59 protein-coding genes and 1 tRNA gene (2 of these 60 running past the window's edge) are annotated in these 54,837 nt (G+C 67.5%); 29 read left to right on the forward strand and 31 right to left on the reverse strand.

Annotated elements, in window-relative coordinates; translation table 11 throughout:
- Positions 1 to 1,509, forward strand: the 3' portion of a protein-coding gene (locus tag ACFCV3_RS28580) for an MDR family MFS transporter (protein WP_376034954.1). It extends 93 nt beyond the left edge of the window; only the last 1,509 of its 1,602 coding nucleotides appear in the window; its start codon lies beyond the left edge, outside the window; its stop codon occupies positions 1,507 to 1,509.
- Positions 1,510 to 1,691: 182 nt separating this feature from the next.
- Here the strand turns inward: ACFCV3_RS28580 and ACFCV3_RS28585 are convergent, their stop codons facing one another.
- The 3 genes from ACFCV3_RS28585 to ACFCV3_RS28595 all read right to left on the reverse strand — a co-directional run bounded on the left by ACFCV3_RS28585 (position 1,692) and on the right by ACFCV3_RS28595 (position 5,629).
- The gene (locus tag ACFCV3_RS28585; RefSeq protein ID WP_376034956.1) at positions 1,692 to 2,942 is read right to left on the reverse strand and encodes an AI-2E family transporter; all 1,251 of its coding nucleotides are present in this window, start codon (positions 2,940 to 2,942) and stop codon (positions 1,692 to 1,694) included.
- 33 nt (positions 2,943 to 2,975) lie between these two features.
- Positions 2,976 to 4,385: a glutamate mutase L gene (locus ACFCV3_RS28590; protein ID WP_376034958.1), complete on the reverse strand. Its 1,410-nt coding sequence runs from the start codon at positions 4,383 to 4,385 to the stop codon at positions 2,976 to 2,978.
- A gap of 89 nt (positions 4,386 to 4,474) precedes the next feature.
- Positions 4,475 to 5,629, reverse strand: a complete 1,155-nt coding sequence (locus ACFCV3_RS28595) for a cystathionine gamma-synthase (RefSeq protein ID WP_376034960.1) — start codon at positions 5,627 to 5,629, stop codon at positions 4,475 to 4,477.
- Positions 5,630 to 5,844: 215 nt separating this feature from the next.
- Between ACFCV3_RS28595 and ACFCV3_RS28600 the strand changes: the two genes are divergently transcribed.
- The 6 genes from ACFCV3_RS28600 (at position 5,845) to ACFCV3_RS28625 (ending at position 10,612) form a co-directional block, all read left to right on the forward strand.
- Complete coding sequence (locus tag ACFCV3_RS28600; RefSeq protein WP_376034962.1) at positions 5,845 to 6,426, forward strand: hypothetical protein; 582 nt, start codon at positions 5,845 to 5,847, stop codon at positions 6,424 to 6,426.
- A gap of 8 nt (positions 6,427 to 6,434) precedes the next feature.
- The gene (locus ACFCV3_RS28605) at positions 6,435 to 8,078 is read left to right on the forward strand and encodes a hypothetical protein (protein ID WP_376034964.1); all 1,644 of its coding nucleotides are present in this window, start codon (positions 6,435 to 6,437) and stop codon (positions 8,076 to 8,078) included.
- A gap of 37 nt (positions 8,079 to 8,115) precedes the next feature.
- Complete coding sequence (locus ACFCV3_RS28610) at positions 8,116 to 8,697, forward strand: hypothetical protein (RefSeq protein ID WP_376034966.1); 582 nt, start codon at positions 8,116 to 8,118, stop codon at positions 8,695 to 8,697.
- A gap of 10 nt (positions 8,698 to 8,707) precedes the next feature.
- Entirely contained in the window at positions 8,708 to 9,775 is a 1,068-nt protein-coding gene (locus ACFCV3_RS28615; RefSeq protein ID WP_376034968.1) for a hypothetical protein, read from the forward strand.
- 74 nt (positions 9,776 to 9,849) lie between these two features.
- Positions 9,850 to 10,281: an SRPBCC domain-containing protein gene (locus ACFCV3_RS28620; protein WP_376034970.1), complete on the forward strand. Its 432-nt coding sequence runs from the start codon at positions 9,850 to 9,852 to the stop codon at positions 10,279 to 10,281.
- Complete coding sequence (locus ACFCV3_RS28625; protein ID WP_376034972.1) at positions 10,271 to 10,612, forward strand: ArsR/SmtB family transcription factor; 342 nt, start codon at positions 10,271 to 10,273, stop codon at positions 10,610 to 10,612. Before ACFCV3_RS28620 ends, ACFCV3_RS28625 begins: the two co-directional genes overlap by 11 nt.
- Here ACFCV3_RS28625 and ACFCV3_RS28630 read toward each other — a convergent pair.
- Positions 10,609 to 11,181: a TetR/AcrR family transcriptional regulator gene (locus ACFCV3_RS28630; protein ID WP_376034974.1), complete on the reverse strand. Its 573-nt coding sequence runs from the start codon at positions 11,179 to 11,181 to the stop codon at positions 10,609 to 10,611. The two genes, ACFCV3_RS28625 and ACFCV3_RS28630, sit on opposite strands and share 4 nt — an antisense overlap.
- Before the next feature lie 102 nt (positions 11,182 to 11,283).
- Between ACFCV3_RS28630 and ACFCV3_RS28635 the strand changes: the two genes are divergently transcribed.
- Positions 11,284 to 13,443, forward strand: coding sequence for an MMPL family transporter (locus ACFCV3_RS28635; RefSeq protein WP_376034976.1), 2,160 nt, complete (start codon positions 11,284 to 11,286; stop codon positions 13,441 to 13,443).
- A 44-nt stretch (positions 13,444 to 13,487) separates the two neighbouring features.
- Here the strand turns inward: ACFCV3_RS28635 and ACFCV3_RS28640 are convergent, their stop codons facing one another.
- On the reverse strand, positions 13,488 to 14,150 hold the full coding sequence (locus ACFCV3_RS28640) for a YitT family protein (protein ID WP_376034978.1): 663 nt from the start codon (positions 14,148 to 14,150) through the stop codon (positions 13,488 to 13,490).
- A gap of 62 nt (positions 14,151 to 14,212) precedes the next feature.
- Between ACFCV3_RS28640 and ACFCV3_RS28645 the strand changes: the two genes are divergently transcribed.
- Together ACFCV3_RS28645 and msrA are read left to right on the forward strand one after the other, a co-directional pair.
- Positions 14,213 to 15,655 (forward strand): PLP-dependent aminotransferase family protein, encoded by a 1,443-nt coding sequence (locus ACFCV3_RS28645; protein WP_376034980.1) that lies wholly within the window; start codon positions 14,213 to 14,215, stop codon positions 15,653 to 15,655.
- Between the two features lie 87 nt (positions 15,656 to 15,742).
- Positions 15,743 to 16,381 (forward strand): peptide-methionine (S)-S-oxide reductase MsrA, encoded by a 639-nt coding sequence (gene msrA / locus ACFCV3_RS28650; RefSeq protein ID WP_376034982.1) that lies wholly within the window; start codon positions 15,743 to 15,745, stop codon positions 16,379 to 16,381.
- 39 nt (positions 16,382 to 16,420) lie between these two features.
- Here the strand turns inward: msrA and ACFCV3_RS28655 are convergent, their stop codons facing one another.
- The 4 genes from ACFCV3_RS28655 to ACFCV3_RS28670 form a co-directional block, all read right to left on the reverse strand.
- Positions 16,421 to 16,912 carry a hypothetical protein gene (locus ACFCV3_RS28655; protein ID WP_376034983.1) on the reverse strand — a complete coding sequence of 164 codons (492 nt, stop codon included), beginning with the start codon at positions 16,910 to 16,912 and terminating at the stop codon, positions 16,421 to 16,423.
- Positions 16,913 to 16,946: 34 nt separating this feature from the next.
- Positions 16,947 to 17,705 (reverse strand): class I SAM-dependent methyltransferase, encoded by a 759-nt coding sequence (locus ACFCV3_RS28660; RefSeq protein WP_376034985.1) that lies wholly within the window; start codon positions 17,703 to 17,705, stop codon positions 16,947 to 16,949.
- A 43-nt stretch (positions 17,706 to 17,748) separates the two neighbouring features.
- Complete coding sequence (locus tag ACFCV3_RS28665; protein WP_376034987.1) at positions 17,749 to 19,089, reverse strand: FAD-dependent oxidoreductase; 1,341 nt, start codon at positions 19,087 to 19,089, stop codon at positions 17,749 to 17,751.
- Between the two features lie 243 nt (positions 19,090 to 19,332).
- Positions 19,333 to 19,734 (reverse strand): hypothetical protein, encoded by a 402-nt coding sequence (locus ACFCV3_RS28670; protein WP_376034989.1) that lies wholly within the window; start codon positions 19,732 to 19,734, stop codon positions 19,333 to 19,335.
- A 67-nt stretch (positions 19,735 to 19,801) separates the two neighbouring features.
- On the opposite strand from ACFCV3_RS28670, the gene ACFCV3_RS28675 reads away from it, so the two are divergent.
- A complete protein-coding gene (locus tag ACFCV3_RS28675; RefSeq protein WP_376034991.1) occupies positions 19,802 to 20,245 on the forward strand; it encodes a hypothetical protein in 444 nt (147 codons plus the stop codon).
- Positions 20,246 to 20,257: 12 nt separating this feature from the next.
- Here the strand turns inward: ACFCV3_RS28675 and ACFCV3_RS28680 are convergent, their stop codons facing one another.
- Entirely contained in the window at positions 20,258 to 20,842 is a 585-nt protein-coding gene (locus ACFCV3_RS28680) for a histidine phosphatase family protein (protein ID WP_376034993.1), read from the reverse strand.
- A 161-nt stretch (positions 20,843 to 21,003) separates the two neighbouring features.
- Positions 21,004 to 21,510 carry a DinB family protein gene (locus ACFCV3_RS28685; RefSeq protein WP_376034995.1) on the reverse strand — a complete coding sequence of 169 codons (507 nt, stop codon included), beginning with the start codon at positions 21,508 to 21,510 and terminating at the stop codon, positions 21,004 to 21,006.
- A 94-nt stretch (positions 21,511 to 21,604) separates the two neighbouring features.
- Here ACFCV3_RS28685 and ACFCV3_RS28690 point away from each other — a divergent pair, with 94 nt between their 5' ends.
- Both ACFCV3_RS28690 and ACFCV3_RS28695 read left to right on the forward strand, forming a co-directional pair.
- A complete protein-coding gene (locus ACFCV3_RS28690) occupies positions 21,605 to 22,105 on the forward strand; it encodes a GNAT family N-acetyltransferase (RefSeq protein ID WP_376034997.1) in 501 nt (166 codons plus the stop codon).
- 42 nt (positions 22,106 to 22,147) lie between these two features.
- On the forward strand, positions 22,148 to 22,882 hold the full coding sequence (locus tag ACFCV3_RS28695) for a DinB family protein (protein WP_376034999.1): 735 nt from the start codon (positions 22,148 to 22,150) through the stop codon (positions 22,880 to 22,882).
- Here ACFCV3_RS28695 and ACFCV3_RS28700 read toward each other — a convergent pair.
- Positions 22,868 to 23,689: an AAC(3) family N-acetyltransferase gene (locus ACFCV3_RS28700; RefSeq protein WP_376035001.1), complete on the reverse strand. Its 822-nt coding sequence runs from the start codon at positions 23,687 to 23,689 to the stop codon at positions 22,868 to 22,870. The genes ACFCV3_RS28695 and ACFCV3_RS28700 overlap by 15 nt on opposite strands.
- 47 nt (positions 23,690 to 23,736) lie before the next feature.
- Between ACFCV3_RS28700 and ACFCV3_RS28705 the strand changes: the two genes are divergently transcribed.
- Positions 23,737 to 24,495, forward strand: a complete 759-nt coding sequence (locus ACFCV3_RS28705; protein ID WP_376035003.1) for a GNAT family N-acetyltransferase — start codon at positions 23,737 to 23,739, stop codon at positions 24,493 to 24,495.
- Positions 24,496 to 24,497: 2 nt separating this feature from the next.
- Entirely contained in the window at positions 24,498 to 25,250 is a 753-nt protein-coding gene (locus tag ACFCV3_RS28710; protein ID WP_376035005.1) for a hypothetical protein, read from the forward strand.
- Here the strand turns inward: ACFCV3_RS28710 and ACFCV3_RS28715 are convergent.
- Positions 25,207 to 25,929, reverse strand: a complete 723-nt coding sequence (locus ACFCV3_RS28715; RefSeq protein ID WP_376035007.1) for an SDR family oxidoreductase — start codon at positions 25,927 to 25,929, stop codon at positions 25,207 to 25,209. The genes ACFCV3_RS28710 and ACFCV3_RS28715 overlap by 44 nt on opposite strands.
- 79 nt (positions 25,930 to 26,008) lie before the next feature.
- Here ACFCV3_RS28715 and ACFCV3_RS28720 point away from each other — a divergent pair, with 79 nt between their 5' ends.
- Positions 26,009 to 26,617, forward strand: coding sequence for a TetR/AcrR family transcriptional regulator (locus ACFCV3_RS28720; RefSeq protein ID WP_376035009.1), 609 nt, complete (start codon positions 26,009 to 26,011; stop codon positions 26,615 to 26,617).
- On the opposite strand, the gene ACFCV3_RS28725 is transcribed toward ACFCV3_RS28720, so the two are convergent.
- The gene (locus ACFCV3_RS28725) at positions 26,614 to 27,984 is read right to left on the reverse strand and encodes an FAD-binding oxidoreductase (protein WP_376035011.1); all 1,371 of its coding nucleotides are present in this window, start codon (positions 27,982 to 27,984) and stop codon (positions 26,614 to 26,616) included. The two genes, ACFCV3_RS28720 and ACFCV3_RS28725, sit on opposite strands and share 4 nt — an antisense overlap.
- Positions 27,985 to 28,113: 129 nt before the next feature.
- On the opposite strand from ACFCV3_RS28725, the gene ACFCV3_RS28730 reads away from it, so the two are divergent.
- Both ACFCV3_RS28730 and ACFCV3_RS28735 read left to right on the forward strand, forming a co-directional pair.
- Complete coding sequence (locus ACFCV3_RS28730) at positions 28,114 to 29,334, forward strand: lactate racemase domain-containing protein (protein ID WP_376035013.1); 1,221 nt, start codon at positions 28,114 to 28,116, stop codon at positions 29,332 to 29,334.
- 60 nt (positions 29,335 to 29,394) lie between these two features.
- Positions 29,395 to 30,846 carry a flavin-containing monooxygenase gene (locus ACFCV3_RS28735; protein WP_376035015.1) on the forward strand — a complete coding sequence of 484 codons (1,452 nt, stop codon included), beginning with the start codon at positions 29,395 to 29,397 and terminating at the stop codon, positions 30,844 to 30,846.
- Positions 30,847 to 31,076: 230 nt separating this feature from the next.
- Here ACFCV3_RS28735 and ACFCV3_RS28740 read toward each other — a convergent pair whose 3' ends face one another.
- Positions 31,077 to 32,450: a cystathionine beta-synthase gene (locus ACFCV3_RS28740; RefSeq protein WP_376035017.1), complete on the reverse strand. Its 1,374-nt coding sequence runs from the start codon at positions 32,448 to 32,450 to the stop codon at positions 31,077 to 31,079.
- A 77-nt stretch (positions 32,451 to 32,527) separates the two neighbouring features.
- Between ACFCV3_RS28740 and ACFCV3_RS28745 the strand changes: the two genes are divergently transcribed.
- The 3 genes from ACFCV3_RS28745 to ACFCV3_RS28755 all read left to right on the forward strand — a co-directional run bounded on the left by ACFCV3_RS28745 (position 32,528) and on the right by ACFCV3_RS28755 (position 34,754).
- Complete coding sequence (locus ACFCV3_RS28745; protein ID WP_376035019.1) at positions 32,528 to 33,553, forward strand: SGNH/GDSL hydrolase family protein; 1,026 nt, start codon at positions 32,528 to 32,530, stop codon at positions 33,551 to 33,553.
- A gap of 85 nt (positions 33,554 to 33,638) precedes the next feature.
- Positions 33,639 to 34,403, forward strand: a complete 765-nt coding sequence (locus ACFCV3_RS28750; protein WP_376035021.1) for a glycoside hydrolase family 16 protein — start codon at positions 33,639 to 33,641, stop codon at positions 34,401 to 34,403.
- A 120-nt stretch (positions 34,404 to 34,523) separates the two neighbouring features.
- A complete protein-coding gene (locus ACFCV3_RS28755; protein WP_376035023.1) occupies positions 34,524 to 34,754 on the forward strand; it encodes a DUF4287 domain-containing protein in 231 nt (76 codons plus the stop codon).
- A gap of 83 nt (positions 34,755 to 34,837) precedes the next feature.
- Here the strand turns inward: ACFCV3_RS28755 and ACFCV3_RS28760 are convergent, their stop codons facing one another.
- The 3 genes from ACFCV3_RS28760 to ACFCV3_RS28770 form a co-directional block, all read right to left on the reverse strand.
- Entirely contained in the window at positions 34,838 to 35,938 is a 1,101-nt protein-coding gene (locus ACFCV3_RS28760; RefSeq protein WP_376035025.1) for a VOC family protein, read from the reverse strand.
- A gap of 103 nt (positions 35,939 to 36,041) precedes the next feature.
- Positions 36,042 to 36,869, reverse strand: coding sequence for a Bax inhibitor-1/YccA family protein (locus tag ACFCV3_RS28765; protein WP_376035027.1), 828 nt, complete (start codon positions 36,867 to 36,869; stop codon positions 36,042 to 36,044).
- A gap of 146 nt (positions 36,870 to 37,015) precedes the next feature.
- A complete protein-coding gene (locus ACFCV3_RS28770; RefSeq protein WP_376035029.1) occupies positions 37,016 to 37,744 on the reverse strand; it encodes a DUF4118 domain-containing protein in 729 nt (242 codons plus the stop codon).
- 108 nt (positions 37,745 to 37,852) lie between these two features.
- Here ACFCV3_RS28770 and ACFCV3_RS28775 point away from each other — a divergent pair, with 108 nt between their 5' ends.
- From ACFCV3_RS28775 to ACFCV3_RS28785, 3 genes are all read left to right on the forward strand, one after another.
- Positions 37,853 to 39,028, forward strand: coding sequence for a GNAT family N-acetyltransferase (locus ACFCV3_RS28775; RefSeq protein ID WP_376035031.1), 1,176 nt, complete (start codon positions 37,853 to 37,855; stop codon positions 39,026 to 39,028).
- A gap of 125 nt (positions 39,029 to 39,153) precedes the next feature.
- Complete coding sequence (locus tag ACFCV3_RS28780) at positions 39,154 to 39,387, forward strand: hypothetical protein (RefSeq protein WP_376035033.1); 234 nt, start codon at positions 39,154 to 39,156, stop codon at positions 39,385 to 39,387.
- Between the two features lie 201 nt (positions 39,388 to 39,588).
- The gene (locus tag ACFCV3_RS28785) at positions 39,589 to 40,896 is read left to right on the forward strand and encodes an NAD(P)/FAD-dependent oxidoreductase (RefSeq protein ID WP_376035035.1); all 1,308 of its coding nucleotides are present in this window, start codon (positions 39,589 to 39,591) and stop codon (positions 40,894 to 40,896) included.
- 5 nt (positions 40,897 to 40,901) lie between these two features.
- Here ACFCV3_RS28785 and ACFCV3_RS28790 read toward each other — a convergent pair whose 3' ends face one another.
- The 4 genes from ACFCV3_RS28790 to ACFCV3_RS28805 form a co-directional block, all read right to left on the reverse strand.
- A complete protein-coding gene (locus tag ACFCV3_RS28790; protein WP_376035037.1) occupies positions 40,902 to 41,315 on the reverse strand; it encodes a GNAT family N-acetyltransferase in 414 nt (137 codons plus the stop codon).
- A gap of 14 nt (positions 41,316 to 41,329) precedes the next feature.
- Positions 41,330 to 43,669 carry a GH92 family glycosyl hydrolase gene (locus ACFCV3_RS28795; RefSeq protein WP_376035039.1) on the reverse strand — a complete coding sequence of 780 codons (2,340 nt, stop codon included), beginning with the start codon at positions 43,667 to 43,669 and terminating at the stop codon, positions 41,330 to 41,332.
- A gap of 65 nt (positions 43,670 to 43,734) precedes the next feature.
- Complete coding sequence (locus ACFCV3_RS28800) at positions 43,735 to 44,391, reverse strand: response regulator (protein ID WP_376035041.1); 657 nt, start codon at positions 44,389 to 44,391, stop codon at positions 43,735 to 43,737.
- Positions 44,388 to 45,512 carry a sensor histidine kinase gene (locus ACFCV3_RS28805; RefSeq protein ID WP_376035043.1) on the reverse strand — a complete coding sequence of 375 codons (1,125 nt, stop codon included), beginning with the start codon at positions 45,510 to 45,512 and terminating at the stop codon, positions 44,388 to 44,390. Before ACFCV3_RS28805 ends, ACFCV3_RS28800 begins: the two co-directional genes overlap by 4 nt.
- Before the next feature lie 104 nt (positions 45,513 to 45,616).
- Between ACFCV3_RS28805 and ACFCV3_RS28810 the strand changes: the two genes are divergently transcribed.
- From ACFCV3_RS28810 to ACFCV3_RS28820, 3 genes are all read left to right on the forward strand, one after another.
- Positions 45,617 to 46,123, forward strand: a complete 507-nt coding sequence (locus ACFCV3_RS28810) for a glycine cleavage system protein R (RefSeq protein WP_376035045.1) — start codon at positions 45,617 to 45,619, stop codon at positions 46,121 to 46,123.
- Positions 46,120 to 46,686: a peptide deformylase gene (locus ACFCV3_RS28815; RefSeq protein ID WP_376035047.1), complete on the forward strand. Its 567-nt coding sequence runs from the start codon at positions 46,120 to 46,122 to the stop codon at positions 46,684 to 46,686. The genes ACFCV3_RS28810 and ACFCV3_RS28815 overlap by 4 nt, the downstream gene beginning before the upstream one ends.
- Positions 46,687 to 46,702: 16 nt before the next feature.
- Positions 46,703 to 46,783, forward strand: a tRNA-Leu gene (locus ACFCV3_RS28820).
- Positions 46,784 to 46,987: 204 nt separating this feature from the next.
- Here the strand turns inward: ACFCV3_RS28820 and ACFCV3_RS28825 are convergent.
- From ACFCV3_RS28825 to ACFCV3_RS28860, 8 genes are all read right to left on the reverse strand, one after another.
- Entirely contained in the window at positions 46,988 to 47,434 is a 447-nt protein-coding gene (locus tag ACFCV3_RS28825; protein ID WP_376035049.1) for an Imm1 family immunity protein, read from the reverse strand.
- 4 nt (positions 47,435 to 47,438) lie between these two features.
- Positions 47,439 to 48,209 (reverse strand): DddA-like double-stranded DNA deaminase toxin, encoded by a 771-nt coding sequence (locus ACFCV3_RS28830; protein ID WP_376035051.1) that lies wholly within the window; start codon positions 48,207 to 48,209, stop codon positions 47,439 to 47,441.
- Positions 48,210 to 48,226: 17 nt separating this feature from the next.
- Complete coding sequence (locus tag ACFCV3_RS28835; RefSeq protein ID WP_376035053.1) at positions 48,227 to 48,487, reverse strand: hypothetical protein; 261 nt, start codon at positions 48,485 to 48,487, stop codon at positions 48,227 to 48,229.
- 94 nt (positions 48,488 to 48,581) lie between these two features.
- Complete coding sequence (locus ACFCV3_RS28840) at positions 48,582 to 48,923, reverse strand: hypothetical protein (protein WP_376035054.1); 342 nt, start codon at positions 48,921 to 48,923, stop codon at positions 48,582 to 48,584.
- A gap of 114 nt (positions 48,924 to 49,037) precedes the next feature.
- Positions 49,038 to 49,781 carry a GntR family transcriptional regulator gene (locus ACFCV3_RS28845; protein WP_376035056.1) on the reverse strand — a complete coding sequence of 248 codons (744 nt, stop codon included), beginning with the start codon at positions 49,779 to 49,781 and terminating at the stop codon, positions 49,038 to 49,040.
- A gap of 30 nt (positions 49,782 to 49,811) precedes the next feature.
- A complete protein-coding gene (locus ACFCV3_RS28850) occupies positions 49,812 to 50,003 on the reverse strand; it encodes a hypothetical protein (RefSeq protein WP_376035058.1) in 192 nt (63 codons plus the stop codon).
- Positions 50,004 to 50,005: 2 nt separating this feature from the next.
- Positions 50,006 to 50,848: a phosphoribosylaminoimidazolesuccinocarboxamide synthase gene (locus tag ACFCV3_RS28855; protein WP_376035060.1), complete on the reverse strand. Its 843-nt coding sequence runs from the start codon at positions 50,846 to 50,848 to the stop codon at positions 50,006 to 50,008.
- 63 nt (positions 50,849 to 50,911) lie between these two features.
- Entirely contained in the window at positions 50,912 to 51,754 is an 843-nt protein-coding gene (locus tag ACFCV3_RS28860) for a hypothetical protein (protein WP_376035062.1), read from the reverse strand.
- A 531-nt stretch (positions 51,755 to 52,285) separates the two neighbouring features.
- Between ACFCV3_RS28860 and ACFCV3_RS28865 the strand changes: the two genes are divergently transcribed.
- Positions 52,286 to 52,825, forward strand: a complete 540-nt coding sequence (locus ACFCV3_RS28865; protein ID WP_376035064.1) for a hypothetical protein — start codon at positions 52,286 to 52,288, stop codon at positions 52,823 to 52,825.
- 693 nt (positions 52,826 to 53,518) lie between these two features.
- The gene (locus ACFCV3_RS28870; protein WP_376035136.1) at positions 53,519 to 54,382 is read left to right on the forward strand and encodes an aminoglycoside phosphotransferase family protein; all 864 of its coding nucleotides are present in this window, start codon (positions 53,519 to 53,521) and stop codon (positions 54,380 to 54,382) included.
- Here the strand turns inward: ACFCV3_RS28870 and ACFCV3_RS28875 are convergent.
- Positions 54,331 to 54,837, reverse strand: partial view of a GTP-binding protein gene (locus tag ACFCV3_RS28875; protein ID WP_376035066.1) — the 3' end only. Its footprint extends 1,350 nt past the window's final position; the window shows 507 of its 1,857 coding nt (coding positions 1,351-1,857); its start codon lies beyond the right edge, outside the window — the gene reads right to left on this strand; its stop codon occupies positions 54,331 to 54,333. The genes ACFCV3_RS28870 and ACFCV3_RS28875 overlap by 52 nt on opposite strands.

The following is a 54,837-nucleotide window of genomic DNA, read 5'->3' on the forward strand; positions in this document are numbered from 1 at the left end:
GTCGTTCTCGGCGGCCTGATGGCCGGCATGTTCCTGGCCGCACTCGACCAGAGCATCGTCGGGACCGCGCTGCCGCAGATCGTCAGTGAGTTCAACAGCCTGGACAAGCTGTCCTGGGTGGTGACGGCGTACCTGCTGACCTCGACCGCCTCCACTCCGCTGTGGGGCAAGATCTCCGACCTCTACGGCCGCCGCCCGCTGTTCATCGCGGCGATCGTCACCTTCCTGGCCGGCTCCGTGCTGGCCGCGCTGTCGCAGAACATCGAGATGCTGATCGGTTTCCGGGCTGTCCAGGGTCTCGGCGCCGGCGGCCTGATGTCACTCGCGTTCGCCACCATCGGCGACGTGATCCCGCCGCGTGAGCGCGGCAAGTACATGGGGTACTTCGGTGCCGTCTTCGGCCTGTCCTCCGTGGCCGGCCCGCTGCTCGGCGGTCTGCTCACCGACGGTCCCGGCTGGCGCTGGATCTTCTGGATCAACCTGCCGATCGGCCTGGTCGCCCTGGGCGTCGTGGCCGCCGTACTGAAGCTGCCGCACGTGCGGCGCTCGCACAAGATCGACTACGTCGGCGCCGCCGTCGTCACCGCGGCCGTCACCACGCTGCTGCTGGCCATCTCCTGGAGCGGCCCGACCAACGGCTGGGGTACGCCCACCACGATCGCGCTGCTGGTCGCCTCGGTCGTCCTCGCCGTCGCCTTCGTCTTCGTCGAGCTCCGGGTCGCCGAGCCGATCATCCCGATGGACCTCTTCAAGGGCCGCATCTTCTCCGGGTACGCCGGTTTCGCGTTCCTGCTGGGTGTCGCGATGTTCGGTGCCCTGATCTTCCTGCCGCTCTACCTGCAGGCCGTCAAGGACATGTCGCCGACCCGCTCGGGTCTCGCGCTGCTGCCGATGATCGTCGGAATCTTCTCCGCCTCGATCTCGAGCGGTCAGCTGATGAGCAAGAGCGGTCGCTACAAGATCTACCCGATCCTGTCAGCGATCCTGGTTGCTGCCGCGATGCTGCTGCTCTCCACGCTGAGCATGACCACGCCGTACTGGCACCTGGCCATCTACATGTTCATCATGGGCGCCGGCCTGGGTCTGTCCATGCAGATCACCGTCACCGCCGCGCAGAACAGCGTCCCCCGCCAGCACATGGGCACCGCCACCTCGACGATGACGTTCTTCCGCTCCATGGGTGGCGCCATCGGTACGGCGGTCTTCGGCACCGTCCTGACCAGCCGCCTCACCGACCACCTCACCAACCTGGTCCCGAACGCGGCCCCCGGCATGATCGAGAAGCTGACCCAAGCAGCCAACAGCGTCCCGATGCTGCACGCCCTCCAGGAGCCGATGAAGGGGTGGGCCCTGCACGGCCTGGTCGACGCCATGGGCGACGTCTTCCTCGTCTCCCTCCCGTTCCTCGCGATCGCCCTGGTCCTGGCCATCATCACCCCCGAACAACGCCTGGCCGGCCGCACCGAGGACACCGAAGCTTCCCTGGAAGCCTCCGCCTCCATGCACTGACCCGCACCACCCCCACGACCGGCCCCTCTCCCCAGAGGCGGCCGGTCGTTCCACGTCCACCCTCAACGCCAATCGCGGACCGCCAGGCCATCACAATCGACCGAACCGCCGCCGCCCAAGCGTGAGGTCACCCCCGAACACGCATTTGTGATGGCGTGGCCGTCCGCCGTACCAACCAGAACTCAGCTGTCGGCGACCGGTGGTTCCGCGGCGACCTTTGCTGGTCTTCGTCTGGGGAGGGGGCGGGGTGGTTCGGGGTCTACGTCGTTGCCGGCCAGGTGGTTGACGATCGTGTTGAGGACTGCGGCTGTCGGTACGGCGACCAGGGCGCCGACGATGCCTGCGATGACGACTCCGGTGGCGATGGCGAGGATGACGGCGAGCGGGTGCACGCTGACGGCGCGGCCGAGCAGGAACGGTTGCAGGACGTGCGCCTCGAGCTGCTGGACGCCGATCACGACGGCCAGCATCACGATGGCGACGATCGGGCCCTTGGCGACGAGGGCGACGAGGACCGCGACGATGCCGCTGATCAGGGCACCGACGACGGGGATGAACGCACCGACGAAGACCAGGATGCCGATCGCGCTCACCAGCGGCAGGCCGAGGATGGCCGCGCCGAGCGAGATCCCGACCGCGTCCACGGCGGCGACGATGATCGTGGCCCGGACGAACGCGGTCAGCGAGACCCACGCCTTGCGGCCGGACGAGTCGGCCTTCTCGCGCGCCTGGCGCGGGAAGAGGCGGACCAGCCAGCCCCAGATCTTGTCGCCCTGGTAGAGGAAGAAGAACAGGCAGAACAACGAGATGAACAGGCCGGCGACCACGTGCGTGGCCGTCGTACCGACCTCGGCCGCGCGCTGACCGAGCGCACCACCGGAGGTGATCGTCTCCTGCAGCGATTTGAAGGCGTTCGTGATGTCGGTGTCGGTCAGCCCGAAGTTGAGGCGCGCGAGCTCGCGCAGCTTCTGCACACCTTCGCCGACCTGGGTCGACAGACTCTCGAACTGCCCGGCGATCTGCGTCCCGACCAGGGTCAGCAGCCCCGCGACCAGCACGATCGTCGCGATCACCGTGACCCCGGCCGCCGCGCCGCGCGGCAAGCGCAGCTTCTGCAGGCCGTTGGTGATCGGCACCAGCAAGGCGGTCAGCAGGATGCCGACGGTCACCGGTACGACGACCTCGGACAGGTACTGCATCCCGTACCCGATCACGGCCACCGCGGCCACGATCACCAGGAACCGCCACGCCCACGCACTCGCGATCTGCATCCCCGGCGTCACCCCGGTATCGATCCACCCCCGACTCGATGTCGCCATCACGTGATCGTCGGCCGCCACCGTATCGGCGGGCATCACCGTGCCGGCAGTCTCCGCGATCACCTCGTTGTCGGCGACCGGACTCTCGCCCTTCGCCTTGCCGTCCTCGCTCATCAGACCCCTCCGCCGCTGTGCTTCCTGACGAGACTAGTGCCCGGCGGCGACGGTTCCATGAATGTGAGCGGCGAGGCCCTCGGCCGCCTTCGGATCGGTGTCGGCGAGGAGGCCGACACCGGCGAGTACGTAGTCCTGGTCGACGCAGACCTGAGCGCTCTCGGGAACCAGCCAGCCTTCCTCCCGCGCGTTGACCGCGACCGCACCGAGGATCCGCGCGGCCACCTCCGGCCCGTTGTGCCGCAGCACGCCGCCCGACCCGACGAGCAGGTCGACCTCCCGCAGGTCCTTCCCGGACCGCTCGACCACCCGGCCGCCGGGACCGAACACGATCCGCTGCCGACCGGCGTGCCGCCGCAACGCCACGGTCGCGGCCACGGTCGCCAGCACCTCGTCGTACTGCGCCTCGGCCGGGGAATCAGGCAGGTACGCCGGATCGTCGTGCCGCCGGACTGCCGCCGTACGGAGCGCTTCGTCGTCGGGGACCAGACCCGCTTCGATGCCTGAGGCAACGACCGGTACGGCGCTCCAGCGCATCCCGAGATCACCTTCGACCGTGCGCGTGACCGGGTGGGTGGCGACCACCTCGCGGCCGAGGTTCGCGTCCTCGGGGTCGAGCTCGATGACCGAATGGACGTCGGTGGTCGCGCCACCGATGTCCACGACCGCGACATCCCCGTGCTGCCCGGCCAGCACCTCGACACCGCGCAGTACGACGTCCGGCGTGGCCGCGCGCACCATCCGGGCGAACGCGGGATCGCGGGACAGGTTCTTACCGCCGATCACATGGGCGAGGAACATCTCGCGGATCGCGGCCCGCGCACTGTCCGGCGCGAACACCCCGATCTCGGGAACGACGTTGTCCGCAAGGACATGCGGGACGTCAGCGAGGATCTCGGCGATCTCGGCCTGCGCGTCAACGTTGCCGGCGACAACGACCGGCCGCCGCCACCTGTAGGTGGCCAGCGTCTTGGCCGCCTTCAGCAGGACGGCGGAGTTGCCGCCATCGGTACCCCCGGACAGCAGCACGACGTCCGGCCGATCCTTGCGCAGCTCCCGCAGCGAGGCCGGCGTCAGCCCGCCACTCACCACGGCAACCACGCGCCCACCACTGGACAACGCAACCCGCTTGCCCGCCTCCGCGGTCACCAGCTCTTCGTTGCCGACAACCCCGATCCGCAGCCCACCACCAGCACTGGAACAAGCCAGTACGCCGGCCCGCGCCACCCCACGATCGACCTCCAGCAAGGCCGCCCGGCAAGCCTGCCAACCGTCCATCACATCGGTGTCGATCGTCGTCCGATGCTCAGCCCGGGCCACCAGCTCACCCGACCCCGCGTCAACCGCAACCGCCTTGGTAAACGTCGACCCGAAGTCGACCGCCACCACCAACCCCACCCGCACCCACCCCCGCTCGCCTGTCACACCCTCGGGCTTCACCATTTGGTGGGTGAACCCACGCGATGGGAGGTTCCCCCACGGAATTTCCGGGTGGGAACCCCCCGTTTGGTGGGTGCACCCATCAAACGGGGCTAGGACATGGCGCGGTCGAGGTCCTCGAGGAGGTCTTCCACCGTCTCGATGCCTACGCTGAGGCGGATGAGGTCGGCGGGGACCTCTAGGGGGGTGCCGGCTACTGAGGCGTGGGTCATCTTGCCGGGGTGCTCGATGAGGGACTCGACGCCACCGAGCGACTCGCCCAGGGTGAAGACCTCGGCCTTGTTGCAGATGTCGAGTGCCTGCGCCTCGCCACCGGTGACACGGAACGACACGATTCCGCCGTACCGCTTCATCTGCTTGGCGGCGGTCTCGTGGCCGGGGTGGCCCTCGACGCCGGGGTAGAGCACCTTGCTGACGGAGCTGTGCCGCTGCAGGAACTCGACGACCTTCTCCGCGTTGTCGCTGTGCCGGTCCATCCGCACACCGAGCGTCTTGATGCCGCGCAGCACCAGGAACGAGTCGAACGGGCCGGCGACCGCGCCGATCGCGTTCTGGTGGAAGGCGATCTTGTCGGCCAGCTCGGCGTCCCGCACGATCAGCGCGCCGCCGACGACGTCGGAGTGTCCGCCCATGTACTTCGTGGTCGAGTGCACGACCACGTCGGCGCCCAGCTCCAACGGCTGCTGCAGGTACGGCGAGGCGAACGTGTTGTCGACGACCAGCAGTGCGCCCGCGTCATGTGCGATCTGGGCGACGATGGCGATGTCCGCGACGTTCAGCAGCGGGTTGGTCGGGGTCTCCAGCCAGACCACCTTGGTCTTGCCCGGGCGGATCGCGGCGCGGATCGCCTCCGGGTTGGTGACCGCGGCCGGGGTCATCTCGACGCCCCAGGCGCCCAGCACCTTGGAGAACAGCCGGAAGGTGCCGCCGTACGCGTCGTCGGGGAAGACCACGTGGTCACCGGGCACGCACAGCGACCGGATCAGCGTGTCCTCGGCCGCCAGGCCGCTCGCGAACGCGAAGCCGCGGGTCCCGGCCTCGACCGCGGCCAGACACTCCTCGAGCGCGGTGCGGGTCGGGTTCGCGGAACGGGAGTACTCGTACCCGTTGCGCAGACCGCCGACGCCGTCCTGCTTGTAGGTGCTGGTCGCGTAGATCGGCGGGACGACTGCGCCAGTGGTCGGGTCGGGCTCGTTCCCGGCGTGGATGGCGAGTGTCTCGAAGCCGTAGCGGTGTTCGGAATTCACCGGACCAGCGTACGGCCTGGTCTGCCGTGCTCCGAACCGCCGTTCCGCCGCTGAGACATCCCCCGGGGAACCGTGGATCCAAGTTGTCCACAGATCCGTCGAACCCCCTGGCACCTGACCCGCGCCGCGGCCTACCGTTGCGGGCAGTAGTTGCCGGACCGCCGGGCGGTCACCGGCCGCGACCGACGCCGTACGCAGAGAGATGGGATCTGGGGATGAAGACGCAGGACAGGCCACTCGACCAGGACGACCTGGCGCTGGCCGATCTCGCCGAGATCCAGGACTGGACCGTGCTGGCCGGGCCGGACGGCGACGAGTCCGGCCCCGAGGTCGTGCGGGCCCTGGTGCACCGGGTGATGGCGCGCACCTCGTGGCAGCCCTGGCCGCTGCAGCCCGGTGAGACGATCGGCGACGAGATGGTCTCGTGGGGGTTCGTCACACCCCGCCGTACGACGATGATCGTGTTCGACGGCCTGGTCTTCGCCGACTGCCCGGACAGCGGCTGGTCGGCGTACGAGATCGGTCCCGACGACATCGGCGCGGCGGAGGCCGGTCTGGACGCGCACTGGCCGGATCACCTCGCGCTGGTCACCAAGTACTTCGGTCAGCCGGACTACATCAGTGACGACAGCAACCCCGACTTCGACGACGAGTGGGCCCCCGGCGCCGGTGCCGACCACCGCCATCTGGCCGTCTGGATGCGCCCGGGCGCTGAGCTGCGGCTCTACAGCATGCGGCCGTCGAAGGACCCGTTGACCACCGCGGTCGGCGTCGGCTACGCCGTGTACCTCGACTAGGAGAGCTGATGAGCCAGAACCCTCCGGAGTTCACCGGGTCGCAGCGGCGGCGGTTGAGCCGCGAGTACAAGCGGAACGTCAAGCAGGGCACCAAGGACGCCAAGGCAGCGCTGACACTGAAGCGCAGTGACCGCCGTCGGATGGATCCGGCGTTTCGGGAGGCACTGGGTCGCTCCAACCTGACTGCAGCCGACCTGAGCGCGATGATGCAGCGGAGTGTCACTGGCACGCAGAACGCGCAAGCCCGCGCGGAGCTCGGTGCGCTGGGGCAGGCCGCGCAGCAGCGGATCAGAGCGCCGCGTACTGAGACGCCGTCGCTGGGCGGGATGCTGGCCAACGCCTATTCGCGCTGGCGCGACCTGCGGCGTGGCACCAAGCTGCTCAAGGCAGCCTCCACGCTGGCCGCCAAGGACATGAAGACGGTCAGCCGGATCATCCGTGCGCAGCTCGGGCACAGCACGCTGACCCGCGGCGACCTGAGTCACCTCGCCCAGCGCAACCTGGTCCAGGCGTTCAACTCCCCAGGCGACTTCGAGGTCCGCCCCGGCGAGCAAGCACCTCAACTGCAGGCACCCGCCGCCCAAGGCATGATCCAGTCGCGGAACGACGCCGCCCGCGCCCCGGTGCAGGCGGATCCCGGGCGGCTGGACATGTTGCGTGGAGAGATCAGGCAGCTGCGCGAGCAGATCACCCTCCTGGAACAACAGGTAGCCGAACTCGAAGCCGCCGAGAACCAGCAACAATCCGAAGTCAACTCCCCCGAACTCCAACAACCAGAAGCCCAGTCCCCCGAAGCCCAGACGCCTGAGGGCCAGCAGCCGGAAGCACAGTCAGCCGAGGCGCAGTCGCCCGAAGCGCAGTCAGCGGAGACTCAGTCGCCGGAAGCTCAGACGACTGATGGGCAGCAGCCGGGGCAGTCGGCCGAGGGCCAGTCACCCGAGCTGCAGCAGCCCGGTGCCGAGCCGGCTTCGCCGGAAGCCCAGCAGCCGGCAGCTCAGTCGCCTGAAGCGCAGTCGGCTGAGGCGCAGCAGCACGTCGGGCAGCACGAGGCTGTGCCGGCCAACAAGACAGAGGCCCAGCGCTGGGTCGCCTCCGCCGCAGGCGAGAACCAGCAGCCGACACCCCAACAGCCCCAAGCACCTGTAGCCCAAGCACCCGAGGCCCAGCAGCCTGCGGCAGAGAACGAGCAGGGCACCGGCCAGCCGGAGATCCAGCAGCCGGGTGAGCAGCCGACCACTCAGCAGCCAGCCGCTCAGGAGCAGGTCGGTTCGCAGCAGGGCGCCGTACAGGGGGCGGGTGCACAGCAGGGCGGTCCGCAGCAGGCGGGGGGTCAGCAGCAGCCGCGGGGTGTGGCGCAGCCTGTGTTTCAGGCGGCGGGGCAGCAGCCGACGACTCGGCCGGGGCAGGCCCAGCGGCCGCAGGTGCCGCAGCCTGTGTTCCAGGCGGCTGGTGAGCAGCCGAATGACGTAGCACGTAAGGAGCAGGCTGCTCGCGCGGCGGCTGCTGCTTTCTACGGCACTGCGGACGTTCGCCCCAGCACCCGCGAGCAGGCGGCCAAGACTGCACAGTCCGACCCGAACAAGACGGCAGAGCGCGGCACCGGGCAGCCCGCCGCACAGAAGAACGATCCCAACGGCCGCGGCACCCGCTGACCGGCGTACCAGCGTTAGAACACAGGAGGACGACCGGATGAAGACAGCGGACAGGCCGCTCGACGACGACGACCTGGCCATGGCCGACCTGGCCGAGATCACCGACTGGACGCCGGTCGCCGGCCCGGACAGTGATGACGCCGGCCCTGCCCTCGTCAGAGCGTTGGTGCAGCGAGTCACCGACGCCACCGGCTGGCAACCGGTTCCGCTCGCACCGGGCGAGGAGATCGACGCCACCATGTCCTCGTGGGCGTTCACCACGAAGCGCGGCAGCACACTCATCGCGTACGACGGTCTCGTGTTCCCCGACACCCGGCACAGCGGCTGGGTCGGGTACGAGGTGAAGCCGGAGGACATGGCCGAGGCCGAGGCGGGGATCGACGCAGCCTGGCCGGACCATCTCGCCCTCGCCCGTAAGCATTGGGGCGAGCCGGACGAGCTCGGCGACTACTCCGACCGAGGCTTCCTCAGGAAGCGGACACCCAACGGATTCGGACCCCGGCGGCACGTTGCGATCTGGCTGCGTCCCGGGGCGCAGATCCAGCTGTTCAGTGACCAACCGACGCCGGACCCGCTGACGCGCACGGTGAACGTCGGCTACGCAGTCTTCCTCGACTAGGAGCCTGAGCATGACCACGCCACAGCACGAAGCGACCGGCCAGCAGGCGGCCCGGGAGTTCTTCGAGAGCCTGAACGAGGCCGACCAGCTCGCGATGCGCCGCGCGATGAACGTGTTCCGCGCGCTGGCGCCGATCTACGACGCCGTCAATCGCTCGGTCGACTTCGCCCGCCGGACCGGCCGGAGTCTGAGCGAAGGCGCGCAGTCGCTCGCTTCACAGGCCCAGCAGTACGGCCGGGATGCCGCGTCCTGGGCCAGGGAGACCCGCACTGACCTCGTCGGCCGCGCGGCCGACCTGAGGGACCGCGCAGGCGTCACCGCCGAGGTCGCCGCGACCCGGGTGGCCGACGGGCTCGACAGCGCCGGCCGGACCATCACCGACCGCGCAACCGCCACCCGTGACGCAGTCGTCTCCGGCGCAGGCACCGCCCGGGATGCAGTCGTGTCAGGTGCGAGCACCGCCCGGGATGCAGTTGTCTCCGGTGCAGGCAGCGCGCGGGATGCAGTCGTGTCGGGTGCAGGCACCGCGCGGGATGCAGTTGTCTCCGGCGCAGGCACCGCCCGGGATGCGATCGTTTCGGGTGCGGGTACCGCCCGGGACGCGGTCGTGTCCGGTGCAGGCAGCGCGCGAGACGCAGCAGTCGGGGCGGGGCAGCGCGCGGCCGCGCTCGCTGGTCAGGCGTCGCGCTGGTTCCAGGAGAAGGTCAGCAACACGGCCGGTCGCGCCGCCGCCGGGTACCACGCCGTCAAGGAGTTCAGCGACCCCAGCCTGAACAAGGAGTCGGCTCCGACACCCGGCGGCCCCGAGGTGTCCGCAAACGCCATCACGGCCGTGTCCGCCCAGGTGCACGCCTACGTGGCCGCGCAGTCGCAGGCAGAGCAGCAGGCAGCGCTCCAGGCGCTCGCCGAGCTGAACGCACGCGGCCAGACGATGAGCCAGAACGACCAGGCGATCTTCATGGCCGCACTGTCCGGGCAGGCGCCGGCCGGCGGAGCTGTCAACGCCAAGCCGCAGCAGGCACCGGACGGCCACGGTCAGCAGAACCAGCCGGACAAAGGCCCGGATCTGGGCAAGTAACCCCGCTTGACGCAACCGATTAGTTGCAATACATTTATGGCAACTAATCGGTTGCTATACATGTGGAGGCAGTGATGGGATTCCCGGATCGGATCGAGCGGACAGTGGAGCTCGGGCATTCACCCGCGAAGGTGTGGGCGGCGCTGACCACGGCCGAGGGGCTCGGCACCTGGTTCGGGCAGTCGGCGACGGTCGACCTGCAGACGGGTGGCAGCGCCGTACTGACCTGGGAGACCGGCGACAAGGCCGAGCTCCGGATCGAGCGGCTCGAGGAGCCGGCCGTGTTCGGCTACACGTGGCACATCTACGGACTGCCTGCCGACGACCAGCGCCGTACCTATGTCGAGTTCACTCTGGAGCCGATCGACAGTGGCACTCGATTGACCGTCGTGGAGTCCGGGTTCGCGCAGCTGACGGGCGACACCTACGCCAAGGCGTACGGCGGAAACGTGGAGGGCTGGGAGCTGGAATTCGGCGAACTGGTCGAATACCTCAATGCAGCCTGATCAACCCATCGATCGCGAGGCGGTCGCCGAGCAGGTGTTCGTGGCGCTGGCGGATCCGAGCCGGCGGACGATCCTGGCCGAGCTGGCCGCGAGCGGCCCGGCCACGGCGACCGATCTCGCCGAGCGTCTCCCGATCACCCGCCAGGCGATCGCCAAGCACCTGGCCTTGCTGTCCGAGGCCGGCCTGCTGATCGCCGAGCCCGGCGAACGCCGCCGCGTCCGCTACCGCCTGCACTCGGCGCCGATCCAGCTGGCCCAGCAGTTCCTCGCAGCCCTGGCCAACAACTGGGACTCGAACCTGGACGCCCTCAAGTCCCACCTCGACAGCTAGTCGTTACGGCGGGCCAGAAGGGCGGTAGTGGCGTCGAGCAGGGTCGCGTGGATCTCGGCGTCGGTGAACTCACCGGCCTGAAGGTTGGCGGACAACGCAGCACTGGCGGCCTCGATCGCGGCGGCGGCTCGGAGCCGGTCAGGCACCGTCGGATTAGGTCCGGCCAGCCACAGCTGAAAGGCGCGGCTCGTCGCGATCAGGCCTTCCAGATCCTCGTCGATCGCCGCGAGGACGGCGCCGATGTCGCGCATCAGGGTCGGGCCGGTGGCTCGATGCTTGATGATCACGTCGAGGTAGGCGCCGAGCAGTTCCCGCACAGCCTCGGGTGACCACTCGAGCCCCGCGCTGCGCTCCATCACCTGGCGTACGTCGTCGACGAAGGTGCCGATGATCACCCGCAGCAGGTCCTGCTTGGACGAGTAGTGGTAGTAGAGCGAGGCCTTGGTGATGCCGACCTGCTCGGCGATCTCCCGCAGGCTCGTCTTCTCGTACCCCTGCGCCGAGAACAGGTCGAGCGCGGCCTGATGGATCGCGGCCTTCGTGTCCCGGGAACCAGTCGCGTGCTGCACGTCACCCACCTTCTCATCTTTTCTTACCTACCGTGCGGCAGGTAGTCTACCAACCGACCGGCAGGTAGATGGATCTGCCGACCAGCGCGAGGGGGTACGAAGGTGTTCACCAAACTCGGACGATTCGTCGTCGGCAACCCGTGGAAGGTGATCGCGGCGTGGGTGGTCGCGGCGGTGGCCGTGCTCGCGTTCGCGCCGACGCTCGCCGACGTCACCAGCAAGGACCAGACCAGCCTGCTGCCGGACAAGTACGAGTCGGTCCAGGCGCAGAAGCTGGCCGCCGACGCCTTCGGGCAGACGAACGACGCGACCGCGAGCATCGTGGTCAAACGCGCCGGCGGCGGTGAGCTGACCGCGGCCGACCAGGCCAAGGTCGGGGACCTGGCCGGCAAGCTGACAGCCGCGAAGATCGACCGGGTCGTCGGGGTGGTCACCGGACCGCAGGCGGTCTCACCGAACAAGCAGGTCCAGATCGTCAGCGTCGGTCTCAAAGGCCTGGCCGAGGACCAGGCCGTACTCGACGCGGTGCAAAAGATCCGCGACACCACGAATTCGGCGCTGACCGGCGCCAACCTCGAGTACGGCGTCACCGGCGACGCCGCGTTGATGCTGGACAACAAGGACGCGTTCGACAACGCGTTCGTGGTGGTCGGGATCGCGACGATCGTGCTGATCGTCGGCCTGCTGCTGCTCATCTACCGCAGCCCGGTGGCGGCGTTCCTGCCGATCCTCACGGTGGGCCTGGTCGCGAGTATCGCGCCCGGCCTGATCGCCTTGGTCGCCAAGGCCTCCGGACTTCAGGTGACCCAGGACCTGCAGACCATCCTCACGGTCGTCCTGTACGGCGTCGGGACGGATTACATCCTGTTCTTGCTCTTCCGCTTCCGCGAGCGTCTGCGCGCCGGCGAGGAGCCGAAGGCCGCACTCGCCGACGCGACCGGCCGAGTCGCCGAGGTGATCGTCTCCGCGGCCGGTGCGATCGTCGTCGCCTTCAGCGCACTGCTGCTGGCCGCGTTCGGTGGATTCAAGAGCCTCGGACCGGGTCTCGCGATTGCAGTCGGCGTGATGGCGATCGCCTCGATCACCCTGGTCCCGGCGGTCGTGTCACTGCTCGGCCCGAAGGTGTTCTGGCCGTCGAAGTCCTGGCAGACCACACCGAAGGGCGCGACCTTCAAGCGACTCGGCCGCTTCACCGCTCGCCGTCCCGCGCTGGTCGCGGTGGCCTCCGGTGCGGTGATGGTCGCACTGGCGCTCGGCACGCTCGGGATGAAGGTCGACTACGACGCGTTCAGCCAGCTCCCCAAGGGCACCGAGTCCGCTCGCGCGATGAAGGACCTGCAGTCCGGATTCCCGGCCGGCGCACTCAGCCCGACCACGGTCTACGTGCGCAGCACCGACGGTACGCCGCTGGATCCCGCCGAGCTCACGCAGTACGCCGGGAAACTCGCGAAGGTGGAGGGGGTCGGCGCGGTCCTCCCCGCAGATGCGAAGGGCAGCGTGGCGGTTCTCAACCCGGACAAGACCGTTGCCCAGATCAACGTCGTACTGAACGGAGCGCCGTACGCGACTGCATCTCTGGATCTCGTCGACGGGAAGCTCAAGGACGTTGCGCACACCGAGACGCCGACCGGGACGACTGCGCTGGTCGGTGGGGTGACGTCGGGCTACGCGGACATCCGGGCCGCGAACACGCGCGACCTGTCGGTGATCTTCCCGGTGGCCGGTGGGCTGATCGCGATCATCCTTGCGTTGCTGCTGCGGTCGCTGATCGCGCCGGTGGTACTGATGCTCGCCGTGGTACTGAGCTTCTTCAGCTCGATCGGGGCGACGGTCTTCGTCTTCCAGGGCGCGGCCGGGCATGCCGGGGTGACGTTCTCACTGCCGATCATGCTGTATCTGTTCGTCGTTGCCATCGGCACCGACTACAACATCCTGATGATCGCGCGCCTGCGTGAGGAGGCGGAGCGCGGCACCGATCCACGGGAGGCGGCCGACCTCGCGATCGAGCACGGCGGGCCGTCCGTGGCGTCGGCCGGGCTGATCCTGGCCGGGACGTTCTCGTCGCTGATGCTGGCCGGGATGGCGTTGCTGACCGAGATGGGCTTCTCGGTCGCGGCCGGGATCGTGGTCTCGGCGTTCGTGATGTCGATCTTCCTGGTGCCGAGTGTGACCGCACTACTGGGGCGGTGGGCCTGGTGGCCGCGCAAACTCGAGGTCCGGAAGCCTGCGGCTGAGGAGCGTGAGCTGGAGCCGGTCGGTTAGAGCGATGGGATCCCGGGCCCCCTGGTCCGGGATCCCATCGCGGCTTAGTTGGCCTTTTCCAGGCGGACGGTGAAGATCGGCAGCATCCAGTGCAGGAGCGGGCCGATCGACAGGGCGTAGAGGACCGTGCCGACCCCGATCACCCCGCCGAGCGCGAAGCCGATCGCGACGACCGCGATCTCGATCGTGGTCCGGACGAGGCGGATGCTCAGACCGGTACGGCGGACCAGTCCGGTCATCAGGCCATCCCGGGGACCGGGCCCGAACTGGGCGCCGATGTACAGGGCGCCGGCCAGCGCGTTGACGACCACCCCGGCGAGCATGAAGAGGATCCGCACCCACAGCGCGTCCGGCCGGTCGACCAAGAACAGTGTGAGGTCCGTGGCCAGGCCGATCACGATCGCGTTGCTCACCGTGCCGAGCCCGGGCCATTGGCGCAGCGGGATCCAGGCCAGCAGCACGACGAAGCTCATCACGATGACGACCGTCCCGAAGCTCAGCGGGACGTGCCTGATGATGCCGGAGTGCAGCACGTCCCACGGGTCCAGGCCGAGGTTGCCCTGGATCATCAGTCCCATCGAGGCGCCGTACAGGACCAGGCCGACGTACAGCTGGACGAGGCGGCGGGGAAGGTGGCCTGCTTTGAGCTGCTGGAGCGGGTTGAGCGCGGCGAGCTGACGAGGTGGGGCTGCGGAAGTGGCGGTCACTTGCCCAGTTTGCGTCCCAAGTGGCCTGGTGATCGATAGCCAATTGCGCAATAGTGGACTGCATGAATGGGCAACAGCTTCCAGCCAGCACGCTCAGCGGCCTGCTCGAGACCTGGTCCGCGGACACGGGACCGGCGTACCGGGTGCTGGCCGAGCGGCTCCGCCTGCTGATCGCGGACGGGCGGATCATGCCCGGCGCGCGGCTGCCGAGTGAGCGTGAGCTGACGGACACCCTCGGGGTCAGCCGGACGACGGTCGCGTCGGCGTACCGGGAGTTGCGGGACAGCGGCTACCTGGTCAGCCGGCGCGGATCCGGGAGCGTGACCGCGCTGCCGACGAAGGTCGGGCCGGAGCTGGGGCGGCACCACGCGCCGGGGATCGACACGGACGGGTTGTACGACTTCACGTGTGCGGCGCCGGCCGCCGTACCAGGGATCAGTACGGCGGTTGCCGCGGCCACCGTGGAGTTGCCGCGGCACCTGGCGACGCCGGGGTATCACCCGCAGGGGTTGCCGGAGTTGCGGGCGGAGATCGCGGCGACGTACGACGAACGCGGGCTGCCGACGTCGCCGGATCAGATCATCGTCACCGCGGGCGCGCTGGCCGCGACCTCGATCGCGGTCCGGGCGTTCCTGCAGATCGGCGATCGGGTGCTGACCGAGAGTCCGACGCATCCGAACTCCGTGGACGCGATCCGGCGGAGTGGCTGCCGGGTCGTCGCCGCACCGATGAGTCCGGGCGGATGGGACCTGCCATTGCTTGAGGCAACCATTCGGCAGACGGCACCTCGGGCGGCCTGGATGGTGGTCGACTTCCAGAATCCAACCGGTTGGTTACTTCCTGCCGTGGACCGGCAGCGGCTGGCGATCGCGTTCGCCCGCAGCCGGACGACCGCGATCATCGACGAGACCCTCAGTGAGCTGTGGCTGGACGGACAGGAGATGCCGCCGCCCTTCGCGTCGTACCACCCGGAGGGTGTGATCACGGTCGGCTCGGTGAGCAAGTCGTACTGGGGTGGCCTGCGGATCGGGTGGATGCGCGTCCCGTCGTCGCTGGTCGCCCGGGTGCTCGACGCGCGGGCGTCACTCGATCTGGGCGCACCTGTGCTCGACCAGCTCGTGGTCGCCCAGTTACTGCGGGACCGCGCCACCCTGCTACCAGAGCGCCGCGCCACACTGGCCCGCCGCCGGGACGCTCTGGCCGAGGCTGTGTCCGCAGAGCTTCCGGACTGGCGTTTCGAGGTCCCAGGCGGCGGTCTGTCGCTGTGGTGTGAGCTCCCCGAACCAGTCGGCTCCAGTCTGGTCGGCGTGGCCCAGCGGAACGGCGTACTGCTCGTGGCCGGCTCCCGCTTCTCCCCCGACGGCGGTCTGGAGTCCTTCATCCGTCTCCCGTACACGCTGGAACCAGATGCGCTGCGGGACGGCGTCCGCCAGCTGGCCGCGTCGTACCGGTCCCTCACCGGCGCCCGGAGCACCCCGGGCTTCACCCCGGCGATGATCGCGTGACGTCATCCTCCCGTAAGGACCCCGGGGAAGGTTCGCCGTGGTGGTCGCGTTGAGAGACTATGAGAGTCAACTGCGAGAGGTGTGAGAATGTCGTTCTTCAAGCGGAACACAGCCCTGGTCGAGCCCGAGGCCGCACTGCCCGGCCGGCCCACCCCCGGTTACGCCGTACCGGCCGAAAACATCGTCCTGCACACACCGCAGACCGCACCGGCCCCTGAGGGGTTCGAGGAGGTCTGGTTCGGCACCGGCTGCTTCTGGGGTACCGAGGAGATCTTCTGGCAGCTCCCCGGCGTCTACACCACCGCAGTCGGGTACGCGGGCGGCTACTCCCCCAACCCGACGTACGAAGAGGTCTGCACCGGCGGCACCGGCCACACCGAAGCGGTCCGCATCGTCTACGACCCCACCAAGACCACCTTCACAGACCTGCTGAAGGTCTTCTGGGAGACCCACGACCCGACCCAGGGCATGCGCCAGGGCAACGACCTCGGCTCCCAGTACCGCTCAGCCATCTACTACACCACCGACGCCCAGCGCGCCGAGGCCGAACGCACCCGCGACCTCTACGCCCCCGTCATCAAGCCCCTCGGCTACGGCGACATCACCACCGAGATCGCGCCCCTCGGCTCCCACTACTACGCCGAGGGCTACCACCAGCAGTACCTCTTCAAAAACCCAAACGGCTACCGCTGCCACAGCAAGACCGGCGCACCGTTCCCCAGCTAGTCAATTCCAAGAGCGCCACCGCGCGGTGGCGCTCTTGCTTCACTCCGACCGCTGGCCGAGGAACACGTGCGCGACGTACCCGTCCGGGACAGCAGCCGGATCTGGCGCCCCCTTGCGACCCAACTCCTCCAGCTTCGCCCGGAGCTCCCGGGCGGGCTCGCCAAGCACGATCGCGCTGAGTACCAACTCCAACAGGACGAGGTTGAAGGCATCGTCCTCGCGGCGCCGGCTGGGTAGAAACAGCCTGACCAGGTCGGACCGGGCACGCGCGATCCTCCCCTGGGAGATGCGCCAGCCACCGCGCTCGACCGGCTCGAACGTCACCGCGAAATACCCGGTACCGGTCCAGCTGCGATGGCAGTAGACGGTCTGCCCCTCAGCGAAGACGGTCCACTTCTCCTCCATAGCGCCGGCCTGATAGCCGAGCTGGATCCGCCGCCACTCGTCATCCGACCAGACCCTGCTCGGCACTTCCGGCATACGCCGTGGCCAGCGCATCCGCTTGAGTCCCTCGCGTTCGACCCGTTCCATGGGGTGATTCTAGGAAGGGACGTGCGCCTAACCTTCAGTTGCGGCGGGCGAGGTGGACGTGGATCTGGGCGTCGAGTTCGACGGTTTCGGGGAGGACATCGAGGACCAGGCGGAAGACCTCGTCGCGATCGGCGGGCTCCAGGAGCACGTACGCCGAGACCGTCGACAGGTGGCCGATGTAGTCCTGGGCACTCATCGTGAGCCGGTGTTCGACGATCGACTGCTGGACGTCGGTGAACCACTCGGACTTCTGGAGCTCGGTGCCGGGCCACTGCATCGGGAGGTCCGCGGCCGTGCCGTCGGGCGACGGGACCCCGTCGTCCGCCAGGTACGGCGCCCGCGCCGCACGCGCCGCCTCCCTGAGGGCGAGGTCGGCCAGCTGGATCGGTGCACCGAACGAGGCGAACACACCGCCCGGTCGAACGAGCGCAGACATCCGCTCCCAGCGACCCTCAGGCTTGGTCCAGTGCAGCGCGGCCGCCGAATACACCAGGTCGTACGACGATTCCAGCGGCAGGTCCTCGAACGCGGCGAGCACGGTCGTGACGTTCGCCGGCACGTGCTTCTGCATCTCCGCAAGCATCGCCGCATCCGGCTCGCTCGCCGTGATCGCAATCCCGCCCTGCGCGAACACCCGCGTCGCCTTGCCAGTCCCGGCACCGATCTCAAGAGCAGTCCGAATCGGCTGACCGGCGTACGCCATCACCACCTCGAGAAGTTCCGCCGGATACCCCGGCCGGAACTCTTCGTACGTCTCCGCCACCGACCCAAAGCTCAACGCCCGCTCAACCATGCCCGCATCCTGGCACTTCCCACACTGCGAGCGCCTGTCATTTTCAGGTGCGGAGGACGGACTGGGGGAAGTCGAAGGCGTGGTTGGGGTCGTAGGACTGGATTGTGGTTTTGAGGCGGGGGCGGTTGGGGCCCCAGAATGCTGTGCCCCAGTTGGTTTGTTCGGGGTGGAGGTAGTTGACGTAGGAGCCGGGGCCGGCGACTGGGGTGAGGGAGTTCTGGACGGCGGTGATGCCGGGGCTGTTGGCGGCGTTCCAGGTGTAGATCTGGACCGAGGCCACGGCTGAGCGGTGTGGGTAGGCGGTGTCGGAGGTGCCGAGGGTCTTGACCTTGCCGCCGAGGGCGTCGAAGAGGAGGATCATGTCGCGCTGGCCGCGCATGATGTCGACGACCTGGTCGGCCTGCGACTTGCTGAGGTTGGTGGCGAGCATCCGCGAACCGGCGCGGAAGCTCTCGCGCGAGATGGTGCCGCCGGGTTCGGTGTTGAGGTAGCAGGCGCTGATGGGCTTGGCCTCGCAACCCGCGTAGTGCTGCATGGCATCGAGATAGCTGCGCTGCTTCGTGGTCCGAGTGGTCGGCGCGGAACCGACCGCGGAAACCAGCGCATTGAGGTGCTGGTCGAGGTTGCTGATCGAACCCAGCCACGTCCCGGTGATGTTGTTACTGGGCAACGACCCGGCACTGACCGAGAGCGTCGTCGTCAGACCGTCCGGAGCGGCAGACTGCCAGGATGTCCACGAGGCAAGGACATTCGCCGTACGACTAGCCGCGAAGGCGAGCTCGAAGGTGATCGGATTCGGCGCCGGAACCGTGGTGAACACGAACTCCGTGACGATCCCGGCATGCCCACCGCCGCCACCCCGCAGCGCCCAGAACAACTCAGCATCCCGCTGCGCATCAACGGTATGAACCGCACCATCCACCGTCACCACAGTCGCCGACTTCAACAGGTCACACGTGAGACCGAACGGCCGAGTCAGTACGCCGATGCCGCCGCCGAGCGTGAGCCCCGCAATCCCAACCGTGGAACACGTGCCACCCGGCAAAGCCCGGTTGCTCGCGGCCAGACCGGCGTACACGTCGATCAGCTTGGCCCCCGCACCTACGGCAACCGTGTTGTCCGACCGCACACTGACGTGCTTGAGGGCGGCCACATCCACCACCACACCCGCATCCGGCGTCGAGTAACCGGCATAGCTGTGCCCACCCGACCGAGCCGCAAACGGCACACCCCGACCAGCAGCCTTCTGAACACACGCAATCACATCAGCCTGATTCGCCACCTGCGCCACCGCCGCCGGCTGCCGCGCCGGCAACGCCAGATTCCACGTCCGCGCAGCCTCCGCATACCCCGAATCCCCAGGCCGCAACAACCTCCCAGTCATCGCAGCCTTCAACCCCGCATAGTCGATCTCCCCCTCAACCACCCGCCGCGGTCCCACCGTGACCGCACCCACCGCAGCCGCACCAATGCCAAGAAAACGACGCCTGCTGAATCCGGATCGGACGTCCACAGAACCCTCCGAGGCTAGTCGCGCTTCCTCGGGGCGGCGGCGCGCGGCTGTCCCCCGAGGTTACTGGCAGCACTCACCCGACCGCGACCAGTAGTCCCAGCCCCCGGGACGCGCCTACCCGAAGCCCGGCAAAGCTCCAAGCAAGCCGAGGTCATGGGACCGCGGCCCAGGACACACCCAGGTCGAGCTGCACACGTCAGCCACTCGCCCGTGCTCGGTGCATAACGGCCATCCGATATCCCACAGCCGCATGACCTCGAGAACCTCTCCAGCTACCGCATCCGCTGCGTCGTCCGCCATCGTGTGCTCACGAAGGCCGGCTGCCCACGCCTCCGCCGGCCAGTTCTCCTCGTCAACCCGCGCGTCCAACAGCACGCGCTCCGTACGCCGTCCGTCGGTGACTGTCACGACGTACGGGTCGTCCAGCCGGCACCACCATCCCTTGCCAAGCGTCCGGCGCATGTCACGAGTGAGCAGCTTGGCGACCGCCTCGAGTCGGTCAAGATCTCGTTCCACAGCAACAGCATCCTCGAGATCCGCCGACGCCCGTCCTTTCCGGCAGTCGCTATGGCAACATGCGGGCGTGGGCCTTTACATGCGTGCGGTCATCACGAGTTGGCCCGGGCACGAGTTTGCTGAGCTTGTTGCGTTCATGGGCGAGCAGGACGCGGGGTTCGTGGTCAGCGGAAGCGATTGGGCCGACTTCGAGATTCACGATGCGCGTGGAGCCGTCGTACTGGCTGCGGACCTGACGGTCGGCGACGAGGTTCGCGAGGAACTGGCGGAGGAGTTGGAGTTCCTCGCTGACCTGGAGGGAACGCCTGCGGCACGTCAGAAGGTGGAAGCACACCTGGCAACGGCGTCTGCTGTGGTGGGCATGCAGATCCTGATGTCGCGGTACGACGAGTCCGTGGCGGCCGCCAACCAACTCATCACCTTCCTCGAGCGCTCGCCCGGCGTACTGACTCAGGTCGACACGGTTGGCTGGTACGACGGCGAGGAGCTCATCCTGCAGGAATCTGAGTGATCGACTGCCTCCTCAGAAGTCGGTCCATTGGAGGGATGGGGGTAGGTGGGACATGTCGTTGTAGGTGAGGAGGGTTGGGGGGCGGTGGGGGGTGTAGCGGATGGTGGTTAGGGCTGCGTTGCAGTGGGTCAGGGTCAGCCAGCGCCAGGGTGGGGTGCCGAGGGCGTCGCGGACCAGCCAGGCGATGAGGAAGTTGTGGGTGATCAGGAGTTCGTGGCCGCCGGTTGCTGGGCCGGTGAACTGGGCGAGGGCTTCGTCGGCCAGGCGGGGGCCAGTGGTGCGTTCTTCAGACGTGGCTTGGTGGAGGAAGTCGAAGTAGTAGTCGGCCGAGTCCGGTGGGAGGTCGTCGCGGTGCGGGACGTGCGGGATGTAGTCGCCGGCCGCTTCGGACGGGTGTAGCGGGGCTTGGTGGTTGATGAGGCGAGCGGTTTGGACGGCTCGTGGGAGAGGGCTGTGGTGAATCGTGCTGAACGGGATGTCCCGTAGGCGTTCGCCGAGCAGGACAGCCTGGCGGCGGCCGCGTTCGGTGAGGCCGGTCTCGTCAGGGCCGGCCTCGGCGTGTCTGACCAGGTAGAGGTCCCGCGATGATTCGTTCACCTCATTGGGGACGCCTGCCGCAGCACTGTGGTTCGCCGTAAGGACAGGACGTATAGGTGTGCGACCGGCACTTTCGGCGGTATGCCAGGCGGGCGGCGGCGTATACGACTACCTCCTGTCCTTGTGCACCCAACGGCAGGCTGGTACGTACGTTGGGATGGTCAGCCCATGGACTTTTTGCCGTCGATGGACTCGCGGATGATGTCGGCGTGGCCGGCGTGCTGGGCGGTCTCGGCTGTTATGTGCAGGAAGACGCGGCGGACCGACCAGAAGACGCCCGGGGGCTGCCACGGGGCCGTGGGGAGTTCGTAGCTGGCGTTGAGGTCGAGGGTGCGGACGAGGTCGTCGGTCGCGGCGGCGACCTTCTCGTACGACGCCAGTACGTCGGCCAGCGTCTCGCCGTCGATCAGCCGGAACTGGTCGGCCCAGGCGGCGAGCACCTCGGGGGTGAACTCGGTCGGCGTCTCTTCGCTGACACCCGTCCGCGCGAAGTCGGCCCAGTGCTGCTCGACCGCGCTGACGTGCTTGATCAGCCCGCCGACCGTCAGTTCGCTGACCGTGCTGCGGGTGCTCGCCTGCTCGTCGGTGAGTCCCTCGGCGGCACTCCGCAGGAAGTACCGGTGCTTGCTCAGGAAGTCGAGGATGTCGTCCCGCTCGTTCGTCGTCATGGTTCGACTCTAAAAGCGGTAGCGGTCAGGTCGTGTCCGCTACCCGACGCAAAACCAGAAGACTTCCAGGAGCCCGAAACCTAGGCTGCGAGCCATGGATCTCGCCATTCGCGCGTTGCAGCCCGAGGACCCGCCGGTCATCGCCGCCGCCTTCGACGAGATCGGCTGGAACAAGCCGGTCACGCAGTACGAGAAGTACCTGGTGCAGCAGAGCGAAGGCATCCGCGACGTGCTGGTGGCGTGGGTCGACGGCGAGTACGCCGGCTATGTCACGGTCCGCTGGGAGTCGCCGTACGAGCCGTTCGGCGGTATCCCCGAAATCCAGGACTTCAACGTCCTGCCCAAACTCCGCCGCCAAGGTATCGGCACCGCGCTGATGGACGCCGCCGAAGCCCGCGTCGCCACTCGCTCCGACACCGTCGGCATCGGCGTCGGCCTCTACCCCGACTACGGCAACGCCCAGCGCATGTACGTCCGCCGCGGCTACATCCCCGACGGCCGAGGCCTCATCTACGACGGCCGCCAGGTCCCTCCGATGGAAACGGTCCGCAACGACGACAGCCTCACCTTGATGTTCACCAAGCGACTGGTCTGAGTCGGACGTAGATCGTCCGGAACCGGCGTTAGCGTGCGGAGTATGGCCGAGAACTTGACGAAGAAGGACCTGCGCGAGGGCTTGGTGCAGGACGTGGACTTTCAGTGTGCGCGGTTCGAGCGCGTCCGGTTCTCCGGGGCGGTGATGCGCGGGGTGGAGTTCGCGAACGCGCAGATCGACGGGGACATCGAGGATCTGGTGATCAACGGGGTCGCGGTAGCGCCGTTGGTGGAGGCGGAGCTGGATCGGCGGGATCCGGAGCGGGTGAAGATGCGGCCTACCGACGCGGACGGTTTCCGCGAGGGCTGGGATGTGGTCGAACGCTTGTGGGCGGGGACGGTGGAGCGGGCCCGGCAACTGCCGGAGGAGAAGCTGCATGTGCGGGTGGACGGCGAGTGGTCGTTCATCCAGACGCTCAGGCATCTCGTCTACGCGACCGACGTGTGGTTGTGCCGGGTGATCCAGGGTGATCCCGAGCCGTGGGATGCGTTGAGCCTCCCGTACGACGGGGCGACGCCGGATCCGCGGTTGCCCTGGGATCTCGCCGTACAGCCGAGCCTCGACGTGGTGCTCGCGCTGCGGCACGACCGGATGGGGCGCGTACGGCGCTACGTCGACCAACTCACCGACGAGGAGTTGAGCACCAAGACCACCCCGGTCGAAGGCCCGAGCTGGCCGCCGGCCGCGGCGTACGACGTCAAGATGTGCCTCAGCATCATCCTCAACGAGGAGTGGCAGCACCGCCTGTACGCCGAACGCGACCTACAACTGCTGTAGCCGCTGCTGGATGGCGGCGCCGCAGCGGGTGTCGTGATCGTCCGTGCACAGCATCGCCGCCGGATCGTCGAGGACCAGCTGCCGGGTCGCGTCAAGAATCGCGGCGATCGGCACCCGCCGGGCGCGGCAGTCGCCGATCATCACCTCGGTGGTTGCCGGACGCAACAAAGGCTCGATCAGGTCGAAGTGTTCACTCGAGCCGGAGATGTTCGGGAGCTCCGCCCACGACCCGTCACCGATCTTCGCGTACCGGTAGAACCGCGACCGCCCCAGCTGCTGCTCGGCCAGGTGGATCGTCGTGTTCGACGTGTGCCCGACTCCCAGCAGCAGGACGTCGCCGCCGAGCGCCTCGATCGGCCCGAGCGGCCAGTCGAGCCGCTGCGCCGCCAGCACCTCCGCCGCCCGCTCCCCCACGGCCAACCACGCCATCAGCGGATGCGAACTCCGCAACGGTGCAAAAGACGTCCGCAGTACGTCGGGAATCCGCCCCAGCCACCGATCGACCGGCAGATCGTCCCGGTACGCCGTCGCCTTCGCAACGCTCTCGTCGAAGGTCGCCCAGTCCTCCGCCGGCGGATACGCGTTGTGCGGCCGCTCCAGCCCCGGCGGCACCACAACCCCGGTCAGATCGAACGTCCAGCCCGGCATCAGCACAGTCCGGCACGTGTCGACCAGCGCCTGACACACCGCCTTCGCCCCACCCTCGACGTACCCGAAGGATTTCAGCGACGAGTGCACGAGGACGTCGGACGACCCGCCCAACCCCAGTTCCCGCAGCCCGGCGGCGATGTCCGATCCAGTGACCATCGCCAAAGCATGTCAGCTCGGACGCCGCCACGCTCTAGAATTTCCGGATGCGGGAGCGAGCACTGAAAGCGGCGGCGGACTGGGTCTGGGTACCACCGGATGCCGAGGACATTGCGACTGCGGACTACCGGCTGATCGTGTACGGCGGTCGCGGGCCGTCGGTGCAGTGGTCGTCAACGAGCCGGCCGCTCGACGAGGTAATCGCCGAAGTGCAGGCCCGCACACCCGACGGTACGGCGTTGCGGTGGTGGGTCGATGATCGGACCCGACCGGCCGACACCGCGGACGTCCTGCAGGCCAAGGGCTTTCAGGAGGTCGAGGTCCTCGAGATTCTCGCCCGGGAGCTGACGCCCGACCTGATCGACCAACTCGACGTACCCCCGGACGTGGTGGTGCGGCCGGCATTGGATGCCGAGAGCATCGAACGGGCCGCCGCCGTGGACTCGGAGGTGTTCGGCTGGCCGCCGCCGAGCCGCAACGAACTCGACCACGAGGCCGCGGCGATCGCCCGCGGTGAACGGTCGCCACTGCGGTTCGTGGCGGAGCTCGACGGTGAGATCGTGGGCTCGGCCGGGTCCACGTTGCTGGGCGATGTGGCCGGTCTCTGGGGTGGCGGCGTTCTGGAGAAGGCGCGTGGTCGCGGCGTCTACCGCGCGCTGATCGCCGCTCGGTGCGAGGCCGCGATCGCGGCCGGTGCAACCCTCGCACTGGTCACCGCCCGCACCGCGACCAGCGCACCCACTCTTCGCCGGATCGGATTCGTTGCCTACGGCACCAAGCGCTGTTACCAGCTCGGCACCACATGAGCGTGGCGGCGTTGAAGCGGTGGGCACTGGCTGCTGGTCTCGTCCTCGGACTGATCTGGTCCGTGGTCGCCTCGGCCTCGATGCCGAGCTGGTGGGACCCGAGCGAGTCCTGTTTCAAGAAACTCGGTCCGACGGTCGGCCCGGACGCAACGGTCCACACGAGCTGGTTCCCGCCCTCCGCGACCTGCGACTTCGGCAACGGCGACGTTCGGGACTACCTCAGCACCACCCAGTCGGTCATCCTGTCGATCACCGGCCTCGCGGTACTGGCCCTCGTAGCAGCCGGCATCATCCTGACCCTCCGAACCCTCAAAGGCGACCCAGGCCCCACGCGGTCGGCCGATGGCGCCGACCTGGGGCGCCGGCACCGCAACCACCTCCTGTACGGCGCCCTCGACGTACTGGTCCTCGTCGCAGTCCTGTCCGCCGTCAACGTGGCCGCGATCGTGTTCGGCGAGATCATCGGCGGCGTCCTGTTCGCCGTCACCACAGTGACCGCCCTCGGCACACTCGCGACGATCCTCGATCGGCACACCGGCCCACTCCCCAGTACGGCGCTCGCGAGCCGCCGCCGGGGCGCGGCAACCGGCGCGATCCTCTTCAGTGTGATCTTCGTGGCGACCGCCCTCACCGGCCAGCTACCGTTCTTCCGCCTCTGGGCCGCCCCGCTCGCCGCCATCACCTACGCCGTCGTCGTGCACATCCAGTGGACTAAAGCTGCGACCCACCAGTCGCATCCAGCGTCTGCCCAGTGACCCACCGCGCGTCCCCCGACGCCACGAACGCGACCACGTCGGCGACGTCGGCCGGCTGACCGACCGCGTCGAACACCGAGTACGCCGCGGCCGCGCGCGCCGCGTCCGGATCGGCGAGCCAGCCGTTCATCTCGGTCTCGACGATCCCGGGAGCGACCGTGTTCACCGTGATCCCGCGCGGTCCGAGCTCCTTGGCCATCGCCAGGGTCAGCGTGTTCAGCGCACCCTTGGTCATCGAGTACGCCGTGTCCTGCGGAAACGCGATCCGGGTCACGCCGGACCCGATGTTGATGATCCGCCCACCGTCCCGCAGCCGCGGAATCGCCTGCTGCACCAGGAAGAACGGCGCCTTGGCGTTCACCGCGAACAGCCGGTCGAACCACTCCGGCGTCACGTCCGCGACCGGCTGATGCTTCCCGATCCCGGCGTTGTTCACCAGGACGTCCAGCCCGTCGGCCGCCGCGTCGAACGCGGCCCACAACTCGTCCAGCGGCTCCCCCAGATCGGCCTTCAGCGCGAACGCCTGCCCGCCGGCCTCCTCGATCTCGCCGACCGTCCGCTTCGCCGCGGCGTCGTCACTGCCGTAGTGCACCCCGACCCGAACCCCGTCCGCCGCCAGCCGGAGCGCGATCGCCCGCCCGATCCCGCGGCTGCCACCGGTCACCAATGCAGTCCTCATCCTCACGAAGCCTTTCTCTAGTGGTCGTTACAGAAAGGACCGTAACACATTCTCTAGTGGCCGTTATAGAATGTGGTCCATGACCGAGACCCGCCGCGGACGCCCGCGCTCCTTCGACCGCGAGGCCGCGCTCGAGCAGGCGCTGCTGACGTTCTGGGAGCGTGGGTACGACGCCACCTCGGTCAGCGACCTGACCACCGCCCTCGGCATCGGCGCCCCGAGCCTGTACGCCGCCTTCGGGGACAAGCGCCGGCTGTTCGACGAGGTGGTCACCCGCTACCAGGCAACCCACGGCGCGTTCACCAGCCGGGCCCTCGACGAGGAGCCGACCGCCCGCGCGGCGATCACCCGCATCCTGCGCGAGGCCGCCGCCGAGTACACGGCGACAGACCACGCACCCGGCTGCCTGATCATCAGCGCCGCCCAGAACACGATCCCCGCTTCGGCCGAGGTCGCCGAGCAGCTCCGCGCGATCCGGCAGAACAACGTCGAGGCACTCCGCGACCTCATCCAGACGGACGTCGACTCCGGCGAACTACCGGCCGGCACGGACGCGCAGGCTCTCGCCACCTTTTTTGCGGCCACAATCCAAGGCATGTCGCAGCAAGCCCGCGACGGCGCCACCCGAGAGCAACTGCTGCAGGTCGCCGAGCTCGCGAACAGTGTCTGGGACGCCGCGGCTGCTTAGCCAGGCTCGATGTTCTGGTTGAGGTGGAAGACGTTCCCGGGGTCGTACTCGCCCTTGACCCGGGACAACCGGCGATAGTTGTCCTCGCCGAAACCGGCGAGCACGCGGTTGCGCCCCTCATTGCCGATGAAGTTCAGGTAGACGTAGCCGGTCGCCCATTCCTCGAGGTCCGCGCACAAGCCGCGGGCCCAGCGAATCCCCCGCTCGTCGTCGGCCGGATCCGACCACAGACCGAACGGGTGCACCACCCAATCCGCCTGCCGATGCGGCTGCGGCCAGCGCTCGGCAGCACGCCGTACGGCGCCTCCCCACGGCAGCACCGCCTGTTGCGACGGGGACGGGGACGGCATCTCCGCGGATCGGCCGGCGAAAAGCCGGATCGCCTCATCGGGGAACGACGCCAGGTGTTCGGCCGACCAGTAGTTGCGGAACCCCGGCGGGTCGTCCAGCGCGGACTGGATGTCGGCGTACGGCATCTCGGCGACCATGACGCCCTCCGGCGACATCGCGAACAGCGGCCCGAGCGCCGCTCGCAACTCCGCCTCGGTGCCTGCATAGACCGCCCCGACACCGACGACCAACTGACCCTGCAGGTGCTCCGGGACGAAGTCCTCCGGCGGCCCGGTCAGGTAGATCACGCCACCGCCGAGCTCCTCGGGCGCACCCTTCTCGAACAGATCCCGATACTCGCGCAGTACGTCGGATCCCGCCGACGCCGGCCAGAGCAGGAGCGCCAGCGTCGCGGCGGGTAGCTGATGGAGGCGGAAGGTCAGCGCGGTTGCGACACCGAAGTTGCCACCGCCACCGTGCAGGGCCCAGAACAACTCGCTGTTCTTCGTCTCGTCCGCAATCACCAACTGCCCATCCGCGGTGACGAGCTCGGCCGAGATCAGCGAGTCGGAGGCGAGCCCGAACTTCCGTTCCAGCCAGCCCGATCCACCACCGAGCGTCAGCCCGGCGACTCCGGTCGTCGACACCCGGCCGCCGGTCGTGGCCAGCAAGTACTTCTGCGTGGCACGGTCGAAGTCCCCCCAGGTCGCGCCACCACCGACTCGCGCGATCCGGGCGTCGGGATCGACCTGCACACTGTTCATGCGGCGCAGGTCGACGACCAGTCCCCCTTCGGTCAGGGCCATGCCTGCCACCCCGTGTCCACCGCCCCGGACGGCGATCTCCAGGCCGCGCTCAACGCCGTACCGGACCGCGGCCTGGACATCGGCGGCCGATTCGCACTGCGCGATCATCCCCGGCCGCTTGTCGATCATGCTGTTGAAGATCGCCCGGGCCTCGTCGTACTGCGGATCACCGTCGCGCAGGAGCACTCCGCCGAAACCCTGCGGTCTCCACCCCTCGATCGTCTCGGACATGCTGCATCTCCCCTTTTGTGCACTCCCCCAGGTGATCATTCGATCGTGCGTCGCCGGACCGGCGCGGTCAACGACTCCGCGCTTACCTGCCGATGACGCGATCACACCCGCATAGGTAGGGTCGGAGCCGTGAGCATCATCGGTGGCCCAGGTCAGGTCCTCAGCGAGGACGAGGTGACGGCGTTCGTCGGTGATGCCTTGGCCGGCGCCGGTCTGGAGGGTCGCAGTGTCTGCGTGATCGTGCCGGACGCGACCCGCAGTTGCCCGCTGCCGCTGCTGATCCGCGCGGTTCACCAGGCCCTGCACGGAAAAGTCAGCAAGCTCACCATCTTGATTGCCCTCGGCACCCATGCCGAGATGACACCGGACGAGCTCCGCAAACACCTCGGCGCCGAGTACGACGGCGTCCTCAATCACGAGTGGTGGAAGCCGGAAACCTTCGTCGACCTCGGTACCATCAGCGCCGAGCGCGTTCGCGAGATCTCCGGCGGAATGCTGAACGACGAGGTCCCGGTCCGGCTCAACCGGGCGGTCGTCGAGCACGACGTGGCCCTGGTCGTCGGCCCGGTCTTCCCGCACGAGGTGGTCGGCTTCTCCGGCGGCAACAAGTACTTCTTCCCCGGTGTCGCCGGTCAGGAGGTCATCGACGTCTCGCATTGGCTCGGTGCCCTGATCACCAGCGCAGGCATCATCGGCACGCTCGGCGTCACACCGGTGCGCGCCCTCATCAACGAGGCGGCCGCGCTGATCCCGGCCGAGAAGCTCGCGCTCGCCGTGGTCGCCCAGTCCGGCACGGACGCCCTGCACGCCATCGCCTTCGGGAGCACCATCGAGGCCTGGCAGGCAGCCGCCGAGGTCTCCGCCCAGACCCACATCACCTACCTCGACCACCCGGTCCGCCGGGTCGTCTCGGTGATGCCCGCGAAGTACGCCGACATCTGGACCGCGGCCAAGGGTTTCTACAAGCTCGAGCCGGTGGTCGCCGACGGTGGCGAGGTCATCCTGTACGCCCCGCACGTCACCCAGATCGCCGCGATGCATCCCGAGATCGAGGAGATCGGCTACCACTGCCGCGACTACTTCGTCGGCCAGTGGGAGAAGTTCCGCGATCTCCACTGGGGCGTCCTCGCGCACTCGACCCACCTCCGCGGCGCCGGCACCTGGGATCCGGCCACCGGCGAACACCTCCGCGTCCAGGTCACGCTCGCAACCGGAATCCCGGAGGACGTCGTCCGCCGCGCAAACCTCAACTACCTGGACCCAGCCACCGTCGACCTGGCCGCCTACGCCGCCGACCCTGACACCCTCGTCGTACCGAACGCCGGCGAAGTCCTCCACCGCCTGAAGTAGTTGGCAGCAAGAGGCAACAACGGTTCCCAGGACGGTGACTCGCCGGTAACCTCGGGGCCTATGACAGAGGTCGTGATCATCGGGTCCGGGTTCGCCGGTTTGTGTATGGGGATCAAGCTGCGAGAGGCCGGGTGCGAGGACTTCGTCATCCTGGAGAAGGCTGACCGGCTCGGCGGCACCTGGCGGGACAACACGTATCCCGGGTGCGCGTGCGACATCCCGTCGTACCTGTACTCGTTCTCGTTCGAGCAGAACCCGCGCTGGACCAGGATGTTCGCCCCCTGGCACGAGATCCTCGAATACCTGGAGTTCTGCGCGGACAAGTACGGCGTCGCGGACAAGATCCGGTACGGCGCGGAGGTCACCGAGGCGGCGTTCGACGAGACGACCGGCCGGTGGACCGTGACGATCAACGGCGACGAGACGATCGAGACCCAGGCCCTGGTGACCGGGGTCGGTGGCCTGCACGAGCCGAGGTACCCCGACCTCCCAGGCCTCGACTCCTTCGCCGGTACGGCGTTCCACTCGGCGCACTGGGATCACAGCTACGACCTCACCGGCCGCCGGGTGGCTGCGATCGGCACCGGCGCCTCGGCAGTCCAGTACGTGCCGCAGATCGCGCCGCAGGTCCAGCAACTGGATGTGTACCAGCGGTCGGCGGCGTGGATCACGCCGAAGCCGGACCGTGAGATCGGACCGCGGGAGCGGCGGTTGCACGCCGCCTTCCCGGCCGGGCAGCGACTCATCCGGAACACGATCTACTGGGCCCTGGAGGCTCGCGGTGCCGGGTTCGCGGCCAACCCGAAGTTGATGAAAGTCCTTGAGCTGCAGGCGAAACAGCATCTGCGCAAGCAGGTCCCGGACCCTGACCTACGCGCCCGGCTGACCCCGGACTACCAGATCGGCTGTAAGCGGGTGATGGTCTCGAACGACTACTACCCGGCCTTCAACCGGTCCAACGTCGACCTCGTCACGACCCCGATCGCCCGGGTCACGCCGACCGGTATCGTCACCGCCGACGGGATCGAGCGGTCCTGCGACACGATCGTGTTCGGCACCGGGTTCTCGGTGATGGGGAACCTGACCCGGATGCCGATCCTCGGCAAGGACGGCACCGACCTCGGCGAGCACTGGAAGCGCGAGGGGATCGGCGCCCATCTCGGCATCACCGTCGCCGGCTATCCCAACCTGTTTCTGCTGATCGGGCCGAACACCAACACCGGCCACTCCTCCGCGGTCTTCATGATCGAGGCGCAGGTCCGCTACGTCATGCAGGCGCTGAACCTGCTCCGGCGCCGGGCGGCGACGTACGTCGAGGTGCGTGAGGAGGTCCAGCAGAAGTTCGTCGACGGTCTCCAGGACGACCTCAAGGGCACGGTCTGGGACGCCGGCTGCACCAGCTGGTACCTGGACGGCACCGGGCGGAACTCCGGGATCTGGCCGGACTTCACGGTCACCTACTGGCGCCGTACCCGCAAACTCGATCCAGCGGACTTCGTGCTGGTCAAATAGGGGCGACCCGCACTCCTGAAGGATGACTACTCAGGGTCGCGTGTACGACCTTGGGATGAACGCAAGACCATGCCGGTGGCCGATGTCCGGAGCCGCGGTCTGAAGGAACCTTGAGCTATGGAAATCCTTCAGATCGCGGGAGCAGCAGCCATCGTCATCGGCATCGTCGTGATGGCCCTGCTCGCCATCGTGCCTACGGTCGTCGACCGTTAAGTCTTCCCGTTGGGAAGTCAGTCGGCGGACAGATGGACCAAGAGGTCCTGCCGGGTCAGTACGCCCACCGGCTTGCCGTCGTCCAGCACCATCAGGGCGTCCCGACCCTCGAGCAGCTCGACCGCCTTCGTGACGGCCTCGCCGGCCCCCAGGGACGGCAACGCGGGGTCCATGTGCAGCTCGACCATGTCGGCCAGCCGCGCCTTGCCGGAGTACAACGCGTCCATCAGCGTCCGCTCCGACACCGCGCCGGCGACCTCGGCAGCCATCACCGGTGGTTCCGCGCGGACCACCGGCATCTGGGAGACGCCGTACTCGCGCAGGATCGCGACCGCTTCGGCGATCGTCTCGTGCGGGTGCGTGTGCACCAGCGGCGGCAGGCTGCCGTCCTTGCCGGCCAGCACGTCACCGAGCGTCGTGCCCTGCCGTGCCTGCGCGAGGAATCCGTACTGCGCCAGCCAGTCGTCGTTGAAGACCTTCGTCAGGTAGCCCCGGCCGCCGTCGGGCAGCAGCACGACGATCACGGCCTCTGGGTCGTTCAGTTCGTGCGCGAGCCGGATCGCCGCGGCGGCCGCCATACCGGCTGAGCCGCCGACCAGCATCGCCTCTTCACGCGCCAGCCGCCGGGTCAGCGCGAACGAGTCCGCGTCGGAGACCTCGATGATCCGGTCGCAGATGTCGCGGTCGTAGGTCTCAGGCCAGAAGTCCTCACCGACGCCCTCGACCAGGTACGGCCGGCCGGTACCACCGGAGTAGACCGAACCCTCGGGATCGGCGCCGATGATCTGGACGCGACCGTTCGACACCTCCTTGAGGTAGCGGCCGGTGCCGGTGATCGTGCCGCCGGTGCCGACACCCGCGACGAAGTGGGTGATCTTTCCCTCGGTCTGCTCCCAGAGCTCGGGACCGGTCGTCTCGTAGTGCGAACGCGGGTTGTTCTGGTTGGCGTACTGGTTCGGCTTCCAGGCGCCCTCGATCTCACGGACCAGACGGTCGGAGACGTTGTAGTACGAGTCCGGGTGCTCCGGCGCCACCGCGGTCGGGCAGACCACGACCTCGGCGCCGTACGCCTTGAGCACGTTGCGCTTGTCCTCGCTGACCTTGTCCGGGCAGACGAAGACGCACTTGTAGCCCTTCTGCTGGGCGACCATGGCGAGCCCGACTCCCGTGTTACCGGAGGTCGGCTCGACGATCGTGCCACCCGGCTTGAGCTCGCCGGAGGCCTCCGCCGCCTCGATCATCCGGACCGCGATCCGGTCCTTCACCGAGCCGCCCGGGTTGAAGTACTCGACCTTGGCCAGGACCAGCGGTGTGGCCCCGTCCGTGGTCTTGCCCAGCTTCACGAGCGGGGTGTTGCCGACGAGGTCCAGGAGAGATTCTGCGTAGCGCACACCATCACTGTAGTGATCGTCGTGTCGTTTCCACTATTTCGCTTGCTTGTGGGTGACAGCGTGTAATCCTTGTACCCATGAGTAAAGGCAAAGCCAGGGCGGCCAAGAGGCTCGCCCAGGCCGCTGCCTTCGGGGGCGGGGGACTCGGACTCATCGGTGCCACGTTGTACGGCGTACTGACCGCGGAGGCCGAGTACGTCAAGCGCGTGATCGGGCCGATGCGGTACTACCCCACTCCGGGGAGCGGTCTGTACGGCAGATACCCAGGACTACCGATCACGTTCGCCATGCTCGGCGACTCCAGCGCCGCCGGTTACGGCACCGACACCCCGGACGAGACGCCCGGGGTGATCCTTGCTTCCGGGCTCACCGATCTGGCCGAGCGCCCGGTCCGGCTGGTCGACGTCTCCAAGACCGGCGCCAAGTCGACCGATCTGGCCCAGCAGGTCGATGCCGCCCTCCAGGCCGGCCCACACGTCGCGGTCATCCTGATCGGGGTGAACGACGTGAAGGCACAGATGTCGCCGTCGGTCTCGGTCCGTTTGCTCTCCGCGGCAGTACGGCGGTTGCGCGCGGCGAACTGTGAGGTCATCGTCGGCACCTGCCCGGATCTCGGCGTGGTGCGCCCGCTGGTGCCGCCACTGCGGCAGTTCGCCCGCGCTTGGAGCCTCCGGCTCGCCGCGGCGCAGACCATCGCCGTGGTCGAGGCCGGCGGGCGGACGGTCTCGCTCGGCTCGCTGCTCGGACCGGCCTTCAAGGCCGACCCGACGATGTGGGGGCGGGACAACTTCCACCCGTCCGCCATCGGGTACGCCGCTGCCTCCGCCGCGCTACTGCCTTCCGTGGCGGCTGCGATGGGGGTCGGGCCGGAGTCGTTCGTGCACCCCGAATCGTTCCGGGGCGAGGCGATCCTGCCGATCGCGGAGGCCGCCGTACAGGCTGCCCGGACGGCCGGGACCGAGGTCGCGGCGACCGAAGTGGCCGGGCGCGAGCGTGGGCCGCGGGGCCGGTGGGCCGCGCTGCGGCACCGCCGTCGGCACCCGAAGGCCGAGGTCGACCGGGTGGAGCCGGAGACCCAGTCCGAGTCTTTGATTAACATCTGAATCAAGTTCCGGAACCGGCAGCCGGTTGACTGGGAGCGCTTCCAAACACACGATCGGAGCCCGCCCCACCGCTCCGGAGGTCAGCATGACCAGGTTCCGCCCCGCCTTGCTCGCACTCGCCGTACTCACGCTCGTGGGTGGTGCCCTGACGCCGACCGGCAGTCAGGCCGCCACCACCGCGATCGGCGGCAGCTTCACCGACAACTTCGACGGGTTCAACACCGGCCGCTGGCACAAGGCCGATGGCTGGAGCAACGGCTCGATGTTCAACGTCGGCTGGCGTGCCGACCACGTCTGGTTCAGCGGCGGGGTGATGGGCCTCAACCTGGACAACGCATCCTGCCCCGGTGGCTGCTCGGGTAAGCCCTACGCGTCCGGTGAGTACCGCACCAACGACCTCTACTCGTACGGCCGGTTCGAGACCCGCATGAAGGCGGTCAAGGGCTCCGGCACGGTGACGGCGTTCTTCACCTACACGGGCCCGAGCGACAACCAGCCCTGGGACGAGATCGATGTCGAGATCCTCGGCAAGAACACCACCCAGATGCAGACCAACTACTTCACCAACGGCGTCGGCGGGCACGAGAAGATCATCAACCTCGGCTTCGACGCCGCGGCCGGCTATCACGACTACGCGATCGAATGGTGGAACCAGGGCACGATCAACTGGTTCGTCGACGGCAGGCTGGTACACCAGGAGAACGGCTCCCGCGGTGCGCTGCCGACGCGCCCGATGCGGATGATGATGAACCTGTGGCCCGGCATCGGCGTCGATGGCTGGCTGGGTCCGTTCAACTACACAGGCCGACTGACCGCCACCTATGACTGGGCTCGCTACACGAAGTACTGATCGCGTGTCTCGTGAGATGGGCCAGCTGAAATGAGACGGTCATGAAGAAGGCCTTGCCTGTAGGCGTCTTTGTGGTGCACAGTCGATAGCAACGCGGTACCCCGATAACGGGAGGCGACGATGGGCTTGAACCACTCCGAGGAAACGCACCAGCGTTTGGTGGAGAAGGTGCCCAGATGCACCGGACGCGGTATGACCGAGTGGTTCCAGCTGATGAACGACGGACCGTCGTTCCTGCGCTTCGACGACAGAGTGCGGTGGCTCTCCAGCGAGTACGAACTCGCGCATGGGCACGCAACCGCCATCGTCCATGAGTACGACCTCGTCAAAGCACAACGGCGAATGAGCTGACAGCCGAACAGGAGAAGAGTTTTTCGGAAGGCCTGCCCCTACAGGTGGAGGGGCGGGCCCTTCCTTGTCCTGCACAGCCTGTTCTACAAGGGATTTCGGGTCACCAGGTCAAGTTCGTTGCCTTCTGGATCGGTCAGTGAGCAACGACCTGGTTGTTCGGCCCGGATCTGTCCACCGGCCTGCAGCGCTTGCGCTACGCGGGCCGGCAATTGGTCGTGCGCGATGTCGAGCTCGAGCCGGATCCGGTTGCGCTGCTGACGTCGCTCGGTCTCACTCGCGTCGAGCTGCTGGAAGATGAACCCTGGATTGAGTCTCCGGGGGTCGTAGATCTCGCCGACCTCGACCCGCGGATCCGGGGTGTACCCGAGAACCGTTGCCCAGAACGCCTGAACAGCCGGTACGTCGACCGCGTCCAGCCCCAGTTGGACGAACCGCAACTCGTCGGTCTTCGCGGTCAGCCCGAGGTCGTGCGCCGCGGTCTGGATTCGCGTCGCCAGCTCGACGAATGCTTCGCCGGCTTCTTCCCACTTGTCCTTGCCGTGGTCGAGGACGACACCGTCGGCCCGAATATCCAGACCCAGCGGAATGCCGGCCGCGTCGGCGAGCTGGGCAACAGCCGTCACCAACTGAACTGCCTGTGCCGCTGATGCCGTCGGGTAGAAAGTCATTGCTGCGAACAACGTCTGCCAGTCCGAGGCTTCGGGCGAGAGCGAATCCTGGGGCACCAGGTCCAGCTCATTGCCTTCGCTGTCGGGGAGCATCACACCCCAGGCCCCCGTCGGTTTGCGGTCTCCCCGGACGGTCTCGACCACCGCGGACGGCCGTACGACGTCCACGTGGAAGCGATTCCGCAGCGGGCGCACGTCGTCGGTCGGCAGGACGCTGATGTCCGGATCGCGGTGCAGTGGATCCACGAGCCGCTCACCACCGGTCGCGCGGTAGCCGAACGCCGTACGCCAGAAGTCCTTGACCGCGGCGGTGTCCACGGCGTCGAACACGATCCGCAGCTCCTGCAGCGCAGCCGGATCAGAGGTTGGCGCCGGCCCGCCTGGAGCCGGTCGGACTCGGAGACCACTTGGCCGCAGGTCGATGTCCGGCAACGGCCCGGCGTCGGCCCACCGCCCCACCACGGCGGCTCCGGCACTCAAGGACGGGGTGTCGAACCATGCTCCCAGCTCATCCATGCCCTCACCCTAGGACCCATTCCGGACGATCCCCTTCCGGAGAACGGCCGAGGGGCCGACTCCTTGGTGGAGTCGGCCCCTCGGGTCGGATCGTGCTTGCTGACTAGTCGCCACCGCGGAGGATGGCGAGGATGCGCAGCATGTTCCAGTACAGCCAGACCAGCGTGACGGTCAGGCCGAAGGCCGCCCGCCAGGCCTCGTTCTGCGGGGCGCCGGCGCGGACGCCCTGCTCCACCATGTCGAAGTCCAGGATCAGGTTGAAGACCGCCAGGCCGACACCGAGCGCCGCGAACAGCAGGCCCATCGGGCCCATCCCGCTGATCCCGGTGCTGAACCCGAGCAGGCCCAGTACGAAGTTGACCAGCAGCACCCCGGCGAAGCCCATCGTCGCCAGGATGACCATCTTCTGGAAGCGCGGTGTCACCTTGATCGCGAAGTACTTGTACGCCGCCAGCGTCAGGCCGGCCGTCACCATCGTGGCCAGGATCGCCTGCACGACGATGCTGGAGTCACCACCGACCCAGTTGACGATGACCTTGCTGCCGACACCGAGGAAGACACCCTCGAGCGCCGCGTAGACCATCACCAGCGCGGGGTTGATCTTGCGCGAGAACGACAGCACCATCGCGACCGCGAAGGCCAGCAACGCACCGCCGAGGAAGGCCGGCAGCACCAGCCTGTCCGGCACCATGTTCCACGCGACGGCGCCGACCGCGGCCACCACACCCAGTGTGATCGCCGTCTTGACGATGACGTCGTCCAACGTCATGGGGCGGCTGCCGGCCGGTGCACCCTGGTACTGCTGGGGCGGCACACCCGGTCCGCCGTACTGACCGGGCTGCTGACCGTACGGAGCGGCCCCCGGATAAGCCTGGCCATGGCCAGGCGCGAACGCACTCGACCGGTTCAGGACCGGGTTACTGCTCTGCATGACATTCCTCCTGGTGACCCACATCCGGGGCCGTATCGAAATACTACGGTCCCACCCTTAACAACATCTGAGAATCCACCCCTCGTTCCCCAACCGAAACCCAAACCCCAGCACCAATTTCAATCGGGCACCAATGGAATTGCTGATTACCGGGGTTGGGTGGTGAGGGCAGTGGCGACCTGGTCGGCGAGGGCTACGGCTACCTGGCGTTGTTCGAGGTCCGGGCGGGCGATGTGGGTGGCGGCGGTGAGGAGGAAGCGGCCGCGGACGCGGCCGGCGTGCTGGACGGGGAGTTCGATCTCGGCGTTCGTGGGGAGGCCGTCGCGTTCGACCTTGAGGACGTGACCGCCGCGGGTCACCGTGCCGTCGCGGTTGAGCTGGGGTGCCGAGGTCCGGTTGTTGCCGGCGACGAACTTCACGCCGTCGATGCCCAGGACGACGGTCAGCTCGGCGCGGACGTGATCGATCAGCTCCTGCGTGGATCCACCGGTCGCGACTGCCTGGGAGGTCGTGATCACGCCGTCCAGGTAGCCGCGGTGCCGGGAGGCGCGGGCTTGTTGCCGACGGCCCCAGATCGCGACCTCGCTGACCGCGACACCGATCACCACCAGCAGGATCGTGGTCTCGACGTCGTCGCGACTGTCGATGGTGAACCTGTTGTAGGGAACGGTCAGGAAGAAGTCGAACCACACCGCACTCGACACCGCCGCGAGCACACCCGCCGAGCGGAACCCGAACGCGGCCACCCCGACGATCACCACCGCCAGCACCAGCGCGGCGTTCGCATTGTCGAAGCTGTCGCGCAAGAACGCGAGCAGACCACACACTGCCGGTGGGATCACCAGCCCCACCGCGAGCACCTGGTTGCGATTCACGATCCCATTGACCCTCGCGCCCGCACCTCCGGACAACCCTTCTCACAAACGTCTATCAGCCGAAATCCAGTGGCCGCCCGACGTCGCCACGACCTACCGTGCTGAGCTATGCACACCCTCCGCCCAGCCACCCTCGACGACGTCGACTTCCTGGTCGATGTCGCCATCGAAGCGACCCGCGCCCAAGGCCGCCTCTCACCAGAAGCCGCCGAGCCGGGCTGGCGCGAGGGATTCGCCGACGTGTCCCGCGAGCAGATCACCGAGGACCCCACCGGCACCAGCGTCATCGAGGTCGACGGCCGCCCGGTCGGCCGCCTCCGCGTCGCTCGCCATCCTGGTTCCGTCGAGCTCTGCGGTATCCAGCTGGATCCGTCGGTGCAGGGTCGCGGCATCGGTACGGCGATCATCCGCCAACTGCAGCAGGAGGCGGCCGGTCGCGGCGTACCGCTCGATCTCGGGGTCGAGCGCGACAACCCCGACGCCCGCCGTCTCTACGACCGCCTCGGCTTCCTGCAGTACGCCGAAGACGACCGCGAGCACAAACTCCGCTGGCGTCACGACATCTGGACGACCGACATCGCCACGACCTACGACACCCCTGGCGTCGGCATGTTCTCCGACGACGTCCTCGGCCCGACGACCGAGCGGCTGGCCGAACTCGCCGGCGACGGGCGAGCCCTGGAACTCGCGATCGGGACCGGCCGAGTCGCTGTACCACTGGCTGCCCGCGGCGTGCCGGTCAGCGGCATCGAGCTCTCCCCGCCGATGGTCGAGCAGCTCCGCACCAAGGCCGACGAGGCGACCATCCCGGTCACCATCGGCGATATGTCCGCCGTCCGGGTGCCAGGCGAGTTCACCCTCGTCTACCTGGTCTTCAACACGATCTCGAACCTGCTCACCCAGGAAGAACAGGTCGCCTGCTTCCGCAACGCCGCCCGCCACCTCACCCCCGGCGGCCACTTCGTCATCGAACTCTGGGTCCCCGAACTCCGCCGCCTCCCACCCGGCCTCCCCGCCACCGTAGGCATCGCCGACCCCGGTTACATCCTCCTCGACACCTACGACGTCCTCCACCAGCACGTCACCTCCCACCACTTCCACTTCACCGCGGACTCCTCCGAGGCCCGCCTCACCCGCACCCCACACCGCTACATCTGGCCCGCCGAACTAGACCTGATGGCCCAACTGGCCGGCTTCACCCTTGAATCCCGCCACGCCGACTGGTCCGGCACCGAGTTCACCGCCGACTCCCCCTCCCACGTCTCGGTCTACCGGCTCCTCTAACCGTCGGCAAGGACACGTAGTGGTCCGGCCAACCGCTCCAAGTCACGCTCAGCACCCCGCCCCGCCGCTCCCTCGGCACCACTACTACCTGTCCTTCCCGACACATCCGGTCGAGACTGCAGTTCATGACCGACGAATCACTGTTCACTCGCCTGGCGCCCGTCCTGAACGTCTCCGACCTGGGCGCCGAGCGCGCGTTCTACGAGAAACTCGGCCTTCCGGTGATCTACGAGGGCACGGAATACCCGGACTTCATCGCGTTCGGAACAGAGACTGTCCATTTCGGGATCCAGCAGGCGAGCCAGGAGAACGATCCACCGAGTGGGTACCGACTGGCCCTGGAGGGGCCGACCGAGTAGGCCGTGCCTTGCGGTTCTGTGACGGGTGGGTGGATGGCTCGGCGCAGCGGGGGAACCGGGTGACGATAGGCCTGTGGGTGGTCACTCCAGCGAGGGATTCCGGTGGGTGAGATCACTCCCCAGAGGGTTTGTGAAAGTTTTCACGAACGGATAACCTGAAGTAGACATGAAGTCGTAAACCACTCAGGGAGAGTGAACCGCATGACAGCCCAGGTGCCGCACATCCTCGTCGTCGGAGGCGGTTACGTCGGGATGTACACCGCGTACGGACTGCGTCGCGCGGCCAGGAAAGGCAAGATCCGGGTGACCGTGGTGGACCCGCGGTCGGTGATGACCTACCAGCCGTTCCTGCCGGAGGCGGCCGCTGGTTCGGTGGAGCCGCGGCACGTGGTGGTGCCGCTGCGTAAGACGCTCAAGGGGTGCCGGGTGGTGACCGGCCGGGTGACCGGGATCGACCACGCGCACAAGGTCGCGAAGGTGATGCCCGAGGAGGGCCCGGAGTACGAACTGGCCTACGACCAGGTCGTGGTCGCGCTCGGTTCGATCGCCCGCACGCTGCCGATCCCCGGCCTCGCGGAAGAGGCGACCGGGTTCAAGAACGTCGAAGAGGCGATCGCGCTGCGCAACAAGGTGCTGGACCGCCTGGACGTGGCGAGCTCGCAGCCCGACCCCGCGCTGCGCAAGTCGGCGCTGACCTTCGTCTTCGTCGGCGGTGGGTACGCCGGTGTCGAGGCGTTCGCGGAGCTCGAGGACATGGCCCGCTACGCGACCCGGTACTACGACAACATCGAGCCCGCGGACATGCGCTGGATCCTGGTCGAAGCGACCAACCGGATCCTGCCCGAGGTGGGCCCGGACCTCGGCAAGTACACGGTCGACCAGCTACGCAAGCGGAACATGGACATCAAGCTGGAGACCCGGCTGGAGTCGTGCGAGAAGGGCCGCGTGGTCCTCAGCGACGGCGACGAGTTCGACGCCGACACGATCGTCTGGACCGCCGGCGTGAAGGCGAACCCGGCGCTGGCCGCCACCGACTTCCCGCTGGACGAGAAGGGCCGGGTCAAGTGCCTCGCCAACCTGCGGATCGAGGGTGTCACCGATGCCTGGTCCGCCGGTGACAACGCCGCCGTACCGGACCTGACGTCGGACAGCGGCGCGTACTGCGCACCCAACGCCCAGCACGCGGTTCGCCAGGCCGGCCGGCTCGCGGCGAACATCCTCCGCACCGTCGACGGCAAGCCGCCGCAGGACTACGAGCACAAGTACGTCGGCTCGGTCGCCAGCCTCGGCCTGCACAAGGGCGTGGCCCAGCTGTTCGGCATCAAGATCAAGGGCTGGCCAGCCTGGTTCGTGCACCGCAGCTACCACGTCAGCCGCGTTCCCACCTTCAACCGCAAGGCCCGCGTCATCCTCGACTGGACCCTGGCGCTGTTCTTCCGTCGCGAGGTCACCTCGCTCGGTACCCTCCAGGCACCGCGCGAAGAGTTCCGCCGCGCAACGGAGTCCTGACGCCCCTACTGCAGTGACTTGAACATGTGGATGTCCTCGTTCCCGCCCGGGATACCCCGAGTCCGGCCGGTCTCGACGTATCCGTGGCGCTGGTAGAAACCCGGCGCCTGGAAGGTGAACGAGGACACCGCGATCCGGTCGCAGCCGCGCCGCCGGGCTTCCGCCTCGGCGGCCAGCAGCACCTTGGTGCCCCAGCCGTCCTTCCGGCTGTCCTCGCGAATCCAGACCATGTCGATCCCGCACAGACCACCCCAGGTCCACGCGGCCAGCCCGCCGACCAACTCACCGGCGTCATCGGTGACCTTCACCGAGAACGCACCCCGGTCGTCGGCACCGGTGGCCGCGATGTTGAAGGTGTCGAGTTCATCGCTCAGGCGCTGCTCGAGCTCGGAGTCCGCCTCGCCGACAGTCAGATCCACGCCCGCAGACTAGATCATCGGTGGTCGACCGGAGGGGTGCCCCAAGCAGTGGGCTCCGATTCCATCTGTACGACGATTCGGCCGCCGCGGGTGATGAACGACTCCGGGAGCCAGGACTCGGTCCGCGGACGGTCGTTCAGGCGGAGCGCGGCGACGTACTGGTTGGTGTCCGAGGTGGCTGGTGCTTCCACAGTGATCCGTACGCCGTTGCTCCGGCGCAGCTCGACCTTCGGGAACAGCGGGCTGCCGACGAGCAGCTCCGCCCGCCCCGGGGTCTGCGGGAACAGTCCGATCGCGGCGAAGATGTACCAGGCCGAGAGCGTGCCGAGGTCGTCGTTGCCGGGCAGCCCGGCCGCGCCTGTGCCGTAGACGGTGTCGACGATCTCGCGGGTGGTGGCCTGGGTTTTCGCCGGAACGCCGAGACCGTTGTAGAGCCACGGCGTATGCAGACCCGGTTCGTTCGTCGGGTCGTACCGCAGCGCGTTGCCGCCCTTGACGGCCCAGTTGCCGTTCTCGTCGTGGAAGAACGCGTCGAGCCGCTCGACCGCCTTGCCGTTCATGGCTCGGGCCAGACCGGAGACGTCCTGCGGGACCATCCAGGTGTACGTCGCACTCGAACCCTGAGCGAAACCGGTCTGGGTGGACGGGGTGAAGCCCGGTTCCCAGGTGCCATCTGTACGGCGTGCCCGCTGGTAGCCGACGGTTGGGTCGAAGGTGTTCTGCCACCAACTACCGCGGGCTTTCAGATCCGGCGCGCTGGTTCCGAGCCGCTCTGCCCATTGGGCGAGGGAGTAGTCGGCGAGGGAGTTCTCAAGCGTTTCGGCGGCGCCTCCCCAGCAGTGGCAGGCGTCCTGGGGTGCGTAGTGGTGCGCCAGGTAGGTGTTGAGGGCGGGGCGTTGACCGGTACATTGCCCTGGGCAACCACCGTCGTTCTCGGCGTCGGCGTTCTGGATCCGCGCCTGCTTCGTGAGCGACTCGAACGCACCCCGTACGTCGAAGTTGCGCACCCCCATCGCGGCGAACGTGGCCAGTGTCGGCGCGGCCGGGTCCCCGGTCATCACGTGGGTCGGACCGTTGTTGTGCAGCCAGCGGTCCCAGATCCCCTTGTTCTGCTGGGCGAACTGATACATCGACTGCGCGAAGTCACCGGCAACGTCAGGTTTGAGGAGGGCGAGCAGCTGGATGTGCGCCCGGTACTGATCCCACCCGGAGAACGTCCCGTACTGCGCCTTCTGCCCACGGGCCAGCCGGTGAATCTTCAGGTCGGATCCGAGGTAGCGCCCGTCGACGTCGTTGAAGATGTTCGGCTGCAACAGCACGTGGTAGAGCGCGGTGTAGAACGTGGTCCGCTGGGCATCGGTCCCACCGGTGACGCCGATCGACCGCAGCTCGCGCCGCCAGGCCGCGTACCCTTCCGCCGCGATCCGGTCGACGGTGGCATTCCGCCGTACCTCGGTGCCGAGGTTCTGCTCGGCGCCGGCCAGGCTCACGTACGAGATCCCCAGCTGCATCCGCACCTTGGCGCCCGGCGCGAACGTGACGTAACCACCCGAACCACGCCCGGCCCGATCGGCGCCGGTCGCGTACCCCTCGCCGCCGGTGGTGTGCGTGCTGCCCGTGGCCAGGTCGCCGTTCTTCCAGGTGCCGTTGGCAACGATCGGCTGGTCGAACGACGCGGTGAAGTACAGCCGGTAGTAGGTCTTCCGGTTGTTCACTCCCCCGTTGGCCCGGCGGCCGCAGAACGCGCCGGTCAGCACGGATCCGGTCACCTTCCGCCCGCTCGGGTCGATGGTGATCTCCGCGTCCTCGCTGCCGTTCAGGGAGTTCGACGTACGGAAGAGCAGGTTCGCGGCCTGGTCGGCCGGGAAGGTGAACTCACCGACGCCGGCGCGGGTGGTCACGGCCAGGTCGGTCTTGACGCCGGAATCCAGCGTGACCGTGTAGCGGCCCGGGACGGCCTTCTCGTTCGCGTGGCTGAAGTTCGTGGCGTACTTCGCGTCCTTCGTGTCGGCCGTCGGCGACGAGTCGACCGCCCCGACGTACGGCATGATCGGGATGTCCCCGGCAGCCCCGGGGTTACAGCCCGCGCCACTCAGGTGGGTCAGACTGAACCCGCGGACGCGCGTCACGTCGTACTGGTAGCCGTTCGCCGCGCCGGTGCTGGTCTGGTCGCCGCGCGTACTCGTCGGGCTCCACGAGATCATCCCGAACGGGCGGACCGCACCCGGCCACGTCGTACCGTCACGCAGCGAGCCGATCAGGGGGTCGACGTACGACGCGGGATCTGTTGACGCCTGCGCCGGTACGGCGGGGATCAGCAGGGCGAGAGTGAGAGCAGCTGCGACCAAGCGCATGGAGGAGCCTTCCGTTGGCGGACGGACGTTCCAACGATAGAAGGCGTGGGTGGCCGGCAGGTGTCCTACTCGTGGAGCAGACCCGCATCGTGGACCAGCAAGGCGATCTGCACCCGGTTGTTCAGATCGAGTTTGGTGAGAATCCGCGAGACATGGGTCTTCACCGTCGGGACGCTCAGATAGAGGGTCGCGCTGATCTCCGCGTTCGACTTCCCCTCACCGACCGCGACGGCGATCTCGCGCTCGCGCTCGTTCAGACCGGCCAGCCGGGCGACCGCCTTGGTCTTGCGCTGGTCCTGACCGGACGCGGCGACCCGGGTGATCAACCGCTTGGTGACCGCGGGCGACAGCACGGGCTGCCCACCGGCGACCCGGCGGACCGACTCGACGATCTCGGCCGGTGGGGTGTCCTTCAGCACGAATCCCGCCGCACCGGCCCGCAGGGCGCGCAGCACATGCTCATCAGCGTCGAACGTGGTCAGGATGATGATCTCCGGCGCACCCGGCTTCCGTCGTACCGTCTCGGTCGCGGTGAGGCCGTCGGTGTTCGGCATCCGGATGTCCATCAGTACGACGTCCGGCGCGAGCCGCTCGATCAGCCCGGTGACGCCGGTCCCGTCGCCGGCCTCGCCGACCACGCGGATGTCCGGCGCGCCACCCAGCATCAGCTTCAGGCCGGCGCGGAGCAGCGGATCGTCGTCGACGATGAGTACCCGGATCATGACGGCCACGGTAGCCAGGCGGACAGCCGGAACTCGCCGTCGGGGGTGCGGCCGTGTTCGAGCCGGCCCTCCACCAGGGCCGCGCGCTCAGCCAGGCCGAGCAGGCCACGGCCGTCGCCTAGGCGCTTGCTAGGCGCCGGGTTGCGCACCACGACCGCCAACCCGTTGCCCGGGGCACCGGTCACGTCGATTGTGACCTGCTCGCCCGGCGCGTGTTTCATCGCGTTCGTCAGACCTTCCTGGACGATCCGGTACGCCGTACGGCCGATGTGCTCGGGGAGCGCACCGACGACGCCTTGCCGGAGCTCGACCGGTACGCCGGCCGCCTGGGACGCCTCGACCAGCGCCGGCAGGTCCGCGAACGAGGGCTGCGGCAGCTCGCCGACCGGAGCCCGCAATACGCCGATCACCTCGCGCAGGTCCTGGAGGGCTTGGTGGGCACTCTCCCGGATCACCTCGGCGGCGCTGGCAACCTCCGCGGTCGACGCATCCGGCCGATAGGCGAGCGCCCCCGCATGCACGCTCAGCAACGACAACCGATGCCCCAGTACGTCGTGCATCTCGCGCGCGATCTCTTCCCGGGCCCGGAGCTGGCCCTGCTCCGCCTGCAGCCGGGCCACCATCTCGGCCCGATCGGCGCGGTCGCGCAGCGTCTGGAGGAGCTGGCGCCGGGATCGGATGTACAGGCCCCAGCCGGCGACCGCGATGTAGAGCGCGATGGCTGCCACCGCCAGCGCGCCAGAGTCCGGCGGGCGCTTCACCTGAAGGTAGAGGACCAGGGAGACCGAGTTCGCGGCGAACACGAGCAGGGTGGTCCGCAGCGGCCGGTACACGGCCACCGACAGGATCAGGACGAGTGTCGGGCCGCTGGCGGTCTCGGACCAGATCGAGATCACCGAGGCGGCCAGGGCCAGCTGGACCGGCCATCGGCGGCGGAACCAGATCGCGAGGCACAGCGCCAGGCCGGACACGAGATCGAGCAGTACCAGGAACTCCCGGCTGCCAGGTTTCGCGCTGTCCTCGAAGACGATGAGCCCGAAGATCAGCGCGAACAGGAAGACGGCCGTGTCCACCGCCCAGTCGCGCGCGCTGCGGCGCCGAGGGTGCGGGGGCCGGTTCATGGGACGAATGTAGCGCCGTACCACCGCTCTCCCGGCCGTTCCGGGCTGTCCGGATACCGAAGTCGAGGTGATCTCCTCCTTTGGTTGACGGTAGGTTCCCGGGCATGAGTCAGCTCGCAGTCACCGTCATCGGCCCGGACCGCCCGGGCATCATCGCGGACGTCACCGAGGCCCTGGCCGGGACCGGCGTCAACCTCGAGGACTCCACGATGACGCTCCTGCGCGGTCATTTCGCGATGATGATCGTCTGCTCCGGCTCCCTCGACGAGGTCCAGACCGCGATCGAACCGCTGCGGGGCGACCTGGTCATCACCGTCCGCGCGATGGGCCCGGAACACGAGCACGCCGCGATCGGACCGTCGTACCTGCTGAGCGTCCACGGCGCCGACCGCCCCGGGATCGTCGCCGCCGTCACCCGGATGGTCGCGGCCGTCGGCGGCACCATCACCGACCTGGCGACCCGGCTGAGCGGCGAGCTGTACGTGCTGACCGCCGAGGTCGAGTTGCCGCTCACCGCCGACCTGGAGACGCTGGAGCGCGCCCTCGAGATCACCGCCGAGGAGCTCGGCGTCGGCGTCACCCTGAGCCCGGCGGAGAGCGACGACCTGTGAGCGTCGCACACCTCAACCAGACCCTCGCCAGCTGGAGCCCCGCCCAGCTCGGCCTCGTCGGCGACATCCTGGAAGTGGTCCGCGCCCCGCACCCGGTGCTCGCCACCGACGGCGCGACCGTGGATCCCCTCGACCCCACCATGGTCGCCCTCGCCGCCGACCTGGTCGCCACCATGCGTGTCTCCCCCGGCTGCGTCGGCCTGGCCGCACCCCAGGTCGGCATCGCCGCCCAGATGTTCGCCCTCGACGTCACCGGCCACCCCAAGACCCGCACCTGCCACGGCGTCTTCGTCCTCTGCAACGCCGTCGTCACCGAAGCCTCCCGCCAGGAAAAGGCCCGCGAAGGCTGCATGTCCGTCCCCGACTTCACCGGCGACGTCAAACGCGCCACCAGGCTGGTGGTGACAGGTGTCCTCCCCGGCACCACCGACCAGGTCACCATCACCACCGACGCCTTCGAAGCCCGCGCCCTCCAGCACGAGATCGACCACTGCAACGGCAAACTCTTCCTCGACCGAGTCGCCGGAGCGCACGCCGTCTACCCCCGCAAGGTCTACAAATAACGTACTCTCGACCCGCGCCCGGGTGGCGGAACGGCAGACGCAGCGAGCTTAAACCTCGCAGCCGAAAGGCGTACGGGTTCGAATCCCGTCCCGGGCACAGTTAAAACACCCCCGCGTGCTCCGCGCCCGCTACTTCGTCGCTCCGCTCCTCAACGCGGTCGCTACGCGCGCACCCCGCCCACCCCCGGCTAATCGCCGTCCTCCCCCTGCGAGCTACCGCTCGCGCTACGCGCTACCGCGCGACCAACCCCGCTGTGGTTTGCGTCCGCTGACAGGCTCAGGTCTCGCACGGCTTCTGAAGTCAGGCGATGTCCCTCGGCCAAGCCGCCCACTCAAACGACGCCGGCCGACCCCCACCGCTCTCGACGAACTCACCGAGGGCACGGCGTACATCGTCGAGCGACACCTCGGAGTCCATCGGCCAGCCTTCGTCATGCCCCTGGTAGTAGTAGAAGGCCTCATCACGCTGGCTGGGCCTACCCTGCACGTACCAGACCCCTCGCACGGCACCGTCGTCACCGGCATACCGGATGCCACCGACCTTCGCCTCAGCATCGATACCGACCCGCAGTTCATGGTCGCGCACACCAGACTCCAGCAACGGCCGTGCCTCGCTGTAGAGCGCAACAACCGAGTTCTCGAACGGCTCAGCCAAGGCCGCCTCGACCAGAGCATCGACGTCTGCAGCCGAGTTCAGAAGCGTAGGCCCCGCGCCGTTCTTGTAGAAGGCCCGCACAGTCGCTGTCATCTCGTCATCCATCCTGTTCCGCGGCACGATAGGTCCGTTTGAATTCAGCTGGTCCGTAGACGGTCAAACTACCGCCCGCCGGGAGAAACCGGGGCAGCATCTGATCGCAGCCAAGGTCACCGTCGCACGGATTCTTGTTGACCACGATCGTCTCGTTCAGGAGACCGCGCTCCCTCATCATCAGCGCGAACTTGATCTCGACGTGTGACGAGATCGCCAGGGTATGCGGCGGGTCACCCAGGTTCTTGTCCAACGCCAAACGATCAGCCATCTCCCGATAATGATCGACGCCGCTGAGGAGGGGCTGCTCGTTGCCATCGGGATCTCGCCAGAGTCCGCTGGTCTTCTCTCGGTGACCTCGACGCTCGACGCGTACCGGCAACTTCCGAAACAGATCCCCGGCCTCTTCATCGCTGATCGCCGGGATCGGCCCACTGCGTTCCGACCTCGGCTCGGCACCTTCCTTCGCGACATACCCCGACTTCTCCCCCTGCGCGGCTCGGTCATGCTGCCCGCCCGCCACCATGTGCTCAGCCCAACTGCGCGCCCTCGGCGGTACTTGACTCAAGTAGCGGGCAGCCTCTTCGCAACGCGTCGCTGCGTCGGCCAGTTGCATGGCGGCCAGCCGGGCTGCCGGGTGGTTGGACAGCTGACCTACATGGCCGGCATCTTCCCGACATTTCCGAGCGACCCGCTGGAGATACTCGGCGACGCGAGGTGTCTCGTCCAGAACAGCGAGCAAGGCCTGAGCTACCCGCTGGAGTTCGGAGGGCATCGTTGTGCCTCCGATGGTTAGATCTGGTCGGCATAACTTCGGCAGCCTTGGGCAGCAATCTGGAGCGCTTCTACAGCCTGTTCGAGTGAGCGGCCAGCGGCTTCGAGCAGTTGGGTGATGTCACGATCAGCCCCGGTGGCCGAGCCCGCGATCAGAGCTTGGACCTGCGTGCCGGTCTGACCGAACTTCTGACGGAATCCCCCCAGACTTCCTGCGCCCTGCTGGGCTTCCGTCGTGAGTTGATAGAGCTGGGCTTTGAGTCTTTGGACGTCAGACATGGGCGCCTCATCTACTTAGTGGCCTCGGGCAACTGAATCGAAGTTGTGATGGAACGGCGGGTGGGCGCAGGTCGCAGTACACCCACCCGCCGGCTCAGCGGCTCCCGTCGGGGGAGGCAGCGACGAACACCTGCGCACCAGTCGCCCGCTCGAAGGTGAGCCTGACAGCGAGAGGCGCTCCAAGAACGGCGAAGAGCAGCATGCTGGGAAGCAGGACAGCGGTGGCTCGATCGTGGTCGATGGCTTGAACCAGGGCCTCGAACGCTGCAGGCGATGCCTCTCGCTTCTCCACGAAGACCGTCCCCAAGGTGAAGCCCTCGGCGATCGCCAAGCGGGCGAGTCTGTTCTTGGCGTCAAACAGTTCCATCTCGGTCATCAGCAGGTGCTGCCGGATGTAGCCGAGCACGAGGGGGTTGGTGCGATCTACAGCGTTCATCGCGTACTCCAGGATCTGGTGTTCTAGTTCAGAGCCTAGAACACCAGATCGGAACCGCACAACCCCATGACTTCGGATCCAGCCGCGGGACGACAGTCAGTTGTGATCAGGGGGTCAATCCCCGAGGCGGCCACGGTAGGTCACGCGACCGAAGGTGATGCTTTCGCCGTACTCGAGAACGTCACCGGCGTTGTCATAGATCCAGTTGCGCCCCAGTAGGATGAGGTCGCCTTCATCGAGCCCGAGCTCGGCCGCTTGCTCAGCGGTCGCTGCTGCAGGCTCGAACTGGTCCTGCCAGGCATCGACGGTCCGATCGAGCGTCCTGGCGACATAAGCGAAGGTTCCTTCGCGGATCCGCTCGGTGCTCAGTAGCAGCGGAGCACGCTCAGCCAGATCCCCTTTGAAGTAGGAGGTCGAGGCCGAGATTGGCTTGCCGTCAGCGCGATAGGTGACCCGGACGCGCCGAATGACTGCACTGCCCACCTTCAGCCCGAGCGCGTCCCCCACTTGCCCAGTGGCCTCATCTAGCGCGGCATCGATGATCTTGGCGTACTGGCCGGTCGGATAGACCTTGCCAGTGCGCCGAGACTTGTCCACCCGGTCATTGGCGGCCCGGCCACGCTCATCTTCGGTCGTAACAATGCTCCCGATGCCGCGCTCAGGCCTGATGTACCCCTCGGCGCGCAGACTGGTCAAAGCCCGCTGAGCAGTCGCGATCGCCACCCCGAACTCACGCATCAGCGAGCGCACCGACGGCACTCGATCGCCGGCCTGAAGCTCACCGTTCGAGATCCGACCACGGATCGCGTCGGCGATCTGCCGATACGGCGGCGCAGGACGCTCCAACTTCGGGGGCATAGCTAGACCTCAACGGTTCCGATCGACGTTCTAGTAATCGTCCGACGCGTTAACTCGATCGATGCCGCCGTAGCCTGTGGCGGCGACAGAGCGCGCAACCTCGGCGTCAGCAGGGTCAGGCTCAATCCCATGCTCCTTGGCCGCCACCAATCGCCTGTGCACCTTTTGCAGCTCCAGTACCTCTGCCAGACGCGCCTGCTGAATCTCGTCCCAAGTAGCCATCGTCAGTCCCACTTCAGACCAGTAATGCGCTCGTACATAGCGACATACCGAGCGCGAGTCTCATCAACAACATTCTGCGGGATCTCCGGCCCAGGAGGAGTCTTGTCCCACGTACCCAGATCGCGAGCCCAGTCCCGCACGAACTGCTTGTCGTAAGAGACCTGCCGCTGTCCAGGCTTCCAGTCCTCATCGCGCCAGTAGCGCGAAGAGTCAGAGGTCAGAACCTCATCCGCCAGGACGAGCGTTCCATCCTTCGCGAGCCCGAACTCAAACTTCGTATCAGCAAGGTGAACCCCACGACCTTGCGTGATCTCCGTAGCCCGAGTGAACAGCTCAAGCGTCTTCGCCTTCAGCGTTTCAGCGAGCTCCAGCCCAACAGCCTCCGAGACCTCGTCAAAGGTCATCGGTTCATCGTGGCCATCTTCGGGGGCTGTCTTCGTCGTCGGCGTGAACACAGGCTGCGGAAGCTTGTCTCCCTCAAGCAGACCAGGCGCAATCTCCACACCAGAGATCACCCCGGACTCCTGATATGCCTCCCAGCCCAGGCCGGCCAAGTACCCACGAGCGATGCACTCAACCTGAACGATGTCCACCTGCTGACATCGAACAGCACGCCCCTCGAACTCAGCAGGCACATCAGTTGCCGAGATGACATGGTTCGGCATCACGTCTGCAAGCTGCTCGAACCACCACAGCGACAGGCTCGTCAGCAACTTCCCCTTGTCAGGGATAGGTGTTGGCAGCACCACGTCGTAGACAGACACGCGGTCAGTCGCAACCAGGATCACCTCCCCCGGGCGATCGCTGTACACATCCCGCACTTTGCCTCTATGCAGCAGCTCCACACCAACTGTTCTAGCACACCACACTCACCGATGTCCTGAAGGGGCTGCAGGAGCCCATCCTCCCTAAGGACTACCCTTGGTGTTATCGCCTTCAGAGTCGGGATAGGCATCGTAAGATCCGGCCCACACTTGCCACTCGTCACGAGATATCTGATGACCTTTAGCAACCAAGCGCATCTCAATCTCCACCATGCTGGAGATTCGAGTGCCGTGTTCAAACTTGTAACTAGGCGGCTCAAGACCCGTACTCCAGATCGCAAGGTCGCGAACGTGAGACGAGAGCCTGACCACTTCAGCCTCTACTTTTTTCCACTCGGAATCTGCTTCGATGCTCACGTCAATACCGAGGGAGAAAAAGCTTCCAACATCCTCGGGGGTAGATCCACGCCGTTCTATGGAGTCACAGAATTCGACAATGTCAATGCGGTCTGACTCCAACTGCTGGATAGCTGCGAGTAGATCGTCGGACGACATGATGCCCGCGCTTGCTAGGAAGTCCCGCCGACTTGTCAACGCACGTATGGCTGCGTCGGAACCGGTTGATACTGGCTTGGTTTTGCCGCCCGAGGTCGGCTTAGGCTTCGTGAAACCAGCCACCCAGACAGCCAGCTCACCAGCTACGTCGTGAATTACCTCAAGGGCATGGGAGTCCGCCGCTAGTGTTCTGTCGGCGACGATCTGGGCTCGCAGGATCCCATAGGCGAGCAATACTGCGATGCCCGCCCCCATGATCGAACCGCCGATGGTGATCACGGCGTTCGCAAGACTTTGATTGCTTGTCAACTCATTCCAAACACCAGGCTTCGTGCAGCGGAGCAACAAGAGGCCTACTGCTGTTAGCAATATGACTAGCGCCGAACCCAAGGCAAGCTTGAGCCCGATTCCTCCGCGATCCTGTTTTGCCATGCCCGGATTCTAGGTGCACCACCCACCTAACAAGCCGCCTGCCTGACATGTTTCTCTACGTCTTCAAGACGGGACCCTCCAGGGCCCGAATGCGCGCCGCCACCGAAGGTCGGGCCGCCTGCCCTCCGCTTGCTGCGCTGCGCTCGGGCGCGTCCCTTGGCCAGGCGCGCACGTGCAGCAGGGTGCCGGGTCAAAGACAGCAGAACTCGCCATCAACGAACCGACACCCTGTGATCTGGTGTTGTCAGAAAAGGCCGGCCACCCCGCCGCCCGCGGTTGCCGCAGACAGCCGTCTACCGGTTGGCTCCCGCATCGCCCCGCTAGCAACAATGGGAGGGACGGTCCGGCCCGCCACGCGTCAAGAGCGCCTCCGGCGTCGCTACGCGATTCGAGCAAGCTCGACCCTTGACCCGCACCGCTCCGAACCTAAGGTCGGCAGCTATCGGGGCGATGCCGGAGGGCTGGCCGAGGCTTGACACGTAACCGTCAAGAGATCTGGTCGTGAACGGCGAGACCTGCGACAGTTCGTCCATGGATGGGTTACAGACCATAGGTGTCGGCCTAGCTATCGCAGTTGCTGGCGGACTCCCGACGATTTGGGCGACCAAGCGATGGGGAACACGGCGAGGGAAGATACAGATCCACGTCAGCAGAACATCGCTACTACTGATGTCTGGGACATTCAGGTCTGACATAGAAGTGCGAGCGGCCGGCCATGTACTAGCGGAGCCGACGCTATACACGATCGTAATCACCAACACCGGGCCACGAGACTTGGCGTCCCAACACTTCGACGACGGAAGACCCATATCCGCGAAGGTTCCCGGCCGAGTGGCGGCAGCACGATGGATGAGTACCGGCCAAAGTCCGACCATCACTGGCGATGATAAAACCGCCCTGATCTCATGGACACCAGCCTTGCTTCCAAGGAAGGAGTTTTGGAAGCTGCACATCCTGGTTGATCTGGCCGAGAAGGCGACGATGGAGTTCACGAACCCGTTGATTGACTTCGACGTGACGTACACGGGAGGAGGTGACACGATCCTCGGACCCGGCTTCGAACACGGTTGACGTGGCACTAGCAAAGCGCCTGCTGCAGGCGCCAAGTTCCCGCGAACCTCCGCTGAGGACTCCGCTACCCCTGACGGGACCGGTTGCGTTTGCGGTTGCAGTTCATGCCCGTTCGGCCCGGTTTGCCGCCGTACTGAACCCGGAGTGCACGACTCCAATGAACTACCCCGAACCCCCTCAAACAGGCCCAGTTCGAACTTAAACCTCGCAGCCGAAAGGCGTACGGGTTCGAATCCCGTCCCGGGCACCTGTACGACGACCAGCCCCGCGTGCTCCGCGCCCGCTACCCTCGTCGCTCCGCTCCTCAACGCGGTCACTACGCGCGCACCCCGCCCACGCGCTACCGCGCGACCAACCCCGCGGTCGTTGGCGTCCGCTGACGAGCTGAGCTCGCGCACGGCTTCTGGATCAGGCGATGTGCGTCGGCCAAGCCGCCGAGTGGGAGCTCCGTGGCGGTGTGCATCGTTTACCGGCAGCATTCTCCGCACAGTCGGCGCGGGGCTGGTGGTGGCGTGTCGGGCGAAGGCACTTGATTTGGCGGACCGCCAGCACTGTCTAAGGCTGCGGGGGCTGGGTGGTTCACGCTCGTGCTGCTCGGATGGCTTGGGCGTGGGTTGGATGGTGGTGCAGGTCCGCCCCGGCTGCTGGCGGGCGGTTTAGGTTGGTGGGGTGAGCGTTGAGATTCCTGAGCAGGTGCGGCGGACGGTCTTGGCCGATGGGGATGGGGCTTGGCTGGAGGAGTTGCCGGGGTTGGTCGAGTCGTTGGCTCGGGAGTGGGCTCTGGTGGTCGGGGGCAGCTTGGCGGGTGGGCATGTGGCCCTGGTTGTGGAGGTGACGCAGGAGGATGGGAGTCCGGCGGTTCTCAAGATCGGTGTGCCGGGTCGGGATGTTGGACCGGAGGCCACGCTGTTGCGGCTGGCGGATGGGGAGGGATGCGCCGAGCTGTTGCGGGAAGACCTGAGTCGGCAGGCCCTTCTGCTGGAGCGGCTTGGGGCTCCGATGCAGGAACTGGTGGCCGACCCGGCAAGCCGCCTCGATCTGCTGTGTGAGGTGGCGGTTCGGCTGTGGCGTCCGATCGGTCCCGACAGTGAGCTTCCTACCGGTGCGATGTTGGCTGAGCAGTATGCCGAGCGGCTGCCAAGGCTTTGGGAGCAGGCGGGGCGACCGTGTTCGCCGGCCACGGTGGCGGACGCGCTGGATTGTATGACGCGTCGTCGGCTCGCCCACGACGATCGGACCGCGGTTCTGGTCCACGGTGATATCCACGAGATGAATGCGCTGCAGGCGAGTGACGGCAGCTACAAGCTCATCGATCCGTTCGGGTTGCGGGCCGAACCGGCGTGTGACCTCGGCACCATCGTGCGGTGCACGCCGGACCTCGGCGATGACCTGCGAGAGCGGGCCGCGCGGCTGGCTTCTCGCACGGGCGTGGACGCCGCTGCCATCTGGCAATGGGGAACCATCCACCGCGTCATGAGCGGCGTCTACGCCTGCAGTGTCGGCTTTCAGCCGTTCGGCGAGCTGCTGCTGGCCGAAGCGGATCGCCTCTCGGCGTAGTGGTCGAGGTGGGCGTCGACGACGGCCAGACCGTGGGCGGCTCCGATGAGTTCGTGGCGTACGGCGTCGACGGAACTGGTGCGGAGCAGGGCCTCGACGACGGCGGTTTCGCTGGAGGTTGTGGTTGCGCCGTGGCGGCCGAGGACCTTCAGGACTTCGGAGATCGTGTCGCTGGGGAACTCGACGCGGATCCGGTCGATGGGCTCACAGACCGTCGTACCGGCGGCTCGGAGAGCTTCGGTGACCACCAGGGCCGTGGTGTACCGGACTTCGGCCGGACGTGGCGAGGCCGGCGGATAGCCGCTTTCGGTGAGGGTCACGGTGACGTCGGTGACCGGCCAGCCGTGGGGGCCGGCGGCGAGCGGGTCGTCGAGGTATTCCAGCACCGCCTCCCGGAAGGCTTCGGTGGTGCCGTAGACGTGGAGTGGCAGGGAGCCGTGCTCAGCGGTGATCTC

This window comes from Kribbella sp. NPDC056345 (genome assembly GCF_042262745.1).
Lineage (GTDB): Bacteria > Actinomycetota > Actinomycetes > Propionibacteriales > Kribbellaceae > Kribbella.

Bases quoted from the DNA above. Each gene is read 5' to 3' on its own strand.
- ACFCV3_RS28725 (WP_376035011.1), bottom strand. From the start codon at position 27,984: ATGTCCGAGACGATCGAGGGGTGGAGACCGCAGGGTTTCGGCGGAGTG.
- msrA (WP_376034982.1), top strand. From the start codon at position 15,743: ATGTCGTTCTTCAAGCGGAACACAGCCCTGGTCGAGCCCGAGGCCGCA.
- ACFCV3_RS28660 (WP_376034985.1), bottom strand. From the start codon at position 17,705: ATGGTTGAGCGGGCGTTGAGCTTTGGGTCGGTGGCGGAGACGTACGAA.
- ACFCV3_RS28605 (WP_376034964.1), top strand. From the start codon at position 6,435: ATGAGCCAGAACCCTCCGGAGTTCACCGGGTCGCAGCGGCGGCGGTTG.
- ACFCV3_RS28795 (WP_376035039.1), bottom strand. From the start codon at position 43,669: ATGCGCTTGGTCGCAGCTGCTCTCACTCTCGCCCTGCTGATCCCCGCC.
- ACFCV3_RS28845 (WP_376035056.1), bottom strand. From the start codon at position 49,781: ATGCCCCCGAAGTTGGAGCGTCCTGCGCCGCCGTATCGGCAGATCGCC.
- ACFCV3_RS28615 (WP_376034968.1), top strand. From the start codon at position 8,708: ATGACCACGCCACAGCACGAAGCGACCGGCCAGCAGGCGGCCCGGGAG.
- ACFCV3_RS28625 (WP_376034972.1), top strand. From the start codon at position 10,271: ATGCAGCCTGATCAACCCATCGATCGCGAGGCGGTCGCCGAGCAGGTG.
- ACFCV3_RS28800 (WP_376035041.1), bottom strand. From the start codon at position 44,391: ATGATCCGGGTACTCATCGTCGACGACGATCCGCTGCTCCGCGCCGGC.
- ACFCV3_RS28780 (WP_376035033.1), top strand. From the start codon at position 39,154: ATGACCGACGAATCACTGTTCACTCGCCTGGCGCCCGTCCTGAACGTC.
- ACFCV3_RS28745 (WP_376035019.1), top strand. From the start codon at position 32,528: ATGAGTAAAGGCAAAGCCAGGGCGGCCAAGAGGCTCGCCCAGGCCGCT.
- ACFCV3_RS28850 (WP_376035058.1), bottom strand. From the start codon at position 50,003: ATGGCTACTTGGGACGAGATTCAGCAGGCGCGTCTGGCAGAGGTACTG.
- ACFCV3_RS28825 (WP_376035049.1), bottom strand. From the start codon at position 47,434: ATGACAGCGACTGTGCGGGCCTTCTACAAGAACGGCGCGGGGCCTACG.
- ACFCV3_RS28785 (WP_376035035.1), top strand. From the start codon at position 39,589: ATGACAGCCCAGGTGCCGCACATCCTCGTCGTCGGAGGCGGTTACGTC.
- ACFCV3_RS28600 (WP_376034962.1), top strand. From the start codon at position 5,845: ATGAAGACGCAGGACAGGCCACTCGACCAGGACGACCTGGCGCTGGCC.
- ACFCV3_RS28690 (WP_376034997.1), top strand. From the start codon at position 21,605: ATGGATCTCGCCATTCGCGCGTTGCAGCCCGAGGACCCGCCGGTCATC.
- ACFCV3_RS28700 (WP_376035001.1), bottom strand. From the start codon at position 23,689: ATGGTCACTGGATCGGACATCGCCGCCGGGCTGCGGGAACTGGGGTTG.
- ACFCV3_RS28610 (WP_376034966.1), top strand. From the start codon at position 8,116: ATGAAGACAGCGGACAGGCCGCTCGACGACGACGACCTGGCCATGGCC.
- ACFCV3_RS28590 (WP_376034958.1), bottom strand. From the start codon at position 4,385: ATGGTGAAGCCCGAGGGTGTGACAGGCGAGCGGGGGTGGGTGCGGGTG.
- ACFCV3_RS28665 (WP_376034987.1), bottom strand. From the start codon at position 19,089: ATGACTGGGAGGTTGTTGCGGCCTGGGGATTCGGGGTATGCGGAGGCT.
- ACFCV3_RS28830 (WP_376035051.1), bottom strand. From the start codon at position 48,209: ATGCCCTCCGAACTCCAGCGGGTAGCTCAGGCCTTGCTCGCTGTTCTG.
- ACFCV3_RS28760 (WP_376035025.1), bottom strand. From the start codon at position 35,938: ATGGATGAGCTGGGAGCATGGTTCGACACCCCGTCCTTGAGTGCCGGA.
- ACFCV3_RS28720 (WP_376035009.1), top strand. From the start codon at position 26,009: ATGACCGAGACCCGCCGCGGACGCCCGCGCTCCTTCGACCGCGAGGCC.
- ACFCV3_RS28835 (WP_376035053.1), bottom strand. From the start codon at position 48,487: ATGTCTGACGTCCAAAGACTCAAAGCCCAGCTCTATCAACTCACGACG.
- ACFCV3_RS28735 (WP_376035015.1), top strand. From the start codon at position 29,395: ATGACAGAGGTCGTGATCATCGGGTCCGGGTTCGCCGGTTTGTGTATG.
- ACFCV3_RS28585 (WP_376034956.1), bottom strand. From the start codon at position 2,942: ATGAGCGAGGACGGCAAGGCGAAGGGCGAGAGTCCGGTCGCCGACAAC.
- ACFCV3_RS28685 (WP_376034995.1), bottom strand. From the start codon at position 21,510: ATGACGACGAACGAGCGGGACGACATCCTCGACTTCCTGAGCAAGCAC.
- ACFCV3_RS28765 (WP_376035027.1), bottom strand. From the start codon at position 36,869: ATGCAGAGCAGTAACCCGGTCCTGAACCGGTCGAGTGCGTTCGCGCCT.
- ACFCV3_RS28775 (WP_376035031.1), top strand. From the start codon at position 37,853: ATGCACACCCTCCGCCCAGCCACCCTCGACGACGTCGACTTCCTGGTC.
- ACFCV3_RS28620 (WP_376034970.1), top strand. From the start codon at position 9,850: ATGGGATTCCCGGATCGGATCGAGCGGACAGTGGAGCTCGGGCATTCA.
- ACFCV3_RS28755 (WP_376035023.1), top strand. From the start codon at position 34,524: ATGGGCTTGAACCACTCCGAGGAAACGCACCAGCGTTTGGTGGAGAAG.
- ACFCV3_RS28750 (WP_376035021.1), top strand. From the start codon at position 33,639: ATGACCAGGTTCCGCCCCGCCTTGCTCGCACTCGCCGTACTCACGCTC.
- ACFCV3_RS28865 (WP_376035064.1), top strand. From the start codon at position 52,286: ATGGATGGGTTACAGACCATAGGTGTCGGCCTAGCTATCGCAGTTGCT.
- ACFCV3_RS28645 (WP_376034980.1), top strand. From the start codon at position 14,213: ATGAATGGGCAACAGCTTCCAGCCAGCACGCTCAGCGGCCTGCTCGAG.
- ACFCV3_RS28810 (WP_376035045.1), top strand. From the start codon at position 45,617: ATGAGTCAGCTCGCAGTCACCGTCATCGGCCCGGACCGCCCGGGCATC.
- ACFCV3_RS28715 (WP_376035007.1), bottom strand. From the start codon at position 25,929: ATGAGGACTGCATTGGTGACCGGTGGCAGCCGCGGGATCGGGCGGGCG.
- ACFCV3_RS28860 (WP_376035062.1), bottom strand. From the start codon at position 51,754: ATGGCAAAACAGGATCGCGGAGGAATCGGGCTCAAGCTTGCCTTGGGT.
- ACFCV3_RS28705 (WP_376035003.1), top strand. From the start codon at position 23,737: ATGCGGGAGCGAGCACTGAAAGCGGCGGCGGACTGGGTCTGGGTACCA.
- ACFCV3_RS28840 (WP_376035054.1), bottom strand. From the start codon at position 48,923: ATGAACGCTGTAGATCGCACCAACCCCCTCGTGCTCGGCTACATCCGG.
- ACFCV3_RS28655 (WP_376034983.1), bottom strand. From the start codon at position 16,912: ATGGAACGGGTCGAACGCGAGGGACTCAAGCGGATGCGCTGGCCACGG.
- ACFCV3_RS28695 (WP_376034999.1), top strand. From the start codon at position 22,148: ATGGCCGAGAACTTGACGAAGAAGGACCTGCGCGAGGGCTTGGTGCAG.
- ACFCV3_RS28805 (WP_376035043.1), bottom strand. From the start codon at position 45,512: ATGAACCGGCCCCCGCACCCTCGGCGCCGCAGCGCGCGCGACTGGGCG.